Origin of the sequence: Nitrospira sp., assembly GCA_005116745.1 — a bacterium.
In the GTDB taxonomy this organism is placed as follows: Bacteria; Nitrospirota; Nitrospiria; order Nitrospirales; family Nitrospiraceae; genus Nitrospira_D.
The window spans coordinates 891,250-947,929 of sequence record SWDS01000006.1 but is presented as its reverse complement, the minus strand read 5'-3'; the positions used below and the strand labels follow the sequence as shown (position 1 = coordinate 947,929).

The window sequence follows — 56,680 nt, the reverse complement described above, 5'->3', positions numbered from 1 at the left end:
GCTCTCGGGAAGAGGCTGACCAAATTCTCAAGATGGCGATGGAAGATTTCAAGATCAGCGCTTTGACGGTTGGAGCAATGTATAGTGCCGTCCGGGTTGGTGGTGGGTCATCTTGGGATGGCAATGCACAGAAAAAATCTCAGGGTGAAAAGCGCATCCTCGCTAAATTTCCGCAGGACCCACGTATGAAGTGGGAGGATTGGAAGCAACGACCTGGGGTATTTGCTCCATGAGCGAGAGTCTGATGAACATGGGCATGCGATTCTTCCAGAACTTCACTTGGCGAACGAAGTGGTTTCACATGCTCGTTTCGCTTCTCTCCATTCTTACAACGGGGCAATTGGTGGAGGCAGCCGAAGGGAAACGTGTGGCGTTTGTCGTCGGAATTGGAACCTATGACAACCTTTCAGCTGATAAACAGCTCAGGAATGCGGTGAATGATGCAGATGGGGTGTCGGCAAAGCTGACTGAAATCGGATTTCAGGTGACGAAGGCTCCAAATATTACTCGCTCAGACTTCAATGAAAAGTGGCAAACTATCCTCGATCGTCTCGCTAAAGACGACACATTCGTCCTGTATTTTTCCGGGCATGGCGTACAGATCAGCGGGCAGAACTATCTGTTGCCGCGTGATATTAAATTTATTGAATATGGCCGGGACGAGCAGCTGAAGCGAGAGTCGATTAGCCTGAATGAACTGTTGGCCGACTTGTCGTCCGGCGACCGACCCCATCCCCAAAGTTCAGTCGTGATTTTAGATGCCTGTCGGGATAATCCTCTCATCCCGCCTGGCTACAAGAGCGCCTCAACTGCGAGGGGTCTCGCGGGGCTACCGGAATCGGATGGAATATTCGTCATGTATGCGGCGGCCAGTAATCGAACGGCCTTAGATCGGCTCTCCCCCAGTGAGAACGACAAGTACTCAGTCTTCACGCGAACATTGCTGCCCCTCATGGGGCGTAGAGATCTCAGCATCCAGGACCTAAGCGAGGCACTGAAAGATCAGGTATGGAAACTTGCCAAGAGTGTTGGGCGCGAGCAACGGCCGACCTACTACAATGGGATGGTTGGGCGTTTTTGTCTCGCGGGGTGCTTCACCGCGTCCGATCAAGGTTTAGGAAGGTCAAATGAACGACCCATTTCTAACACTCCGTTGCGCCCGGCCACGGAAAATCTAACCCCTTCAAGATCTTGCAACGTGCCAGATCCGCCAATTACATGTCTTTGGCGGTGAATGGAGTAATCTTATGAAGAGATTGTGTGTAGCCTTTGCAGTGATTGCCTTATGCTTCATACCCGCCCTTGCTCTCTCTGCTCTCTCTGATGGCTGTCCTGATACAACATTAAAGAAGGATGATACCTATGAAACCCTTAATGGGGCTTTGCGTTGTCTCTACTCTCGCATATCGGCCTTAGAGCAAAGCCAGCGCACCCCGTCGCCTGGCGGGGGTGGGCCCGCCGCCGCCATCAGCAAAACAACTAGCCACTACACTGTGACAATTCAAAAGCTCTTGCTTACCCAGGACCAGGTGAAGGTAAATTTCAATGTATTAAACAACGGGAAGGATGCCCAAATCACTTTCCTTTCAGCGGCACTCGGCGATAGTCATGGCGAGCAATACCCATATAGATCAGTTCATTCATACAGCACCACAGTGAAATCTAAAGAGAATACCGACAATATATTGTACTTTACGAAGAAAGAGAATGATGGTTCCGACGGTGCGGCGAATTTCTCGTATGATGTCACGATTACGCTCCGGATTGACAATGCGGTGGATCATACCTTTTCCTTCGACAACGTAAAGGCTGCCAACTCAAAATAGCGCCACGAATGGGACCAAGGGGAAGAATACAATGGGTCGCCCATTGCGAAGGCTCCGGTCAAGAGGGCAAGACACAGCCTGGACTCTCTTTCGACTCGTGGGGCGTGGTGGCAGATGACGACGGCTCCCGTTGCCACGCCAGGCACGTAACTGAATCGCACCCCGGTTGTCTTCGTCAGTCGTGTCAGCTCCGACCTGTGCCGCACCAGTTACCCATCAGAATCGAGGCCTGGGAGCATGCCCTCACGGAACGCCACTCAGGCCCCTGCCTATGGACGGTGGTGATGGCAGCGCTCCTGGTAACCATGATCGCATGGCCGACAGCGGCAGCAGAAGGTAAGCGTGTCGCGTTTGTCGTCGGAATTGGAACCTATGACAACCTTTCAGCTGATAAACAGCTCAGGAATGCGGTCAATGATGCGGAGGGTGTGTCGGCCAAGCTGACTGAGATCGGGTTTCAGGTGACGAAGGCGTCTAACCTGACCCGCTCAGCCTTCAATGCCAAGTGGCAAGATGTTCTCAACAGTCTTACCAAAGAAGACACGTTCGTTTTGTTCTTTTCCGGTCATGGCATTCAGTTAGATGATGGGGGGAACTATCTCTTGCCCCGAGACGTCCCATACATAGAGTATGGTCGGAATGAACAACTGAAACGGGAATCTATTAGCCTCAATGAGCTCTTAGCCGACTTGGCTAAAGGCGATCGGCCTCACCCTAAGAGTTCGGTTGTAATCTTAGATGCGTGTAGAGATAACCCACTCATCCCGCCGGGACATAGCAAAAGCGTCTCGGCTCCGAAGGGGCTCGCCAGAGTGCCGGAGTCGGATGGAATCTTTGTCATGTATGCGGCGGCAAGTAACAGGACCGCGCTCGATCGCCTTTCGACAAATGATCCAGTCGAGTACTCTGTATTCACACGAGTCTTACTTTCTCTCTTAGGCAGGTCGGATCTGACTATTCAAGAGTTAACCATCAAGGTCAGGGATGAAGTCGTTCAACTTACCTGAAGTGCACAGCGACCAGCTTATTATGATGGGCGGTTTCAAGTTCCAAGTGCAACGGGTGAATGAAGGCGCCACTGCGCGTAGGCTTCCAAGGGCGTGGCAAAGTCGAGACATTTTCTCGGGCGCGTGTTCAGCCGATGGGCGATGACGTTCAACTCACGTTGCGTGTACCCCGATAAATCGGTGCCCTTGGGCAGGTACTGGCGCAGCAGGCCATTGGTGTTTTCGTTGGTACCACGTTGCCAGGGGCTGTACGGCTCGGCAAAGAAGATCTGAATCGCGAGCCGCTGAGCCAACTGCTCATGCTCGGCCATCTCTTTGCCCCGATCATACGTCAGGGTTTTCCGCTGAGGGTCCCGGTGTCGAAGTTCGTGCTATCCACATCGGCCACCAGCGCGTTGCCGCTTTCAATGACCACCGCTCCAGCCCCCTCGCTGTACGCCCGGCTGTCGCCGCTCAAGCTCGTGATCGTCGACGCATCGTTCACGGTCGTCACGGTGATAGTCGCTGTTCGCGATGTACTACTGGCATTGGTGCTGTCACGGGCCACCACGGTGATCGAGCGGTTGCTCGTGGTCGGTTGGTCGCTCGTGTTGTTATAGAGAATGCCCTGCAAGATCGTCTGATAGGTCGCAGTGCTCGCCGTACCCGTGATCAACAGTACGCCGGTACTCGCCGTATAGCTCACCGTTAAGCCGGCCCCCGAAGCCACCGTCGTCGCCGCCGCGTTGAGGGAGAGCGACTCCACCGCATTGCCATTGGGCCGCGCCGTCAGTGTCACGGTCAAGCGGTTGAGAGTGGCGCTATCCACATCACTCAGCGTCCCCACCGGGGTCATCAGCACCGACGTCTGCTCGGTAAACGCCGTCGTTACATTATTGCCTACCCCACCCGCGTTCAGATCTGCCACCGGCGCGGCGAGCAAGCCAACCCAATTTGCCTGGATCCCGTCGTCCACGGCTATGTGCGTTTCGATAGTCCCGATCTGCGTCTCCAGCACCCAGTCGCCACCCAATGCAGCGAAGCCGGTGGCATCCGTGCTCGCGGCGACGTCGGCGCCAGTCAACTGACTCAGCAACATGGCCGCCTCTTGCCCGGCCTGGCCTTCGGCGAAGTCGCAACCGTAGACCAGAATGTCGGCCTGCCCTGACAGCGCCTGTTGGATGATGGCGAGTTCGTCGGCGTACTGACCCGACATCGACTCCGTAGTCAAGGTGCCCGTGCCGAGTTGGAGTTCTCCCTCGCCGCCGTGCGAGATCAGATGGATCGCATCGATCCCTGTGCGACCGGCCAGTGCGCTCGCCATCTGTTCCACGCCATCCTGCTCACCATCGAGCATGATGACTGCGATATTCGGGTCCATGCCGCTCAGGAGCTCCTGATAATTCTGGACGGTGGGATCAACGAAGACAATCTCTGTCCTGGACTCGCCAGGGTTATAGGTCGTAATGGCTTGAAGCAGTTCTTGCGACTCATTCTCGACCGCGGTTGGCTCTCCACCGCCTTCTGCGGACACCACCGACTCGGCCTGCTCCTGCGCGACTTGTTCTTGATTGACTTCAGCTGCTGTGGCCGCTGCTGCTGCATCGAACATGAGGCGGGATTCGAGGGAGAGCAGGGATGCCTTGACTCGGGAGGTGCCCGGAGCCTTTGGAGCTGGCTTCGGCCTGTTATTCTGCTGTGGCGCTGTGCGTTTTTTTTGTCTGAACATGCGTAGGCCCCCTCTGCTACTGCAATACCCTGTCAGGTCTTCATCGGCTCATTCCGTTCAATGCTGGAGATCCTTTTGAAACCGTGCAGGTTTTTTGTCCAGTACAGGGAAGGTAGCGATGGGAAGAAGGCGCCTTAACCACCACTAACGGGCTGAAAGAGGCTCGTGACGATATTGTGAGGGTACCGATTGTGGCTCGATGACAAAAATCGGCATCAAAGCTCTGATCGGTCAAGATCTGCTCTTCTGTAACTGAAACGGGAGAGTACGATTTCTGACTATCCCGTGAAGGAACCCAAGCCGATCCGCCTAGCACGATCTCGTCTGTATTCTAGAACCCGCTTTCTCTCACGACAGTGGCAACCACTTGATCCCATGCCCGTTGTGCGAGGCTCGATGGTTGGCCCTCGATCTGAACATGGCCGGCGAGGATGTGGTTTGGAGACGTCTTCGCGTCGTCCAGACTCAGCCGCACACGATACACGGAGACTTCCGGCTTGAGCCGTCCCTTGTCGTCTTTTCGCACCGGGACATCGCCACCATAGACTGAGGCGAGATAGGGCACCATGAACTCGCGCTCGTCCACCTCCGCAATCTGCGTCACATGGGCTTCGACCGACGGCCTGGTAAGATCCAACGGGACGAATCGTGCCGGCTGTCCCACGGTAACATAAGCTAACTCGTCGACCGGGACGAAGCTTTCTATTTCCACCTGCCGATCGTCGACGAGATAGGCAATGGGGAGTTTCTGATCGATCCATCGCCCGACGGTGAGGGAATCCGCTCGATCGCGTACCACCCCGGTGATGGGTGCCCGCAAAGTGAGATTGTCCCGTTTGGCCTCCAGCCCCGTCAGTTCGGCAAGCCCGGCTCGCAGTGATTCTCCAATGACCTGTCGCTGATCGCGATCTTGGCCGTAGCCGGCCATCCGGCCAAGCCGATAGTCCCATTTCGCAACTTTCGTCTCGGCCAGCCGGACTTCCTTTTCCAACAACGGATTCTCGAGGACCACGAGGGCATCCCCTGCCTTCACCACCTGCCCATCGCGCACCAACACCTGCTGCAGCCGCCCCGGGGTCGGTGCGAAAATGGTCGTGTACGATGACGCTTGCAGGACGGCCGGAACCGAGACGCTCGTGTGCAATGGAATGAGCGTGGAGGCCACGACGACTCCAAAACCGGCCGCTGTCATCCACGTCCGTGGTGAGGCCGCATACAGCGTTCGACTCCCCCACCACACGGTCAGTTCCCGATAAATCGGCATGGCGATGAACCACGCGATCTCAACCAGGAAGAGCAGGATGCCGAGGGCTTTAAAGAAGTAGTGGTAGACCATCACCGCGATCCCGGTGAACAGGATGAGCCGATAGAGCCAGATCGCCCAGGCGTACACCACCATAGTGTGCCGCACCCCTAGGGAGACCGTTTCTGGAGGTGGACTCTGCTGGCCGAACAGCAGGCTCCGCAATCGCCATTGTCCGAAGGCAAACGCCCGATCTTGTAGATTCGGAAGGCCTAATCCATCGGCGAGGAGATAGTACCCGTCGAACCGCATCAACGGATTTAAGTTGACGATCAAACTCATCGCCAAACTGGTCGTCGCCACGATAAAGGCAATACTCCGTGCCGTCCCTTCCGGCAAGAAGCCCCAGCAAAAGAGCGCCAGTGCAGCCAATCCCAGCTCAGCGATGACCCCACCGGCTGCGATGAGGAGTCGCTTCCGTTTGGACGTCAGGCGGTACGAATCGGTCACGTCCGAGTACATGACCGGCATCATGACCATAAACGCCACGCCCATGGTCGGGACCCGGCACCCGAACCTGGTCGCCGTATAGGCATGGCCGAGTTCGTGCACGACCTTCACCACCCCGAGCGTAAGACTATAGAGGATGGCCCCTCGCCAGTTGAAGAAATAGAGAAAGGTTGAGACAAACGTATCCCATTGACGGCCGACCAAGATCAGCCCGAAAAGTCCCAGGACACCAAAGGTCCACCCGACCACTGCGGTATAGAGCGGCTCCACGAACGGGAGCGTCGCCTTCAGAAAATTGTGCGGATGCACAAGCGGAATCTTGATGAAGAGATAATGATGGACCACCCACATCAACCAGTTGTGTTCACCGGCTTGGGCCTGAGTCTGGTAATCCGTGTGCTTCCCGCTTGCGGACTGCTCCGTCAAATTATTCGCATAGAGAAACTTCACCAGATCTTCGACATCCGCGATGGTCGTGTGGCAGGTCGTGTCCTTCGTCATCGCGGCATGGAGCTTCTCGATGGTTCCTGCGCTCCAACGTTGGATCATCTGATAGACCGGCCACTCGATCTGGAAATACCGATTGCGAATTGGATCGACGATGGTCCAGGTCGGCACCCCATCAGGCGTGGGGGTCCCACGGTTGAATTGCAGATTTGGTCGGAGGGTCGGCAGCTTTCGTTCTTGTGGCTTGGCGTCCGGAGCTCCAGGGGGACTCATGGTTTACCAGCCTATCCATTGCCGAAGCGCCGTGATCGGGCGGCGAAGGAGCAGATAGGCCAGCGGCCCTTGCTCCCCGTAGACCTTGGCCGTCCCTTGCCATCCGATTCGAATGCGGGGATCCGATGTGGCGAGCTGTGCCGTCACTCGGTACGCCAACACATCGCCCGGCAAAACCTCGGCGTGGTAACTGGCATGCACCACGGTCGCAGGAAACGATTCCAGTGCGAGCGCGTTGAGGAAGATCAGCGCCTCAGCTCCTTCTTTGAGCACAATGGCATCGGCCACCGGCAGATCGATACGCAGTTCGATCTGTCTGGGATCGGCGATCTCCATGATCCGCTCACCGACGGTGACCGGCCGGCCGATCCAATCAGACTTATCTGAATAGAGCAGCAACCCGGCTTGAGGGGCGATGACTTCGACCTGATCGAGCATTTCCTTCGCGTACTGTAATTCGGTTTGTCGGAGATCAACCTCCGCTTCCTTCAACGGCACCTCGGCCTTCCGCTGTGAATCACCAAATCCCGCTTGAATCGACTGGCTCTGCTCCGCCCGTGCGACGGTCAATTGTTTTTCCGCAATAAGGAATTGGTTGCGTAGCGTCGTGTCTTCGTAGCGAAATAATGCCGTGCCGGCTTGCACGGTTTGGTTGGGATGCACACGCATGTCGGCAATCACCCCGTCGATGGGGGCGCTCACGATAATGGGATCTTTGGCCATCACTTTGACCGGGGCCACGGATGAAATTCTGATCGGAAAGCACAGCGCAGCCACGATGGCGATGGGAATCAACCACCAGGTCGGCTTCTTGATCTGCTTCGACCAACTTCGCTCCTTCTTCGAGAGAGCCTTCCACGCATAGGCATAGCTCCCCGCCAACCGATGGACGATGGCCACATCGTTCTCTGCCCACGGGAAGTCCCGCTCGAACCACCACACTCCTAGCAAGGTTTCGTCAGGATGTTGTAACGGACACCAAAAGACTTGCCCCTTGACGAATTCCCGCCAGCCACTGCGGAGTGATTCCGGCAGCAACTCTTCCGTCACGACCATCGGTTGCTCACTCGTGGCCCCAGCTCGGCGCAGCGCCTGCACCGCCTGTTCAAGCCACACGATCACCGGGGCATCGCGATCCACAACGGCGACGCTTGCTGCGTTCAGCAGACGATAGGCCTCGTCGGTTGCGCCGGAGTTGCTGAGCAGAAATGCCTGATCGTAGGGAATCAACCGTCTGGTCTCGTTGACGGAGAGAAACTGCAGTTCTTGGATCGTTTTGGCCGCCCGGATCTGCCCCTCCAAGTGCGTCAGGGCCGCCAGATGAATCAGTGCCGGAAGCTGCTGCGCGGTTGGTTCGGCTGTCGTGGCCATTATGCTCCCTACGGTTGCTCTGCAAACTGCGCGGATCCGCTCATACCAGCCAACACTTCCGTCGGCAATTTCTCGAACGCCCCTATGACCTTGATGGTCTGACTGGCAGCATCCACCGATGCCCCGATTTCTTTGACCCTTGCCGGATAACTGCGTCGAGTCTCATCCACCACAAAGGTAAACGCCGACTTGCGTTGAAGCCAGGACAGCGAAGCAGACGGGAGTACGAGTTCAATTTCCAAGCTGCTATCGTCTAACAGACTGATCAACTTGTCGTTGGGAAAGACATTCTCATGCTCATTGACCATGACACTGACGACTCGCCCTCCAAATGGAGCGACAATCTGGCATCCTTTCACATTGATCCCGACGACGCGCACCGATGCCGACGCCTTTTTCGCGTCAGCCGCTGAGGTCTCGAGATCCAGCTTGCTCACGGCATTGAGTTTCTCAAGCTCCAGGTTGTTTTTATACACTTTGTCTTTAGACTCATATTCAGCCTGAGCGACAGCTAATTCCGCCTGATATTTGTCACAGTCGATCTGCACCAGCGTGTGTCCCTTTCCGAAGCGTTGCCCTTCCTTGTATGGAAGCATGCTGACACGGCCCTGGACTTGGGCATATAAGATCGCCTGGGCCGCCGCTTTGACGATTCCCCGTGCGACGCCATGCTCGGACCGTAGTGCAGGCCCCCCTTGCTCACCCCTCGGCCATCCCGTCGAAGGGATGATGGCCATGGCAACCAGAAGCACTAATACCATCTCTCTAGTGCGCCACGGGTGTCGCATGGGCTGCCGACCTCCTTTCCGTTTCCGACATCGAAAAGCCGCTGGGTTCCCAATACTTCTTGATCGACTCAGCTAATTCCGCAAGACTTTGCTGCCCCATGCTGGCGGGAACTGCTTCTTCCCCTAAGGATGCCATCAAGGTTGCATAGGCCGTTTCCAACCCTGACCGTGCGGTGTCCAGTCGCACATCCGCCGCGACATCGTTGGCTTGTTCTCGGATCAAGGTGAGATCATTCGTCCGTTGCGTGAGCCATAACTTTTTGGTGTGCTCAGCAATAGCCGCCTGTGTCCGCTGGTAATTCCCGGCATCCTGGTATTCCTGCTTGGCGAGTACGAACTGGGTCGCACCCACATGCACCTCCGTCAGAATCGAGAGACTCAGAGCCAGACTTTGGACGTCCAGCAGCTGTCCATTGGCATCGATCGCTTTGAGTTTGGCCGGCGTGCGAAATACTGAGAGTAAATTCCAACTCACTTGCGCCGCATAGGTTAGCCAGTTCTGATACAGCAGGAAATTGTTGCTGTTGTAGTACCCGCCAAACGAGAGTTTCATGCTGGGAAAGAGTTCCAGGAATACCGCTTTGACTTCTTTGGCATTAATCCGTTTCTTGTAGTCGATGGCGCGGAGTTCTGGTCTGAGCAAGAGCGCCTGCTCCTCCATCTTTTGACTATCGAGGTTCACCATCGGCATCGCGGTCTCCCGCGGCGGAATGACTAGATCGAACATGGTTCCAGGCGGCAAGCCCATCATTGAGGCCAGTTGTGTCTTCGCGGTACTCAGTTCCCGAACGAGTCGCCGGACTTCTCGTTGGATATTGAGCAAATCCCGCTGATAGTTGAGTGGCGTCAATGGCGCTTGAAGCTTCTGATCGACGATCCGCTGTGTGCTCCCCAATGCCCTCTCGACTGAATCATTGAGAAATTGAACCCTCGGAAGCACCCGTTCCGCGCTCACGGCTCGCCAGTACGCACTTCTGACGTCCTGAACCAGCCGAACCGCGATGCGCCGCTTTTCCTCCTCGGCAATCATCACATTGTCGGCCGCCTGTTGCGCACGTATAAACGACAAGCCGAAATCCAGCACATCCCAACTCAAGGCAAGATTCCCCGACGTCACATTCTTTTCAGAAGAAGTGAACGGCTCAATCGCCTGACGCCCGGTGATGATCGATTGTCCGACACCGCCGGCGAAGTTATTGCGGCCATCGAAACCGGCATTGGCCGAGACATGAGGGAGCAAGGAATAGTGCGCGATATTGAGCTGTTGATGCGCCAGCTGCACTTGTATGGTTTTGACTTTTGCGTCCAAGTTATACTTCAACGCCCGCGCGACCGCCTCATAGAGATTGATCGGCCCCACTACTGGTTCTTCAACTGATGAAATCGCGTGAAAATCTTTCACCACCCGCGCCTTTACGTCTTCCTTGTTCAATGCATGGGGTTTGACAAGGCACCCGCTCAGTGAGAACAGAGCCACCAACGCCATGGCCGCCCAGCTCGCGGTACGACCCGCCCCAACGTGCACATGTGGGCACATAGTGATGCCTGCCACAGAGGACCTCGATCTCCTATCGACTATGGGTATCCAGTGATGGTATCGGCTAAGTGGTGGACAAACTTGATCCAACCGAAGAGATTGGAGCTGAACTGCGTTTATCTATTGAGGAACCAGCTACAGGGGCAGAAACAACTGGCACGGCAAGGCTTTCACCGGTCTCTGCATGGAGGTCACCTTTCTCAGGAAATCGTTACGGTATGGTTTAGGACGCATCGAGATCTCTAGCCCCTAAGGCATTGACAAGTAAGCGGTTCATCGACTACTCGTCTCACAACTCCCACCTTCCGAGTTACCCCATCCGAGTCTACTCATTCTCGTGGATTTCGATACCTTTCTCTCATGGCACACGTTCCATCACTTCTAACCAGGAGAACATCATGACGAAGTGCACCCGTTGCCAAGGTCTCATGATCGAGGATTACTGCTTGGATTTTGAAGGCACCCATGGCCATATGTGGGCCACGGCACACCGCTGCATGAACTGTGGAAACGTCCACGATTCCGTCATCGAGCAGCACCGTCTCGCCAAACCACAACCGGCGCTCGTGCTCGCTAGCAGTGCGCACGATTACGAGGCCGATGATTGCGACGAGGATATCCAACCCGCCGCCCTGCGAGCAGCATGATGCCGTCTATCGGATTGGAAGTTGCCTTGAGCCGGCTATCTACCATTCTACGCGCGAGAGGATGTGAGCCATGGCTTCTATCTTGATCGTTGAGGATGACGCGCCGGTTCGGGCCTTGTTGCGGGATATTCTTGAGGAAGATGGCCATCACATTCGTGAGGCCGAGAACGGCCAAATTGGCCTGACGCTCTATCGTGACTCACCCGCCGATCTCGTGATCACGGACATTTTGATGCCGGAGCGGGATGGGATGGAAGTGACACTCGCACTGACACAGGAATTTCTAGATGCTCGGGTCATCGCCATGACCGGCGCCACCGGCGATCAGAACTTCCTCAACATCGCGAAACTCTTCGGCGCGCGGCGCGTCATTCAGAAACCCTTTACCCCTGACCTCATTCGTCGAGTTGTACGGTTCACGCTCGACCATTAGCCAGGCTACTGAGATGAATAGAAGGAACAGAATCGGCCTCATCTCCGAAAACAGATAGCGTGTCATCCTAGCCCGGCCTTGACTCTCTCCATAGGTCTCTGTGGCTCACACCTCTGGTTAGGCCACAAGGACCCTGCAAGCATGCCGAGTCCCGCCATCGCAAATCCGACGAGCTGCGGAGGCCAGACGTCAGTCGGCTGACTGACGAACTCCAAGACCAGCCAACTTGTGAGCCCGGCGACAATGGCCCAAAGCGCACCCTGTGTCGTCGCGCGTTTCCAATACAATCCGGCGAATAATGGGATAAACGCCGCCACCAACGTAACCTTGTAGGTACTCACAACCAGTTTATAGATGGTAGCATCCGACCACAGGGCGATGATGAGCACGACCGATGCAAAACTGATTAATACAACGCGCATGAGTCGGAGGAATTCTGAATCATTGAGGTTGGACAAGAGCGGCTTGACAACGTTCTCACTCAGTGCCACCGACGGCGCGAGGAGTGTCGCACTTGAGCAGCTCATGACTGCGGAAAGCACGGCACCAAAGAAAATGATCTGCGCAGCAATCGGTGTGTGCTCCAAGATCAGTGTCGGCAAAATCAACTGTGAATCTTGCTCCAGCAGGAGGCCGAACTTCGCTGGGTCGATCAATGTCGCCGCGTAGGCAAGAAACATTGGAACAAAACAGAAACTGAAATAGAGCACCGCGCCCAACAGCGCACCACGAACGGCTGTTCGTTCATCCTTCGCTGATGTGATCCGTTGAAACACATCTTGTTGGGGGATCGACCCAAGCATCATGGTCATCCACGCGCCGACGAAGGGAATCCACTCAGTGAATGTCGCGGGAGGAAAGAACTCCAATTTTCCGGTAGCAGCCGCATGACCAATGACGGTTCCTGCTCCCCCAGCCAGTTCACTCACAATCGAGGCAATATACAGCAGGCCTCCCATGATGACCGAAATCTGCACAAAATCTAGAATCGCCACAGAAAACATGCCGCCGAATGTCGTATAGGTCAAAACAATGGCCGCTCCGAGCACGATACCCACCGACTGGCTGATGGCGCCCTCCGTCACGACGTTGAGCACTAACCCCAGCACTTTGAATTGAGCCGCTACCCATCCTAGGTAGGATGCCACGATGCAGAGCGTGCACAGCACTTCGATGGTCCGGTCATAGCGCAATCGATAGTAATCACCGACTGTCAATATGTTCAGTCGATATAAACGTGGAGCAAAAAACAGTCCGGCGAGTATCAGACACATGCTGGACCCGAACGGATCGGCAACCACTCCACGGAGCCCGTCTTTGACGAAGGTTGCCGAGATGCCTAAGACGGCTTCAGCGCCGAACCACGTCGCAAATACCGTCGCTGTGACAACGGGCAACGGCAAGCTTCTTCCCGCGACTGCAAAATCTTTTGAATTCCGCACACGTGTCGCAGCGAACAGGCCGATGCCGACAGACAGGAGAAGATAGAGGATGACGAACCAGAAGACCACGCGCGCAGGATAAGGCCATACCGGCGAGCAATCAATCAGTATTCATAATCCTGCGCAGGAAAGATTGATCAACTATTTCGAGAAACCAGAAGATGGCAGGAAAGGGATCGTATGGGAAAGACAGGGCTTGCCAACTATTAAGATTGATCCAACAGCTTCATAAGCCCTACCCGCTCACAAAATACGCTGTTCCAAACGAATTGCCCAGGGAAGAGCATCCTAGTGTCCTGACTCAAAAATTCGTCAAAGAAATCCGGTGTACCAAGTCGCCGCAAATCAACCAGTTGGCAGCTGGAAGTCATGATGCGAACTTCAGAGACAGGATACTAGGAACTAGAAGGGTCTTGTCTGGGCGAGCTGACAAGAAAGCAGACACTGTTCTTGAGTCGCAGTCAAAACGCCCAATATCGAGAAGCTCCAAATACCAGACGACACCCCACGAGAAACAGTTCGCCGTGAGACTCAACCAGTACAGGTTTCATCCATTGGACTTCATACAAACTCAGGGAATATTCCCATCGAGTTTCAGCAACATGAAGTTCCAGCAGTTGCTGTTTCCGAGGCCGCCCCCCCATCAACACAAGGATCCCATGCTCACTCCTATTGATGCAGTAGACCTCGCCCTGCTGGATGGTCACTCGCTGTCCATCAAGCGATTCGCATAAGCTATAGGCACACACCTTTTGTTCGTTCACCCGCTCCTCTCGTCGTCGCGAAGGGAATGAAACCTCCACGTCTTTGTGGGCACCGACCATCGCAACGTCGGCGTTCAGATTACCCACACGGGATATAGGCGATTTACGGATGATCTCCTTGGTTCCAACATTCATGATGCCTCCAACGATCAAACAAACGAGACTACAGGAACTTTGAGCAAGTGCCGTACCTAAGAGCATTCTTACATGCGCTCATGGATTGCCAATGAATCCACTTCAAACCTCTTGTCTTGGAAACGTATCGAAATGAAACAACGAAGGGATATGGATTCATCATTCCGAAGTATAATTACGATAACTAGTTGATTGTAAGTATAATTAAATGGTGAATATAAAAGCATACATGGCAGGAAGGTCTCTCCTTCACCAAAAGGTAGGCCGCAGGGACATTGCCTCCCATAATCATCAAGCGGAATCAGTCGCGCACGATAAGGAGCGGACCGACCAACCCTAATCCTGTCAGCTCAACTTCTCCACTCGCAGACCGAGCAGACGGATCAGTTTTCGGTGAGGGTTTTCTCGCCGATCGAGAAACGGCAGCAGCAGCTTCAGGCCCTCCCGCTGCAGCATCGCCACATTGTCGGTCGGTGCAGCCAAGGTATGCGCCCGAGATGTGGTCTTAAAATCAGCAAACCTGACGGTGAGCACGACGGTCCGAAACGAATGAAATCCTTCGTGATGCAGCCGATCGACCACACCGTGAACCAGCACATCTAGCAGAGTGACTAGCCTTTGACTGTCGAGCGTATCGGAGTCAAAGGTCTCCTGCTCACCGATGGATTGTGGTTCCGAATATTCCTCAACCGGTGAATCATCCCGTCCTCGAATCTTTTCGTAAAAATCCACCCCTCGTTTCCCCAGCAAGGCTTCGAGTTGATGGACGGTCAGCGCTCTCAGATCCGTAACCGTCTTGATATGTTTTGCATTCAGCATGCTTTCTGTTTTAGGTCCGATACCAGGGATGACTCGGATCGAGAGTGGAGCCAGAAACGTCTCAGCCTCTTCCTCGCGGACGACCGTGAGTCCGTCAGGTTTCCGCCATCCTGACGCGATCTTCGCGATCAGCTTATTGGGCCCGATCCCGACTGAAGCTGTCAGCCGTTCTTCTGCGTGGATCGCGTTCTTTAGTCGAAGACATAATGATTCCGCTGCTTCATAGGATTCCGTAAAGCTCACATCCCCATACGATTCATCGATACTGGCCTGCTCCACCAGAGGAAGGAAGCGCCGTACGATCCGCATCACGTCCTCTGAAACCCGTGCATACTTATGCATATCGACCGAGACAAAGATCACCGGCGGTTTCCCCGCCAGACGGGCGGCTTCAGATAGGCGCCACGCAGTGGAGATTGGCGTCGCCGAGTAAATTCCGTACGCACGCGCCAGATAGTTCGCCGTAGAGGCAACCCCGCGCCCGTTCCCGCCCTTCGGATCTGCGCCAACGACAAGCGGCATCCCTCGAAACGCCGGAGTATCTCGCTCTTCAATCGCGGCAAAGAACGCATCCATATCTAAGTGGGCGATAATCCTCATCACTTTACAGTCTTGTCCTATGCTGAGTACCACCACATGGCTGACAATACTCACCGATCAGAAGACGCCTCAGGGGGAGTTCCATCATTTTCATCGTAGCTTTTCGTGCCTTTGGTGACGTAGAATTAGCGCCAGTTTATGAGCCAAGATGGTTCGATTCCTCAATCGTTGATCGCAAACCAGCAACATGAACAGGAGGTCATTCGTGGCTTTTCAATGGTTCAACATTATCGGAGCTTTGATGTTGCTTTTTGCTCTGTTCCTGAATGAGGTCGTCTACTTGAATGTGTGGTACAACTCCAACTTCGCGCTGATTGTTCCGGCTATCCTGTACCTTGGTTTTGGAGTGTGGCTCTCACTGTGGGGAGGACCACGTTGTCAGGAGGCATGATGTCGTACACCGCCATAACTTTTCAATGTCTAGGACTTCGTCTTGAGCGTGCGGTAGCGTTCCGACCCAACATGAAGGGTCAATTTATTGACGCGTTCATCGAACGCGGGGCAAAGACCATCACCGGAAAGGAGACCATCCATGGGTATGACTTTCATTAATTGGACTGGGTTTGTGATGTTAGTTCTTGCGCTTCTTCTGAATGAGCTGTTCCTTGGGATGACCGCTTGGTACGACCTCAACTTAGGGGCAATTGTTGTGGCGATCGTCTACCTGGTTGTGGGAGTAGCGCTATCGCTCTGGCCAAGCCCACACGATCAGACAGCCTGATCGTATAGTCTTTCCTCCTTGTCGAACAATAGGACGCAAGGGGTAAGGTGTGTCCTCTGCGCTTTTCAAATCAGCAGTCTCGCTCCATTTTTTAGAACATTTCATTTAAGGGAGAGCGGTATCACTAAATGCTCTTCCCCTCCTCCATTGATTGCGAATAGTACCGACATTCCTACATCAGCGCAGTAAACCGAGCGACTGCAACAAAGTCCCACTCCGCATTCATGTCTCTGGATCTGACCACAGAATTGTAGAAGCAGTCCCGACAAGTTCGCACGTACGTTTCCGGAGGGGAAACCGGAGTTTATCGAGGGTTGATCTGCTCAGTCTAAATCATCTACGATCAGACAGTTGATCAAGAATTGGCCAAGATACGGAGGATCTTGCTATGACGACCATGGACATCGCAAAGGAAATCGCCGCACTCTGTAGACAGGGGAAAAATCAAGAAGCGATCGACCGTTTTTATTCACCGAATATCGAGAGTGTTGAAACCTGTGCGATGCCAGGCATGGATCAAATCCAGAGAGGACTTCAGGCCATCAAGGGAAAGAACCAGTGGTGGGTCGAGAACCATGAAGTTCACGGAGGGACCGTCGAAGGGCCCTATCCGAACGGCGACCGTTTTATCCTGCATTTCAAGTATGACGTCACCCCGAAACAGACCGGGAAGCGTATAACTCTGGACGAGACCGGTCTCTACACAGTGCAAGACGGAAAGATCATGAAGGAGGAGTTCTTCTACTCCATGTAACTGTCGTCACCAACCAACCCCAACAAGAGGAGGAGACCATGGCAGACAAACAGTACAAACAGCTCGGATGTTTAGATGTACAGCCGTCGGGCGGCTGCGGATTCCAAGTGCGCGCGGAGACGGAAGCGGAACTGATGCAGCTCGTGGCGACTCACGCCAAGCAATGTCATAAGTTGGACACGATCCCACCGGAGATGGTGTCTGCAGTACAGGCTGCGGTCAAGACCGTCACGGTCGCAGTCTAGCAATCGCTAGGCACAGTCAGCAGACCTCCCTGTGCACCCTCAGGCGCCAGGGAGGCCTCCACCTTTCGCATTCAAGTTTTGACCAAGGAGGACTTATGGGCTTAAAAACAGTCCTACCCATTACACTACTTCTCCTATTGAGCACCAGCGGGTGTAGCTACCTGTTTTACCCACACGCGAAGGACTTTACGGCGAAAGCAAAGGGAACAACGGGAGTCGAAACCTTGATCAATCTGACGACTATGGCGGAAGCCACGGCCAAATCTGCCAAAGGTGGCAAAGGGGTCGATCAACCATTCGACGACCTTCACAATCAGTTCCATGCCATCGACAACAGTATCTGCAGTGTCGAGAAATCGGTGAGAGAGCAGCCGGCCTATGCACTGGCCGTCACACACAACAAAGAACTCGGGACGATCTTCAAGCGGCTATGGAAATTCAAGGATGATCAGCCGCAGCGGGATCAGCACCTGGACCTCTTTGCCTCGGAACTCCAAGAGATGCGTCAGACCTTACAAACTCTGAGGTAACGTCGTGACATCACCATCGCCAGAGCAGATCATTGAGACCCAGCGCCAGGATTGGAACCGCGTGGCCGGTGGCTGGGAGAAATGGGATCGTTTCTTCGACGAGCAGATGGCGTTCCTGAACCATCGACTCGTGGCCGATGCTCGCCTGAGATCGGGCATGCGAGTCCTTGACCTCGGATCAGGCACGGGCTATCCGGCTCTACTTGCCGCGCAAACCGTCGGGCCATCTGGCAACGTGACTGGTATCGATTTGGCTGAACAGATGTTAGAAGCCGCCAGGCGTAAGGCAGCCTCACTGAAGCTTTCCAACATCACGTTCAAAACTGGTGATGTCACGACATTACCCTTTGAGGCCGCTTCCTTCGATGCCATAACCACCCGCTTCTGCCTGATGTTCTTGCCCGAGATTCCCAAGGCTGTCGCCGAGATCGCCCGGATGTTAAAGCCAGACACCTGGATCGCCGCAGCAGTCTGGTCTGCACCGGAAAAGAATCTCTACCTCAAGATACCCATCGACGGCATCAAGCAGTTCGTTGATCTCCCGCCACCAGATCCGACAGCTCCTGGAATCTTTCGCTTGGCAAAACCTGGCGAGTTAGCCAGCATGTTGGAACAAGCAGGTTTGGCCAACATCTCCGAGCAAGAATTTCTTGGAGACGTGCGATTCGCGGCCGCAGATGACTACTTTTCCAGCCTAATGGATATTGCCGCGCCGATTCAAAACCTTTGGGCTAAATTGGATGCGGCCCAACAGACAGAGGCAAAACAGCGTATCATTCAAACATCCGAGCACTATCGTAAGGGAAAAACCATCGCATTGCCGATCGCAGTACGGATAGTTGCGGCTCAGAAGCCTGGATAACTGATGTCGCCGAAGAGCGACAGCTTTAAAGACTTCATCGTGGATCAGTTGGCCGATCTGCGCGGACTCACCTGTCGCGCCATGTTCGGTGGCTACGGGCTCTATCAGAAAGCCAAGTTTTTCGGCATCATCCATAAAGGCCACCTATACTTCAAAGTCACGGCGATTACGACATCGTCCTACAAAGACCACGGCATGAAACCCTTCCGTCCGAATGCCAAACAAACACTGAAATCCTTCTACGAGGTACCCGTTGACGTGATCGAAGATCCCGAGGCCTTGACGAGCTGGGCCAAGCAATCCATCAAGGCCTAGCTCGTGTTGTATCTGAACATGCGTTTGCGGTGAACCCTTCCACGTGCTCAAGACAGACCCATCGAAATCTCCTACTCGTCAGCTGACTTGCAACAGACTTCTCTCGCAGAAACCACAATTGACATCGACACACCATCTCAGTACAGTCCATAGACATCACCCTACATAGCGATCATTAGGATTCATCTCACACGGCGAATCATTCTTCGTCATGCCAATCAGGAAGGAGTAATCATGGGACTGTTTAGTACGATTCTGGACAAACTGGGGCTTGGTTCTTCAGCGCATGCGGCAACACCATCGGCGAGCCCGCCTACATCCGCAGCGCCAACTCCCTCGTCTGCAGGCGCACCTGTGTCAAAACCCGTGGCTCCACCACCGGCTGCCATGTCATCAGTCAACGTCGTGGCCAAGCTGGAAGGCCTCGCGCAGAAGCATGCGGAGAAGCTCAATTGGAAAACTTCCATTGTCGACTTGCTCAAGCTCCTCGGAATCGATAGTAGCTTGAATGCGCGCAAATCGCTCGCTACAGAGCTGAACTGTCCGTCCGACAAGATGGGCGATTCGGCACAGATGAATATGTGGTTACACAAAGCGGTGCTGAAAAAACTGGCCGAGAACGGCGGAAATATTCCAAAAGAGCTGCTCGACTAGCGTTCACACGCTCTTGAATTTTGTGAGCTTGGCAAACAGGATGGCGGAAAAGGGAAGTGCCAGGCCGAGCAGGAGCTGCACAATGAAGAGCTCGCCCAGCTGGCTGTAGTCGGCTGGTATCTGAATGGTGTCGGTGGCTTGGTCTCGGACTTCCCGTGTGACGACGAAGATCTCGTTGAGATACTTGGTCCCGAGCTGGCTGAAGGACAGCGCGAGATTGGTGAACGACGCCATCACGGCAAAGAAGGTGGCCTTCAGATTGGCGGGAGCCGAATTCGCAATCCAGGCCAACATCGGGATCATGGAAATCTGAACCAGCGGCGATTCCAGTGCCGTGTCGACCAATGCAATGAAGCGGGCATCGACGACTCCTCCGCTGAGCCTCGCGGTCCATTCGTGTAATCCATAGTAGAGACCCGCAATCGGAAGCGCGAGGATCGTCCCAACGATGGTTAAGAAACCAACCACGTACATGATGGATCGTTCAGCCATAAATCGCCGAAACACAAACATCCCCACCAAGGCCACAACGCCACCGATCAGGGAGAGAACCGACAGGAACTGTTGATCGAACTTCAAGTGATCGATCATCCACCAGGTCGCGCCTGGGCCGGCCCCTGGAATCGCACGTAACGAAAAGACCACGGCTGCGGTGCCGACCAACGTGAGTCGTTTGTCGGGTTCCAGTTCCCGCATCAGCCTCGACATCAAAAACAGGACGATGGTCATCGAACCGGCAAACACGATCTCTTCGCGATACGGAAATCCTCCCAGCCCCACGGTGAGAGTGAAGAGGACAAAGGCCATGCTGCCAATGAGGATCCACCAGTTCGGCTTCGTCGGTTCGCTTTGGGCGTCCCGCACGGTCACCATCTGTTGCGCCTGTTCCGTGGAGAATCCTTCTTGAACAAGTCGTTGCGTCTGTCGACGCTGCAGCCACCACGCCAGCCCGACTCCCACCACTGACACCGCGGGAATCGCCATGGCCATCACATAGATCTGTTTGTAGAGCTGAACGAGGTCGGCCTGCGGCAATCCCTCGGTTCCGCTGAAGACATAGACATTCACCAGCGCAACCGCGATACCGCCCCCAACAATCGCAACACGCCCGAGCGTCTGCATGGTTGTATGCATGAGCTTGCGAGTCTGGTCATCGAAAGACCCGCCCTGATCGTCGACTCGCGGCACGGCTTCCACCGTCATCGCATCAGCAACGGCGTCTTGAATCACATACCCAACAGGAGCCAGCAGCACGCTGAGGACATACCAGACTTCCGCCGGCCAGATGGCGGTCATCGCCTCGCGATCGCCGATCAACAGGGCCATGATGCCCAGACTGATTGTCAGCAGCCCGGCCCCCACCCCAACGAGCCAGCTCTTCCATCGCCAGAGAAGATCGACGGTATGCCCGATCGGCATCTTCAGAGCCCAGGGAATCCCGGCCCAGAATCCAAGCGCGGCAAGGAATGACGCGGAAAGGCCAAGATAGTCCTTGACGAAGAAGGTCCCGACGATTCCGGTGAGGCCAGAAATCCCGTACGCCACATAGACCATGAGCGGCGGCAGATAGGACAACCGCATTTCACGGCCAAGCGAGAGAATGTTCCGATCGATCCATTGTGCGACGAGTGTGAGCATCGCTAGCGCAATGATCTGCCTTTTTCACGACGCTCAACCAATGCCAGCAGATGTCTTTGCAGGTCTATCGAGGAAAGATGCACCCGATCGCCATGCCCCGCGAGCACCCATTCGAACGAGTAGTCGAGAAGTTTACGAAGAGAGTCCAACATGGTCCATTTTCTCCAAATCAAGCGAGTGGGGGCTTCCAACGACTGCGTATGTGAATCCCACCAAAGATGATCGCCGGTGAAGAGAAATCGCTCCCGATAGAGCAGCGCCATACTCCCGGCTGTATGGCCTGGCACAGGAATGATCTGGAACTCCGATCCCACAGAGACCGGCTCTTCCCCAGCAATGACCTGTTCTGCAGTGGGTGCGGCATCCACATCGGCTCGATGGATGATCCGCTTGGCGCCAAAATGTGCGGCATACTTATCCGCATCGGCCACATCGTCTTTGTGGGTCAAAAAGATGTGGGCGATGCCTCCTCGCTGCGCAAAGACATCAACGAGATGTTTGAGATACCGCGGGGAATCGATCAGCCAATTCCCGTCAGGATGCTCAATGAAAAAACTGTTGGCGCCGAACGACTTCTCCGAATTAAAGCCGCAATAACTCACACCGTCTTCAACGAGTAGTGGGAAGCTCGCCATCGCCGCTTGGAGCTGCACCCTGTCGCTGTGCTCTGTGCCGATTGACCCAACCGGACACGCAAGCAATGCCTGATAAGCCTGATGCGCTTGCATATCATCCTGCGGCTGGTTATGGACTGCGGAATAGTCACCGATCTCCTCGAAACACAGCGGTGCCAACTGACGACAGGTGTCACAATTGATACACGTGGCATCCACGTAGAAGTTACCCTGAGCGTTGGAATCGAGTCGTTTGTTTTGGTCTGCCATCAGATTACTTTTGTCTCTGCTTTTCCCGATCAGCAGCTCGCCAGAGATACCAGGATGCAATAGTCCGATACGGTTTCCATCGCTCTCCGTATCGTAACATAATGCGTGCAGTCGGCAGGAGACGACGACCATAGGCGATCCGGAATCCATTCCGCACACCAAAATCGTCGACCGGCAACACATCCGGACGCCCCAACTGAAAGATCAACATCATCTCGACCGTCCATCGCCCAATGCCTCGCACTTTGATCAGCTGCTCGATAATGGCCTCATCTTCCAATCGCTTCATCATGCGGTTTGTCGGGACCGTCCCATCAAGTGTTTTTGTGGCCAGATCACGAAGCGCCAAGATTTTGGGTCGCGAAAATCCGGCGTTCCTGATGGCGCTCACCTTCATCGCCAAGAGGTCCTCGGGGCGAGGGAATCGCCGTCCAGGAAAGAGCGCGATGAACCGTTTGAGGATACTCTCGGCCGCTTTGCCATGAAGCTGCTGATAGGCAATCGCTCGGGCAAGTGATTCGAACGGCGAGCGGCGAACGTTCGGCCTCAGGGAGCAAGGACCAATTTCCCCGATCAACCGGCGCATGACCGGATCGATTTTTGAGAGATGGTTCGTTGAATCAGAACTTACGAGGTACATCGCTTCAGCGGGATCTGATTGGATATCCCGATTCACCTACATGACGATACCGCCGCCGACCTGGATCGTCTGCCCTGTCAGCCACCGCGCCTCTTCACTGACGATGAACGCCACGACGTCAGCAATATCTTTGGGGACACCGAGTCGTTTCATCGGCGTCAGCTGAATCCCGATCTGCCGATACTCGTCCGTCATCATGCCCGTTTCGGTAAAGCCGGGCGAGACGGTATTCACCGTGACCCCCTTCGAAGCCAGTTCTTGCGCCAGCCCCTTGGTATATTGCTCAAGCGCCGCCTTGCTCCCAAGATAGGCCGTGGCGCCGGGAAAGTGGAGATGGGTCCCACCGGTCGAGATATTCACAATCCGTCCCCCATCTTTGAGCACCTTCGCGGCTTCCTGCATGGCAAAGTACGGCCCCTTGGCATTCAGGGCTATGACACTATCGAACTCCTCTTCCGTCGTGTCATCGAGTGGCTTCGGCATGAACTTGCCCGCATTATTCACAAGAATATCCAGCCTATTGAATTGTTTTACGGTGTCGATCACAAGACGGCGAGCCTCCGCCACCTGGCTCATGTCGGTTTGGACCGCGAGTGCCTTGCCCCCCTTGCCCTGAATCCCCACGACCACCTGTTGAGCTTTTTCTGAACTCTTCGAATAGTTGACCACGACGATCGCGCCATCTTCCGCCAGTCGTTCTGCGATGGCTCGACCGATTCCGTTGGAAGCCCCGGTCACAATCGCCACTTTTCCGCTCAACTCTTTCATTGGCTGAACTCCTCTTCTTACACCAGAACCGGGCTATGGAATTCGGGTTCCCCACTGCCCCCAAAATGTCCATTCTCCGATCGGTCGGCGGCTCCGTGGTTGTAATTCACGTTCCCGCAGCCGTTCGGGCAGACTATCCGGATCGCCTGGATAGCCAATCGCAATCATTGCAACCGGCTCGCAGCCTGACGGAATGCCAAGATCAGCCCGCGCCTTCTCCATATCAAACCCCGCCATCTGACGAGCCATCAATCCACAGGCTGCTGCCTGCAAGATAAGGTTCTCCGTCGCCAATCCTGTATCGTGAAAGGCATGCCGGTTCGGCTTGCCAGTCATCTCGAAGGACATACTGGCCACGGAAAGCACTAACACCGGGGCTCGCGCAGCCCATGTGCGGTTGCCTTCCACCAAACACGCGACCAGTCGATTCCACTCCGTTTCATGATCTTTGGTCGCCACGATAAACCGCCACGGCTGTTCGTTGTTAGATGATGGCGCCCAGCGGGCCGCCTCGAACAGCGTCCGCAGTGTATCGGCCTCCACCAGCCGTTCATCAAATGCGCGAGGGCTCCAACGGCGGGCGAGCAACTCATGAATGGGGAATTGGGCATGTCCCTGCTGATCCACAGGCTCTATCCTTTCTTCTCCTCCGCTGATGGCGGCTCAGGGGTCCACCCGCCGCCAAGCGCTTTGTACAACTGCACGGTCGAGGCCAGCAGCAACCGGCGTGTGCTGGTCAGTGCCAGCTCCGCCTCGAACAGACTCCTTCTGGCAACCAAGACATCGAGATAGTTCGCGAGCCCACCCTTATACCGTAATTCCGCCAGCTTGAGTGCCGACTGTAACGCAGCAACCTGCTGTTGCTGCGCCTCACCCTGCACACGAGCCGTACGCACGGAGACCAGTGCGTCTTCCACCTCACGAAAGGCCGTCAAGACGGTTTGCTGGTACTGCGCCAGCGCTTGCTTGTGTTGTGCCTCGACGGCTTCTTGTTGAAAGCCCAACACTTGTGCGTTGAGCAACGGCGTCGCGATCGCAGCGCTGAACACGCCGAATGAAGAGGGATCGGTAAACAGCAAGGAGAGCGTGGGGTGCGCCACACCTAGTAAGCCAGTCAATGTGATTTTCGGAAATCGATCGGCTTTTGCGGCACCGATACGAGCCGTGGCGGCAGCCAACTGTTGCTCTGCAACCAATATGTCAGGCCGCCTCTGCAGTAACTCGGAAGGCAAACCAGCAGGAACAGTGGGAGGCACAATCTGTTCATCCAATGCACGACCGCGCGCGATGCTAAAGGGCTTCCGTCCCAACAAGACGCTCAAGTGATTCTCAGCTTGGATCATCTGCCGTTCAAGCTCCGCCGTGCGAGCCGCAGCATTGGCGCGCTCCGCCTCAAACTGATCCGCATCGAGTTTTGAGGTCATGCCTTGACGCAAGCGAGCCTGCGCGATGCGGACCGATTCTTCCCACGACTGCAAGGTCCGCTTCGCAACATCAAGCTGGAGATCAAACTGGAGCAGATTGAAATAGGCTTCCGCAACAGCACTGACCAATTGAACGGTCACGGCACGGCGGTTCTCTTCTTTCGATAATAGATCGGCACGCGCAGCCTCGTTGGTCCGTCTGATCCGTCCCCAGAGATCGACCTCCCAGGCGAGGTTGCCCAACAGATAATAGTTGAAGGGGCTGGCAAACCCAGGGAAGAGGAAGTTTGCCTTTCGGCCGACCGGGAGGCTGGAGGACAACGAGATACCAGGAAGGTAATCTGATCGCGCGACGAGCGCTCTGGCTCTAAATTCTTCGACAGTTGCAACTGCTCGCTGAAGATCATGATTTTCCGCAAGCGCCATCCGAATGAGCTGTTGAAGCTGTTCATCGCGGAGGAGGTCCCACCAAGGCAAGTTTGCCAAGGACGGCAGTTCAGAAGAACCGTCGGCCATTCGGAAGCGATCGTCTCCATCAGTTGGGGGTCGTTTGTAATCCGGCCCCATCGAACAGGACAAGAGCAGCAATGACAGTCCGATAATCGCAATCGTACGCACGTTAGACCTTCCCCTCTGATGATGGTGACTCAGTCAGCTGGGTCGCGACGGCACCGGTATGAGCTTTACCTTGAGTCCACTGACGAATCAAGACATAGAATAGGGGAACAAAAAAGATGGCGAGGAAGGTCGCTCCCAACATTCCACCCAATACACCGGTGCCAATCGCCTGCCGGCTTGCCGCTCCTGCGCCACTGGCGATGACTAACGGGAACATCCCAAAAATGAACGCCATTGACGTCATGATAATTGGTCGGAACCGCAGCCGTGCTGCCTCGAGGACTGCCTCAATGAGAGGGCGCCCTGCCTCGTATCGGGTGTTCGCAAACTCGACGATCAGAATCGCATTCTTCGCCGACAAGCCGATCAACGTCACCAATCCGATCTGGAAGTAGAGATCGTTCTCAAACCCACGAAGCCATACCGCCGTCAACGCACCGAAGACCCCGAATGGAACGGCCAAAATCACCGCAAACGGCACGACCCAACTCTCAAACTGGGCCGCCAACACCAGGAAGACCATTAACAATCCGATGATAAAGACCTGATTGGATTGCCCCGCAGCCCGTCGCTCTTGGAAAGAAATGTTGCTCCAATCAATCGCATATCCCTGAGGAACCAGCACCTCTTTCGCCACTCGTTCCAGGGCCTCCAAGGCTTGTCCTGAGCTGAAGCCCGGCGTTGCCGCGCCCATGAGCAATGCCGTGTTGTACCCGTTGAAGTGGTTGACGGGGTCCGGGCCGCTCTGATACTCCGCCGTCACCACCGTATCGAGCGGGATCATGTTGACCCCCCGTGCGTTCACGGCTCTCACATAGATGTTCGACAGGTTCTGCGGTGTCGCCCGAAACTCAGCTTCGGCTTCGGTCTGCACATGATAGACACGACCGGACTTGATGAAATCATTGATATAGAAATTCCCAAAGTACGCCTGGAGCGTATCAAAAATATCCGAAATGGGCACACCCAGCGCTTTCGCTCGCTCCCGATTCACATTGGCATAGAGTCTCGGTGAAGAGACGCGGAAATTGGTTCCGACCCGTCCGATCGCCGGCTCCTTTTGTGCACGTTCGACGAATTGCTGTGCTACCATAGCGAACTTCTTGAAATCGCCGTTACTGGGATCTTGGAGTTGCGCTGAGAACCCACCGGAAACGCCAACTCCGCGAATAGCCGGTGCATTGAAGGCAAGGAGCAGGGCTTCAGGAATCTTCGCAAACTCTCCATACGCCGCACCAACCATCGCCTTCACATGGTACTGCGGTTCAGGGCGTTTCTCCCACAGGTGTAACGGGACAAACATGGTCGCTGAGTTTGGTCCTCTCGTCCCGAAGACGAAATTCTGCCCAGTCAGGGCATCCGTGGAGTGGACGGCCGGAATGGTCTGGAAATATCGCTCGACTCGCTCGAGCACCGCGACTGTCCGCTGGTAGGACGCCCCATCGGGAAGTTGCGCGATCACGATGAAATAGCCTTGGTCTTCCTCAGGCAGAAAACTCTTGGGCAGCTTCTCAAACAGTCCGATCGAAGCAATCAGCAACAGGACAAATACCGCCATGACGCGAATCGGCCTCACAAGCAGCGCACCTGTGACACGTGTATAGCCCTGCTGAGTCCGATTAAACAGGCGATCGAACCAATCCCAAAACCCGCTCCGTCTCCCCTGGTGAGAGGTCAGAACCACCCCGCAGAGCGCAGGGCTCAGAGTCAGTGCGACAAACCCCGAGACCGTCACGGAAATGGCGATCGTCGCGGCAAATTGTTTATAGAGAGCCCCGGTAATCCCACCGATAAAGCCGACGGGGGCAAAGACGGCTACGAGAACCAACACAATCGCAATGATCGGCTCGGTCACTTCGCTCATCGCCCGCTTAGCTGCCTCTTTCGCCGTGAGACGGCCTTCCCGCATATGCCGTTCGACGTTTTCCACCACGACAATCGCGTCGTCTACCACGATCCCGATCGCCAAGACCATCCCAAAGAGGGTGATCGTATTGATGGAGAAACCAAGGACATAGAGACCGGCGAAGGTTCCGATCAGCGAGACAGGAACGGCAACGGTCGGAATGATGGTGGCGCGCCAAGTCTGAAGAAACAGATAGACGACGAAGACGACCAGCACCATGGCCTCCGCCAAGGTCTTGATGACTTCTTCGATCGAGATTTCGATGAACCGAGTGGGTTCATACGGGGTGTCATAGGAGACACTAGGGGGGAAACTCTTAGCCAGTTCATCCATTCGAGCCCGCACACGCCGTACGGTATCAAGGGCATTCGCGCCAGGAGACAAGAACGTGAGAATGAAGGTCGTCGGTTTGCTGTTCCATCGACCTTCCAACCCATAGGACTGGGCTCCCAATTCAATGCGCGCGACATCCTTGAGCCGCACCGTCGAACCATCAGGAAGGGCGCGCACAATCAGCTCTTCAAACTCCTTGACCTCGGTCAAGCGGCCCTTGGTGGTGATCGGGATCGTGAGCTCCGTCCCCTTGGGAGCCGGTTCACGCCCAATCGTCCCCGCTGGATAATCCCGATTCTGGTCGCGGATGATGGCCGTGATATCACTCGGCGTGAGATCCAGCTTAGCCATCAGCAGTGGATTCAGGATGATCCGCATGCTGTAATTTTGCTGGCCAAACACCAGGGCATCCCCGACACCCTTGACGCGCTTCAGGTCATCAACGATCCGAAGCGTGGCATAGTTGGAGAGAAAGACGGCATCGTGCCGAGGGTCGGTCGACTTGAGCGCCACCACCAACATAAGATCGGGGGACATCTTTTTGACCGAGACGCCCTGTCGGACGACCTCCGGGGGCAGCTGCGGTTCAGCCAGTTTTTCCCGATTCTGCGTCTGAACTTGTGCAATATCCGGATTCGTTCCGATCTCGAACGTCAACTTGATCGTGACGTGTCCGTCGTTACTACTGGTCGATTCGTAGTACAGCAGATTGTCGATACCCGGCAGGGTCACCTCGATCGGACGTGCGACAGCTTCCGCCGCCACTTCGGCGCTGGCGCCAGGATAATCGGCATCGATCTGGACCACCGGTGGAGTGATTTCAGGAAACTGCGCGATTGGCAGGAACTGCATGGCCAGCAATCCCATCACAACCACAACAATCGACACCACCGAAGCAAAAATTGGCCGGTCAATAAATATATTCGAAATCACAGTTGATCCTTACTGCGGATGGGTAGGAGAAGGCTCCGTCTTGGCGGCAACCCAAGGCACCGCAGTCACCGGTGCCCCAGGACCGATCTGCATGATCCCATTGACGACCACCCGATCGCCGGCATTCAGGCCGTGATCGATAAGCCAATGATCCCCTTTCCAATCCGATGCCACGACGTCTCGGATCTCGACCTTATCCTCACGATTGACCACGAAGACAAACGGTCCCTGTGGGCCTTGTAACACCGCTCGCTGCGGAATGAGAATCGCGTTCGTTTTCGTGTCACCCGTGAATCGGACTTTCACAAATTGTCCAGGGAGAATGATCCGATTGGGATTCGGAAAGGTGGTCCGCGTTTGGCGTGTGCTGGTTTCGGCCCGCAACCCAGGTTCGAAGAGATCGAGCACGCCTTCCTGGGGATAGACCGTCCCATCCATGAGTGTCAACCGTCCTCGCAATTGATAATCTCCCGGATGAGTAATGCGCTTCGCTTCAATGTCTCGTCGCCGTTTCAGAATGAACGTCTCCGGCACGTTCACCACCACATACATGGGGTCAACTCGATGGATCGTGGTCAAGAGATCGGTTTGAGCCAAAACCAACCGTCCTTCATAATACCGACTGCGCTCGATAATTCCGCTGATCGGGGCGGTGATGAGCGTGTTGTCCAAATCGAACTGGGCTTTGATGAGGTCAGCCCGCGCTCCTTCCAGCGCCGCATTGGCGGACAACTCTTGCGCGATGGCATCATCGACATCCTTTTGACTGACCGCCTGCTCTGCCAGCAACGGTTTCACCCGCGCGAGGTCCTGATTGGCTTGGACGACACGAGCTTGGGCCTGGGCAATTTTAGCCTTGGCACTGGCTGCAGCGGCCGTAAACGGAATGGGATCGATCTGATACAGCCGCTCGCCTTTTTTCACGTCGCGGCCTTCAGGATAAAGCACCGCCATCAAAATTCCCGTGACTTGCGACCGGATCTCAACCGGACGGGATGCCTCCGCTCGACCGATAAACTCCGGTTCATCGGGAACAACTTGAGTCTGAACCGTGACGACTTCTACTTGGGCAACCGGCGGCGCGGGCATGGAACCGGCCTCCTGTTTGCAGGCAGCCGATAACCCTAGCCCCACAATGGCAAAGCACACCACGACAGATTGCACAGACAGATGATCCTTCAGCATGCCACCACCTTATATAGTAATCCTCACGTACGATTCCTCAGGAAGACAAACGTTACATTCTACCCAGGAAAACACAACGGGAGCAAGCCCGCGGCTGACAAGACTTCGCGCCATTACCAGCAACCACACCCCCACTTCAGAATTCATCTTCCGTCACCCTCAATGTACGTGTGTCACAATTCTTCTTTGAGGGCTCACATCGATCCAGCCTTGTGATCCCTTCAACGACACACTTCGTCAAACAGCCGGACGCCCACAGTTCAGCCCCCTGCCGCCACAAACTGGCCAAGAGCGCCTTGCCGTCGGCATCGATGAACGTCACACCGGTCAAGTCGACCACCGTACAACGTTCGTGGTCCTCGGATATCTTACGGCAATAGGCATTGAGCTCCTGTACCCAAGGACCGGCTAAGCGACCCTCGACGAGGAGGGAAACGCTCGACCGCGCCGCATCTCGCTGAGGGGTGATCTTCAACATGAACTCACCCTCACAGCAATCTTCCCTCGTAGGTTCGACCCACGTCAGTTCCGAGCTGCAACTGCCGATTCTGGAGAATAACCGGATCGACGACCTCCCCACATTGCACACAACGCCTGACCAGAGAACCGGCCTGGCCTTCATCGGTAATGGAATCGAACGACTCTTCTACCACCATCAGCCCCATGCATCTGGGACAACGGATCGAACCGGCGAGGTTCTCCCGGCCTTTCAAATTCTTCTGGGATAATGCTGTGGTTGCCACGATCAACCTCCCTTGTTTAAGGGTTCACGTATTAGGATGCGCAACATGTATGCCAATAGCGACTTGAAAGGCTGGCTCTATCTAAGTAGATGGAATAATTGCGAGAATGCTTCGCTGGAGGAGACTGCTTGATGGAAGGATTGTATGGTGATCTGCCGGTCCTGCGGCACGCTGCCGAATGATCGGCGCGTGCCGCAGCATGACTGAATCTGCTAAGGCAATGTATAGGTCAGGTTCGGCCAAACCGCATACCCGATTGCTTGACCGTTTTTCCCTTCCTGCAGTTCAAAGATGATACTGGTCTGGAAAGGGGTGGTTCCTGACATACCCGTCAAACCACCCAGACCTCCCGTAAAGGTGAAATCGCCCGTACATTCTTTCAAGTTGCCGGCACACTTCCAGTGACCATATCCAACGTCCTTGCCTTCATGCGCCACCATCGTGCACAGCCCTTCAATCGCCTGAGAATCTTTGTTTCGGTTGAGAGTCACTCGCACAGGACACGTCAGCTTAGATGAGTGGACGACCATCTTACCGCCATCTTTATGACGGGAGATGAGGACTCCTTTCACCATTCCATTCACAACCTGTTCTCCATTTCCAAGCTCTAAGAACTCGCCGGTGCCGCTCCACATGAAGCCCTCCATTCAGTCACTGCGGTCACGTTACTCTCCTCACCGACTGTTCTGAAGCTCCTTCACCTCTCTCAAGCCAACGAGCAATGACACCATCCAATGCCCACTTTCCTCCACCGACGAGGACGAGTGCAGCGCTCATGGCAATGACCAGCAGGTGATATTCGAAACCCTCTCCCTGCTGCTGTCCAACCCAGTTCATGAAAAACCCCTGTGGCCAATGCACCGTGGCGATCGCGCCGATCATGATCACGATAAAACTCGCCGCCGTGAACCGGGTGAAGAATCCGGCGATCAATCCCAGGCTGCCGAAGGACTCTCCGATGATGACGAGAAAGGCCACGAGCCACGGCAACCCCATGTTCTGCGTGAAGAATCCCATCGTCCCATCGAAGCCATTTCCACCAAACCAACCGAAGAGCTTCTGCGCGCCGTGGGCAAAAAGCACGACCCCAAGTCCAACTCGCAGAATGAGGCCAGCCCAGGAATTATCTGTCTTGAAGAATCCCATATCGCACCTCCTCACTACGCTTCATGGATGGGGGCACGCGATGACGTGCCACAGCCCTCGCCATTGCATGCTTGATCAACATCCTTGTGACGACAGGCGGTAAGGTTACGAGGATCCCGTACCATAAACCCACAAGATCGCGTTGCTCATAGTTTCACCTCCTCCTGCTTCGTGTGATGCTGCCCGAATCAACAGCAAAGAACATTCCACATCGAGGGACAAGCGGGCCACTCTGAGAACACTATGAATTGACAGAGCGCGCGGGTGACTTCGGAATGAGATAGCCTCGAACGGCGGTGATGTGCGAAAGCCGATGCGCCGACGGTTCGTCAGGTGACGAGGCGGATCGTCACTCCAGATGGCGAGAAATACCGAGCTTCTGCATCTTGGACTGGAGGGTTGTTCGCTTCAGCCCTAACCTGGTTGCGGCCCCTAATGGCCCACCAATGACCCACTTGGCCTCGCGCAAGGTGCGCAAGATTTGTTCGCGCTCGATTTCTTCAAGAGTTGAGAGTGAGGTGGATGGAGGACGATCATGTGCCTGCAGTTCACTCATCGGCACTTGCAAATCCGTCCCTTGCGTGAGAATGACGGAACGTTCCACGAGATTCTCCAGTTCACGAATATTCCCCGGCCAGGCATACCGGGAGAGTACATCGAGAGTCTGGGCGGGAACCGTCTGGATATTCTTCTTCATCCGAACGGCATAGTGCTGCGTGAAATAGCGAACCAAGATGGGAATATCTTCGCGGCGTTCACGCAACGGTGGCGCAGTGATTGGGAAGACATTCAATCGGTAATACAAGTCGCTTCGAAACTGATTGACCTCTACCAATCGCTTCAGATCTCTATTGGTTGCAGCGATCAAACGCACGTTGACTCGGATCGTTTTCGTGCTGCCCAATCGCTCGAATTCCTGTTCCTGTAGCACGCGCAGCAGCTTGGATTGCAGTTCCAGCGGAATCTCGCCTACTTCGTCCAAGAAGATCGTGCCCTTATCGGCCAGCTCGAACCGGCCAGCCTTCTGGGAAATGGCCCCGGTGAACGCGCCTCGTTCATGCCCGAAGAGCTCGCTCTCCAACAACCCGGTTGGGATCGCCGCACAGTTCAGCTTGATGAACGTGCGCTCGCTTCGACCGCTCAGTCGATGGATGGCCCGGGCAATGAGTTCCTTACCGGTCCCCGTTTCCCCTTGAATCAAGACGGTCGAATCGGTTGGGGCCACGACTTCGACTTCCTTCAGCACATTCCTCAAGGCCGCACTGTCCCCGATGATATCGTCAAATCCATGTTCGAACCGAAGCTCTTCTTCAAGGTAGAGCTTCTCTTTCGCTAGCTTGTCTTTGAGTTCAGCAATCTGCTGAAAGGCCAGGGCATTTTCAACGGCGACCGCGACCTGTTGAGCCACTTGTTGCAGGAACTCGATATCCGAGCCGCTGTACGACGCTTGTTGCAAGCTCATAAATCCCATGGCGCCCAACTGCCCTCTCGCCGTGGTCAGAGGAACAAAGCAAAACGACTCTGTCCCATCCTCCTTCATATGACCGATTACCGTTGGCCATCGAGACTCCTCCGCCAACTTGGGCACGAGGAGGGGCTGTTGTTGCTGCCAGACCAAACCGGCAGGGCAGTCCTCGATTGGGACCTCATGGCCTCCCACGAGATCCGCCGGCACATTCGCTTGAATGGTATGCAGCCGCATCAGTTTCTTGATGGGGTCATAGAGAGAGAGGTCGACAAAATTCACCTGCACGACCCGAGGGAGTCGATGGGCGAGATCGCGAAACAGTTGATCGAGGTCACGCTGTGCGGAGATCGCCTGCGCGACCTCGAGGAGCGCCTGGTAGCGCTCCGCGAGATCCTCACAGGGAGAAATGCCCTGCCTATCCATAGCCTGGCAGTATGAACCATCCACAGGCAATGGCTCAAGCGCTCATGGCAGACACGCACGCTGTGTCTATGAAGCTCTCAACGTCGTCAGAGCGTCTGGTGCGTCCCATCACAGAACGGCGGAGTCTTCGTGTGCTTGCACTGGCACAACGCAACGTCTTTCTTTGCATCTACGGTGAACTCAACCGGTTCAAACCCAGTCCCTTCGTGTGACCCATCACAAAACGGTTGGTCCCTCGATCGCCCACAGGAGCACCAGTAATAGGTACCCGGCTCCAGCGAAATCACTGACGGCTCTTTTGCGGCAATGCGTGGTTGTCCCATGAGCACTCCTCCCTCCGAGATGGTTGAGATGAGATCGCGCGGCTGAGTATATCCTTTCGTCATAGAGTTTCGCACGTCCCGTGGTGGCGGCATTATTCGCCTCGTCTATGATAGTTTGGTCCCCCGGTCTTGTCGCCTTGCTACCGGTCGGGCCACGGCAGGTCAATCGCGAAGAGCGTGTGCTTAAGAGGCGTTACGTGCAGCCTGATCCCGTATTCTTTCAAGATCTTGCCATTGTATTCCTTGCGGCTGTCGCAGGTGGCGTACTCGCTCGACTTGCCGGGCAGCCATTGATCCTTGGCTACGTGCTAGGCGGGATCGCCATCGGTCCGTTTACCCCGGGACCTATTATCTCGGGATCTCACACGTTCGATCTCTTTGCGGAGATCGGCGTCATTCTCTTGATGTTTTCGATCGGACTTGAGTTTTCCGTGAAGGACCTGATGGGCGTCAAATGGGTCGCTCTCGCCGGCGGACCGCTGGGGATCCTCATGGCCATCGGATTGGCAGTCGTGACGGGGAGCCTGATCGGGTGGTCTATGACCCAAAGTATCGTGATCGGAGCGGTCATTTCCATAGCGAGCACCATGGTACTCGCCCGCATGCTTGTTGATCGAGGCGAACTTCGTACAAAGCACGGACGAGTGATGATCGGCATCGCTTTGGTCGAAGACGTGGCCGTCGTAGCCATGACGGTGCTCATGCCTGCTCTCGGAGAGTTCGACTCGGGACGATTGCTCGTGATCGGTCAAGCCTTGGCAAAAGCGCTCTTGATTCTCGTGCCGGTGGGATACTTGGGCACGAAAGTCATTCCGCCGATCATGACACACGTCGCCAGAACCCAGAACCAGGAACTGTTCCTGCTCGTCACCCTGGCAATCAGCCTTGGGACCGCCGCCGTCACGCAGATGATCGGACTCTCCCTCGCTTTGGGGGCCTTCCTAGCTGGCCTCATTATCAGCGCATCTGGGTATGGCCACGAGACCTTGGCCCGGTTGCTCTCGCTCCGTGATGCCTTCGTCGCGCTCTTCTTCGTGACCATCGGTATTTTGATTGACCCGCGCGTGATCATCGATAACCTGTCCCTGCTTGTCACAATGGTTGGCTTGATCGTGGGCGGGATGTTCGTGATTTGGACGGCCGTCGTGCGATTGTTCGGCTACTCTTGGACCACGGCATTCTTGGCAGGAATCGGCCTCACTCAGATCGGCGAATTTTCGTTTGTCCTTGTGCAGGTCGCCAAAGCGGCCGGCCATATCGGCGAGGAAGTATACAATGCGACGCTTGCGGCTTCTGTCATCACGATTCTCATGAATGCGGCTCTTGTGAGGTATGTGCCCGGCTGGTTCGTCCAGCGGCGTCTCGACCATACTCCGCACGAGACAGCGCATTGGCCACTGGAAGGCGAACCGCTCCGGCACCATGTCGTCCTGTGCGGATTTGGACGGGTCGGCAGCTCCCTCGGGAAAGCGTTAGAGAGCTTCAATCTTCCGTATGTGGTCATCGATCGGGATCCGGACATCGTTCGCCGGCTACAGAGCCGAGGCACAGCCTGTCTATATGGCGATGCCTCGCATCGCGAACTACTCGTGAAGGCCGGAGCGGCGGACGCGTCGCTGATCATCGTGGCACTGCCTGAAATTGAGCCCGCTGCATTAACGGTGGGTCGCATGCGCGACCTCAATCCAAAAGTCCAGATTTTAGCCCGGGCGCATGGACTCGCGGAAGCGGAACGACTCGGTGCACTTGGCGCGACTGAAGTTATTCAGCCAGAAGTCGAGGCATCGGCGACATTGATCCGGCATGCCTTGGCCTGGTTCGGGGTACCAAAGGACCGCATTCTGGACTACGTGGTTCAGTACCGGCAGTCCATGGAAAGAAAACGGACAAGTTAAACGAGCACAACGCGCATCCGCCCGACCCCAATCACTGCTACCCTTTTTACCTCATTCCACCTCGATCGTAACGACCGCTTCGGCGCTCAATGCGTCGTGATCATGGCTCGCCGTCACAAGCTTGATCTCATGCGCGCCGCGCGTAAGCCCCTTGAGCATGCCTTTGAACCCTCTTTGATACGCCCCGTCCAGGTAACAATGGACGTGCGTGGCCTGAGCGCCCTTCGACAGCTTGTACCTCACTTCGACGGAATCCCCTCTGATCACTTCGCCCTGCATCGGGCTCACGATCGTGAGTCGGCTGCCGTCGGCATCGGCGGCCCGACCATCCACGCCGCTTCCCAATGACAACAGGCCAAAGAACAGTGACATCACAATGACACGAATCATTTTGCACCTCTTTGAATGATAATCGGCGATGAAGCTTTCGTGCTCTTCACTCATCGAACGCATCAGCCTGATGCTACCCTCCGGCGCTACACCGATGACTTTTGATGGATTCCCTGACAGCCAAAGGCCTTTCAAAATCAGGCCCAATCCATCTCTTGCCCAGATCGTTGTTCCCTCCACATCGGCAGCGGCGATGAGGTTCAGCGACTTCTCGTCCGTTGCTGAGAAAGATATCAGGATCATAGATACAGCGGTTTAATCGGGGACACAACCGCCGCTGGATCGTTTTTCCATACTGACTCGTCTGCGTCAACATAGAGTTCAACTTCGTTCCCGTCTGGATCTTTCAGATAAAGGCTCTGGCTGACGGTATGATCGCTCATGCCATCGATCGGGATCCCGGTCCCGTCCAGCTCTCGTTTCACCTGGCGCAGCTCGTCAAGACTGTCGCCGACTTTGATCCCGATATGATAGAGCCCTCGATGCCGTCCTGTCGGCGGTCCCGGCGCATCGCCAACTTGAATCAACAATAGCTCATGATGTGTGCGACCAGATGTCAGTGCAGCTGCGGCTCCATTGAAGATCCGCCCGACTTCCTTGAATCCCAGCAGGTCTCGATAGAAACCAAGCGATCGTTGCAAATCCTTTACATAGAACACGACATGGCCAAGATAATGGGCCTTCATCTGACTCCCCCCTTCTTAGGAATAGACTGCATCAGTAATGCTCTGACCGCTGCGTGCGCCAGCACCACATCGGGGCTTCGTTGCAGCGCATCGTGATACTGCCGGCTGAATCCCTCACCCTCTTCCGTTGGCATCATAAGGGTCTGCACAGACGCCAGCAGAGGTGGGATTGCCTCGCGGGATGCGGGGTCATTCGATTCGCTGAGTTCATCAAGCTTGGCGATTGATTGGGAAAGCGGACGCAACCAGGCGAACCAGGCATCGTTCAACACCAGCTGCAAAAACGCACCATTGGAGGGAATCCGTCCATGCACACGCTCATAGGCCACTCGTTCGTCGTCCAACAAGGCCTTGTGCAGGCGAAGCAGCGCGCGAAACAGATTGTCCTGAGAGACGTCCCGTCCACTTGCCCTTGGCTCTGGCATCATAATGCCTCCTCGTTACCCAGTCGGCTCACTGTCAAGCTGATGCGCCTTGCGCCCACCCCGGGCAAGCGGGTGCTCAGGTAGTTGACCGGCGACCATCAACTCGGCCATATCCACAGCACGGGCCACAAGCTCCTGCGCTCCCTCACGCAGCTCTCGACTGTTCTGCACTTCGACCACATTTCGCTCCATGTCCTCGGCGCTCCAACCTCTCGAATGGGCGATGAACGGGAACTGTGGAAACTGGCAGCCGACTTCGGCAAAAAATGTCATGAGCTGTCCGGCTACGCCTTGGACATTGTCTTGGCCGCCCATAATGATGAATGCCGCCACTTTATTCTTGAGCAGGTGCTTGTTCGCGATCGTCTCCTGGTTTTGAATACAGTTCATCCGCTCAACCATTTTGTAATACAGGCTGCTGGCGTTACCCCAACGAATCGGCGTGGCGATCAAAATCACATCGGCCCAATGGACGATCGCTTCATACACGCGGTCGAGCTGATCCGTCGGGTCCAGTTGCGTGATCGAACAGGGCCAGGTACAGGCCTTCGCCGATTTGGAATAGTAGCCCTCGCATGGGCGAAAGTTCAGATCCCGCAACTTGATGTACTGGGTCTCAAGTTGTAGCTTGCGCCGCGCATGGTCTAACGCCGCTTCAAGCAATGCATCCGATCCGCTGAAGCGCGGATGGTCACGCGTCATCGCCGTGGTCGAGATCCCCACAACCCGGATCGGTCCTGCCTGGCGGACGACTGGTCTGGCCAAAGGGTGCGGTTTGTGAGCCTGCTTCTTGCGCTTTGTCGCGGATGACAAATCGATATACACACGGCCATTCTCAATCTTGATCGTGTAGGCAGGTACCTGATCTTGTTCGTACCCTGCTTCGCCCTGACCAGTTTTGTGGTGGAACTTCCAGTAATGCCAGGGACAAACGACATAGTCGCCGGCGAGCTGACCTTCCCCCAACGGACCACCTGCGTGATTGCAGACTCCGGAGATCGCGGCAAATGCACCATCCTTGTACGTCAGGGCGATGGTTGTCTTACTGAAAGAGATTGCCTGCAGCGGCTTCTGTTTCAGTTCTTCAACGCTTCCAACATCGGTCCATTCCGCATCCGGCATGACATGCTCCTTCAGTGCTGGCTTTGTTCAACTCCCCTTTGCCTGCAGGGATTCACAGGCACCACAAGAACGGCTATGAAGTTGAGACGGCTCTATCATTTGCGTTGTGGATCGCCTGCTAAAGCCGTATCGTCATCCCATCCTTTCCCTTCCAGATCTTCCCTCCATACTGTTCCCCCGCTTGCGCTTTTACATCATACCGATCCGCAATGGGATAGAAATGGGATAGTACGAGCTGGCCGACGGAGGCCTCCTGAGCGACCTGGCCACATTGTCCGGCATGCAAATGCACAGGGCCTGGTCGATTAGCTGGGAACGAACAATCCAGAACAGCAAGATCTGCATCTCCGCAGAGTCGAACCAGACTGCGGCAATATTGCGAGTCTCCTGAATACGCCAGTGCTTTCCCGTCATATTCAAGTCTGTAGCCCAAACAGTGCAAACGGGGACTGTGGATGACTCGTTGTGGGAGAATCTTCGTCTTCCCGATCCAGAATGGCCGATCATGGACTTCCTTCAACGTCACGCCGAACGGTGCGCGGCTAAAGCCTGGGAGCGTCGCGAACAGAACCTTGAAGAGACTTTTTGTCCCCGGCGGACCGATGATGGTGAGCGGCGGCCGTTTCCCGCCCTGATACTTGGTGAAGATCACCGCGTCGAAGAAAAAAGTGATGAAATCTGAAAAATGGTCCGCGTGAAAATGGGAGATCAGAATGTGGGTGATCTGATTTCGATCCACGCCGGTTTTGATGAGATTCATCAAGGTGCGCGGACCAAAATCCAGCAGAATATCGTGATCCGTGCGCACCAGATAGCCGGCGGCGGCACGGCTCGGGTGCACATTGGTCCCGGACCCAAGAATGGTCAGCTGCATAGCTCACTCATCGACACAACAAATTTTGAGAACAGGGCAAGATCGGTCTCACACATGAAGCTGCTCAAGAATGTTCCGAGCCTCAATCAAGTCGGGATTGGCAACCTGCTTCTGAAACCGGGAACAGACGGAATGCAAGACCAGTTTCGCGGCATCCAGCCGATTCAGCTTTCTCAAGAGTCTGGCCATACTCACCGCAGCTCGAAGTTCCAGCATGTTTGCATGCTGATCCTGTGCGACCCTCAGGGCTTCAGCGAAACACTGCTCCGCGGCAGAGACGGACGGCTCGGACTGTTCCAGCAACAGTTCCCCTTTCAGCCGAAGCAGTTCCGCTTGCCAAAACAGTTCTCCCCCAGTGACGGCAAGCGTCAGCGCTTCCTCTATTGTGGCCAAGCCTTCGTCAATTCGTTTCTTTCGTAAATAGAGTTCTGCAAGCAACGCCAGTGTAAACGTGTTATCGAGCGTTCCACCTGTATCCCGAGTAGCGGCAAGCCCGTGCAGTAACGTGCCGAGCCCTTCCTCCTGGCCAGTTTCGGCCAACGCCCAGCCTTGAGAGGTCGTCGCCCACGCCAATCCCAATGCAAAGGAGTATTGTGTTGACACCGCAATGGCTTCGTCGGTGAGCTCCAGTGTTCTCGTCGCATTGCGGACAGCGGAATAGATCCGGGAAAGAAAAGCTAAAGTAAAAACCAGAGTGTATGGGTGTTCTGCCGCCCTCGCCATGCGAATGGCCTCCAGCGCTAGCGTTTCAGTTTGCTCCACCTCACCCAATATCCATAATGTCCTGGCTAGCAAAATCCTCGCGGTTATCCCAGGATCTTGACCATAGCGTAAGGCCAGTGAGCGATGTTGATTCGGATCATCCAGGGATATTGCGGTGAGCAGATGATGTTTTGCTTCGTCAAACCGACCAAGGAAGAAATAGGTCGAACCCGACAGGTGGTGAGCATCAATCAGTAGATCTGAGATTTGCTCTTGAGTAGCCAGAGAAAGGAGATTTTCGGCCAGGCTGCAAGCTCTAGCGATCTGCCCTCTGACCAGGTGAAAGACCCATAGTCCTTTAATGGCGAGAAATTGATGCACGGAGCCGCTGGTCTCCTGTAACAAGTCCTTCGCTCTTTGATAATTTTCTCCCATGTCGTCGGATGCATATCCTTTGACGGACAGCATGGGGGCTCCGCGTGCGAGTAGGATCTCCAACTCCAAGGCATTACGCTCCGGGCTTTGCGGCAGATCTTTGAGTAAATCGAGAGCACTATTAAAATGATTCAGCGCTTCGACATTGGCTGACCGATCCGTGTCTCTGCGGGCTGCAAAACGCCAATACATGATGGCCTGACGAGTCAAACCTGCCTGTTCAAAGTGGTAGGCCAGGAGTTCCGGTTCCAACTGCACACGCTCGGCGAACTTTTCTTCCAGTGTTTTGGCAATGCGGGCATGGAGGAGTCGGCGAGATTTTTTGGGAAGCGTGTTGTAGGCCGCCTCTTGGACGAGCATATGCTTAAAACGATAGCGCGACAGCGATCGTTCACTCTCTTGCAGAATGAGCCCCGAAGCGACAAACCGATCAAGGGCACTATTGAGCTCGCTGTCCGTTATCTCAACGGTGGCCCGCAGCAGCTCATAGGTGAATTCCCGTCCGATTGCGGCTCCGATCTGAACAATTTCCTTGATCGGCCCTAATCGGTCCACCCGCTCCATGAGCAACGCTTGCAGACTGTCTGGAATGATCATGTCCTTTAACGGAGCCTTGAGGGCAAATGAGTCGGTTCCCTCAGCCAGCAATCCAGTCTCCAGGAGATTCTCCGTCAACTCTTCGATATACAACGGCACCCCGTCGGTCTTGGCCAGAATCGCCTGCTGCACCTCTTGCGGAAGCGTCTTTCCTCTGGTCATCGTCGCAATCAGCTCGGCGCTCTGCCGGCGCGGAAGCCGGCTCAACGTCAGAAACGTGACGTGACTGTATTCTACCCACACCGGCCTGAAGTCGGGCCGAAAGGTGATCACTACCAGCACGCGCATCTGCCTGATCCGGTCGATGATGCGCGTCATGAGATCGAGCGTGGTGGGATCAAGCCAATGCGCATCCTCCACAATGAGCAACACCGGGGAATGGTCCGCCAGCCGTTGCAGATACTGCACGAGCGCTTCCAGAGTCATGTCCTTGCGTTTGTCGGGCGACACATTCAACAGCTGGCCCTGTTCAGTTCCTTCAATCGAGAGCAGATCCGCAAACAGGGCAACCGTGATCCGGTCGTTGAGCCCGCTATTCGCCATGAGCGTATCAAGTTTCTGCCGTTGCGTGGGGATGTTATCCTCACCGGCCAGCCCGGCTGCCTGCCGCAGATACGTCATCACGGGATACAGGACCGTATTGGTATGGTGCGGTGAGCACTGGGATGGGATCGTCTCATAATGGTCCCCCGTCAGTTGGTCACGCAGATGTCGAACCAGCCGCGATTTGCCGATGCCGGCCTCACCGCAGAGAAGGACGACCTGTCCTTCCCCCTCCACTGCCTCGCGCCAGCGACCCAAGACAAGCGCCGTTTCATGCTCTCTGCCTATGAAATTGACTAATCGGTCGGATCGATACGACTCGAACCGGCTGGCCGACGGCTTGGCACTCAACACCTGCCAGACCCGGACCGGCGTTTCGAATCCTTTGAGAGCAACCGTCCCCTGATCAGCACACTCAAACTCACCCCCGACAAGACGCTTCGTCACCGAATCAACAATCAATTGATTCGGCGCCGCCAATCCCTGGAGGCGAGAGGCCAGATTCGGAGTTTCACCGAACACCGACCGTTCCGTGGCCGTGTTCTGTCCGATGAGTTCGCCCACAATGACGAGACCGGTCGCGATCCCGATTCGCGCCGCGATTTCAAATTCCTGATCAGGGTAATGCTCGCGAGGAAGAGCCTTCACCAACTCCAACACGGCGAGTCCGGCATGCACCGCACGCTCCGCGTCGTGCTCATGGGCATGGGGATACCCAAAATACACCAAGAGTCCATCACCCATGTATTTTGCGATATAGCCGTTGAATCGGCTGATCGCCTCACCACAGGTATCGAGAAAACGTCGGATAGAGGCTTGGAGGTCCTCGGGGTCTAGCCGACGAGCCAGCGCCGTCGAGCCCACAAGATCACAAAACATGACGGTCAATTGGCGACGCTCCGATTGATCTTGGCCGGAAGGAAAGGGCGTTGCTTCCGGGCCGGTTGCGATGGGTACAGGCTGAAGACCATCGCCGTCGGCCTTTTGTGACAGTTGCGCGATGGCGCGCAGGAGTTTCTTCCGATGGCCGAGCACAACACCCAGGGATGCCAAATCACCGTCGTTCAGTTCGGGCAAGACGTCCCATGTGATGGCGTTCTGCTGAAAGGCTTCCCGATAGTGATCAAGGCCGAGACTTTCCAGCCATGCCGAGACGCGATCATCCATCATGACGGCTCAAGCCTGGTTCGGTGAACACCGGACATGGAGTCATGGCTTCTTGCAGCCGGTGACACGTTGAGTGATAATATCGCCATGGCCAACGGTGCTTCCCCAGCAAAGACCGCTCATCGGAGCATCATCCGGCACATCGAACATCGACTCATCTCGATCGGAATGTCGGTGGTCGCCTACGTACTCGAGAGAGCCGTCCTACGCTCGATCAGAAGCGACAAAACCAAATCGTAGAGTCCGCTGAACCGCCGGCAGAACAACGCACCGTCAACGTCCCCGCATGAGATCGAAGACCAGTCCAAGGGTCAGCAGTCCGGCGACGATCCCAAACGTGACCGGTATCCAATCTGCAACTGTTCCCGACATGACCGTGAGCGCACTAGAGAGGATGCTTGTTGCAGCGGCAACGCCCAGCGCAAGGCGCCGTCCCGTCCGTCGAACCATCTCTTCGAGCGAATTGGCCTTGAAATTCACCACAAGTTTCTGACCGGGACGAGCACCGATCAGGTGTTCGATCGCTTCGGTCACCCGTTCGGCTCGTACTTTAAACTTTTGCACCTGGTATGCGAGTGCTTTGGGATCGAGCGCGGCTCCCATGCGCTTGATCATGACGCGCATCAAAAACTTGCCGGCGACGTCATATGGATCGAGTTTTGGATCGAGATTCGCCGTCGCCAGTTGGACCTGCGCCAGCGCCTTGGCTGCGAGTGTCAGCGACGCCGGCATCGGCACGCCGTGCCGAAATGCGATTGTGCTCATTTCCTGCAACAGCGGTCCGATCTGCATCTCGGCGAGAGCCGCCTTGCGGTATTTCGCCATCACGTCACCGACTTCGCTTTGAAACCGTTGGACGTCCAGATCACTGCGGTCGATCGCACCCGTCATCATCAGCGTGACATCGCTGAGAAACACCACATCTTCCTTCCACAGAGCCATCAGCAACAACATGAGATGTTCCCGTACGCTGGCATCGATGGCGCCGACCATTCCAAAGTCGAGAATGTAAATGCGGTTCTTCCACCACATGAGATTGCCCGGGTGAGGATCGGCATGGAAGAAACCGTCGACGACGATCTGCTTGTAGAAACTTTCCAACAGCTGGCGGGCCGCCTCGATACGCTCCTGGCCTTCCGGCGCCTGTGCGATCGGGCCGCCTTGAATCTCCTCCATCACCAATAAGCGAGACGTCGACAGCTCCCGATACACAGCGGGGACCGCCAACCGATCATAGTCTGTGAGCACGGTCTGCATCCGCCCGATATTCTCAACTTCTTGGCAAAAGTCGAGTTCACGCTGGAGCGACGTGGAGAGGTGCTTGAATACCGCCTCCATATTCACTACTTGGTTGAGGGCCTGACGTTGCCCGACTTTCTGAGCGAATATCTCGAGCAGGGCGAGATCCTGCTCGATGTCCACTCGGGCAGTGGGTCGTTGAACTTTGACGACGACTCGGTCGCCGTGTTCGAGTGTGGCCCGATGGACTTGGGCAATGGTCCCGGCGGCGAGTGGTTTGGGATCGATCGACTCAAACACATCCTCCCACGGCACCCCCAACTCTTGTTCAGCGACTCGAACGACTTCACGCTCGGACATGGGAGGCACGTGACTCTGCAACATCGCGAGTTCTTCGATGTATTCCGCAGGAAGGAGATCCGGGCGGGTCGACAGCACCTGGCCGAGCTTTGAAAAGGTCGGGCCCAGTTCCTCCAGCGCCGTGCGTAGGCGCTTGGCCTGCTGACGGCGAATGGATCCGTCTGATTGATCGGGCTGGCTGAAGAGCTCCTTGAGGCCATGCTTCGCCATGACCGTCGCGATATGCATGGCTCGTCCCGCCAGGTGAGGCTCAGACGTGTGAGATTCACCCTTGGACTGAAGCACTCGCACCGATTCAGGAACCTGCTCACCTCTGGACAGGAGGGTATTCACAATAATGACGGTGCAATGGGAATTGTGGCTGATGCGATTCGGTACGTTACCGAGCAAGAACTCCTTTCGTCCGGCCATGCCCGAATTACCAACCACCAGGACATCAATGGCTTCGCTCTCAGCGGCACGGACGATTGCCAATGCCGGATCGGAATCTATGATGACAAGAGCATGCCCTCGCTCTCCAGCCAGCTGCCTCACGACCTGTGCAAGCTCCTCATTGGCGGCAGCGGCTCGCGTATGTTCAGCTGCGCCGAATTCCGTGGTGGCCGGGTGGTTCGGCACGATCACCTGCGCCACAAACAGCTCTGCCCCATAGCGGTTGGCGAACTCAGCGGCCCACTGAACAGCGTGGTCTGCCGTTTTGGAGCGGTCCGTACCCACCATCACGCGTCGTATGGCGTTGCCATGCATGCCCATCTCGCCCTCAACCCTTTCATAGGAAGAGAATTATTCCCACAGTCTGACGCAGCTCAGTATCTCTACGTCATTTTGATCAGGGGAGCGCTACCCACGATCGTCTGCAAGATTTCCATCTTTAGATTTTCGACACCTCCCATATTCTTTCATTGTAAGGCGGGCATGAGCAACTCCTTGGAAGATGGGTTTGCTTGGTTCCTTACCTCTTGGAGCCTGTATCATAATAAAACCGCTCATGAATGATCTTGCCATTCTTCCACTTGGCCACCACGACCTGTTCCATGTGAACCGGTTGCCCGCTCGTCGCGATAAAGTCGAGGCTGCATTCGTAGAAGGTCACGTTGTCGCCCACACCCTGAGCCGTGACGTTGAACCCTTTCCACTCCTTCACACCACTCATGAACTGTTTTTCACGCTCGATGTTCGCCGCGAGCCCCTTTGTTGGAGGATTGGCGTTGTCCTGCATCACAGTATCCTTGTCGTAGAACTCACTCATGGCCTCAATGATCTTGCCTTGGCGGATGTAGCCGAACAGATCGTTCAGCCGCTGCTGCAGAGTGCTGGTGCTCATGCGTTCTTCTCCTTGTTCGATTTGCCGGTGAATGTAATGCCTGTTTTCTGCACTTCCCGATACGGCAACAGCCAGACTAGCGATTCATCGCTGAGATCGCCGACCTGGAAACGATTCCCCCAGGGATCGCGGAAATCGCATCGCAAGTCGGACGCCGGTTTCAACTTGTACTTGTTGATCATCTTCTTGCGCACTTCCTTGATCTGTTGCGCGTCCCGGACCATCAAGCCAAAATGTTTCATACGATCCGGCTGCAATTCCTCCACTTCAAAAATCGCCAGGAACTGATGCTCTCCAAGCTTGCACCAGACCGCTCCTTCCCCACCACGTAGCATCTTCAGCCCAAATACATCTTGATAGAACCTCGCGGCCTTCTTGGCATCGGTCACTTCAATCACGACATGGTTACAACCATAGACTTGAACGGCCATTACACACCTGCCTTTCCCACTGACAAGCCCGCTGCACTCTGCCTGAATGCAGCTAAGAACTGTTCAGGAGGCTGCGCGCCGGAAAGCACATAGGCTCCATTGATTACGAAATAGGGAACACCTCGTATGCCCATATGATGGCCAGCGGCTTCCTCTGCCTTCACAGCTTCTATCCCCCCATCGCCCGCCAGAAAGGTTTCAATCGCTGCTTGATCAAGCCCCGCATGAGCGGCAATTTTGGACAACGTCTCGATACTCCCGATATCTCCTCCCTCCAGGAAATACTGGCGAAACAGCATCTCGACCATCTCATCCTGTTTGCCCTGATGCCCCGCCAACCAGATGAGGCGATGCGCGGTGAATGTGTTCGGCGTGCGAGCTATTCTCTCAAACGCGAAGAGGATGCCTTCTTCAACACCAACCCGCGAGACTTGGTCGTAGATGGCTTGAGCGGCGGCAGAGCCACCGAACTTCGCGTCAAGGTACTGTCGTCGATCCATCCCGTTGCGCGGCATGGTCGGGTTCAATTGAAAGGGCCGCCATCGGATAGTCGCAAGTACACCATCCCATGCCTTGAGTGCCCGTTCCAGCCGCCGCTTCCCCACATAGCACCAGGGGCAGATCACATCCGAGTAAATGTCGATGTGGAGTGCGGCATCCTGCTCACTCATAGGACAAATGCCCCATCTTGCCCGCTCGATAATCTTCCACAGCTTGTGCGAGTTCCGCTTGCGTATTCATGACGAACGGCCCATAGCGCGCGATCGGCTCCTCGATCGGCTCTCCGCCGAGAACAAGTATCGTCGTATCCTCTTCCGCCTGAAGCGCCACTCGCTCACCCTTGCGCCCCAAGAGAGCGATCTCAGCCTCTCCCACCGCCTGTGCCCCGTTGATAACGACCCGCCCCTGCAATACAAATACGGACATGGTGAATCCATCGGGCAAGGACAATTCCGTCTGACACCCCGCCTTCAATCGCAGATCATACAGATGGACCGGGCTGAAGGTCCTGGCCGGACCCTTCCGCCCGTGACATTCTCCGGCAATGACCCGTAGCCGACCGGCTCCTCCGGCGAGCTCAACGACCGGAATCTCATCGCGGACAAGCGTTTGGTACCGGGGAGGCGACATCTTGACCGACCTCGGCAGATTGACCCATAGCTGGACCCCTTCCAGCGTGCCTCCGCGCTTTGCAAACTCGCTCTCGTGCAATTCTTCATGCACAATGCCGGATGCAGCCGTCATCCACTGCACATCACCTGGGCCGATAACGCCGCCGCTTCCGGTTGAATCACGATGCGCCACACTGCCTTGATACATGATCGTGACAGTTTCAAACCCTCGATGCGGATGCTCACCCACACCAAGACGCCGATCCGTCGGCGAGAAAACCTCCGGCCCCATATAATCCAGGAGCAGGAATGGAGACAATTGCTCACCCACACCGGAGCCCGGAATCATGTTCCTCACAGGAAATCCATCTCCCACCATATGCCTCGACCCCGGTGGATAGACGCCGAGCACTTCCTTGATTACAGCCGTCCCTGTAGCCATGTGGTCCTCCTTCACACCATCGTTCGTAGCGCGTCTTCCAGCGTCACTGTACCCCGCACGAGCTTGTCAGGGTGCTCATACCCGATTGCGCCTTTGGAGAACGCCGTGTACATTTCTTCAAATAATCTCGCCGCCTCGTCTGAAAACCCGAACGACGTGAACGTCGGCACCACGGCACTCAACGGCGCATGTTGGGCCGTCACCGTTTTCCCAAGGATCTGAGTGAGTGCCGACGCCGTTTGATCTGGGCTGTACTCCTCCGGACCCGCCATTTCCACGATCTGCTTACCATAGCCACCAGTCATCAATCGTTCCGCCCCAATCCGACCGATGTCCTTGGTCGAAATCATAGGAATCTTTGCCTGAGGCGCAATGAATGTCGGAAGCACGCCCTGAGCCTTGGCCGCCCCAATGACCGGCGCCCAGTTGTCCATGAAATAACAGGGACGGAGAATGGTCAGGCGTTTGGCAAGACAACCAAGCGCCTGTTCTCCATGACTCGCCGCCCGAATCGGGCCGGTTCCACCGTGCAGATGTCCTCCCACCGACGACAGCAACACAACATGATCGACTCCACTCTTCTGAACAGCTTCTGCCGCGCGATCCATCCTTTGTCGTTGATCCGCCAACCAGGCTTCAGCCCCGTAATTCGGTGGTACCAACAAATAGAGTCCTTTCGCCCCTTCAAAGGCCTTGGTCAACGCAGACACATCGTCAAGCGATGCCACAGCCACATCTGCCCCTTTCGCCTTCCAGCCAGCACCCTTGTCGGCTGAACGGACAATCACCCGCACGGGCTGCTTCTTACTCAGCAAGGTCTCCACCACCGCAGATCCGGTATTTCCCGTTGCACCTAGGACAACAAACATGATGAGTCCTCCTAATCCTTACGCGACGCCTGATCGGTTCGTAATCACCTTGGCATGATGGCGTCGCTACCGTTGATTGTAAAGTGCCGCTCTCCGCCAGACCACAATGCATACCCACACATTCCACCTTGGCAACTTGCGTTCCAGTTCGACACTGGAAGTCTGAGGTTTCCGATTCCGCTGCGACTAAGAGGGGTTAGAGGTGGAACAATCGAAGGATCAAGAGATCAGCATAGACCGATCAGGTGGCGAAAGGTCGGCACCGTGCCGAAGGATCGGCTCCTCTAGACTGAGCCTATGCTACCCTTAGTTAAATTGGAGGGTACTGATGACCGCTCTACTCATTCGCATCCACCTTCGAACCGTCATCCTCATCCTGTCTGGGATGATCAATCTTCATTCTGTCCTCGCATCGGATGAGTTCACCCCATCCTCCCAGGTTAGTTCCGTGAGAATTTCCGTCGCCTCGTATGAACGAATTCCCATCAATACACTCTTAGCCCGTCCGGATCATTATCAGATGAGGGATATCCGTATCACCGGTACCGTCTTGGCGATGCAGACCGAAACCATCACCAATCGGATGATCTGCGGTCTAGCCCATGAGCGGACTACGCTCACAATGGAAGATGATAGCGGACAGATCGAAATCCTCGATCAAGGCGCGTGCGGAAAGAATGTTGGGGCATTGAAAGCGCCGATGCTGAAGACAGGGCATCGGATCGATCTGCTCGTGCAGATTATGCTCTCCACCAGCTTGAGCTCTTCCGGTTCATCGGTGGAAACGACCATTCGCTATATCGACCTGGCGCGAGAGTAGGAAGATCAGACGCCCAAGAACTGCCGCCGACACTTCTCGATGGCGGACGCCGTCGTTGAAGAAATCGATACTACTCTTGTCCACTCTGGCTAGGCTGCGGTCTTGATGCGCTTGCTCGCATGCAGGACGGTAAAACCGACGACTTCGTCCCCCTCATAACGTACAATCACATCGTCATCGGTCATCTCACTATCGGTCGCATGGCTGGGCTTTCTATAGTTCACATACAGCGTGTCGACCTCGGCGTCGTATGTCAATTAGACCCTGTGCTGCGGCGCCCGATTCACCGCTGGAATGAGCTTCAGGCACTCTTGAATATCTGCTATGGCCATAACTGTCGCCTCTTCTCCAAAGACTGAATCCGGCGGGTAAGAAACGCGGTGATGATAAAGCCGTCGTCATGCTGTCCTCAATAGACGACGACAAGATATTTGCCCTGCTCCATTTCACAAATAGCCAGGCAGCTCTTCATCGCCCCCAAGCAGGACACGGTCCGGCAACGATACGGTCGCGATCACATCCGCGCGAAACTCAGCAAGTTCACCATGCTCCTCGGTAATATGTGTCCATCGTTCATCCGTCAGCCGAATGGAAATCCCGCGCTTGGAGACAACACGGTCGACCATGCCATTCTTGCGTGAACGGTATTCCTACTCTCCCGACGGGGCCTGAACCTGAACCAGAATACAGGGGGAGACCTGACTATTGACTTATGCGATCACCTGACACACCGAACCATAGGGTTGTAACCCCACGTCATACGTAAGCAGGCGCAGGTGTTCGACATGGGCTTGCGCCAAGAGGATGCGGTCGAAGGGGTCACGATGATGAAGCGGCAACCGCTCAAGCGCCAAGGTGTGGGCCACGGAGACCGGTAGTTCTTGAAACCCACTATCTACAATTTTAGCGGCGAGTTCATTGGGATCTGCTGAGAGCTTCTTCACTTGAATTTTGATGACCATCTCCCAGAGGGAAGCGGCACTGACATAGACCACAGGGGTGGTCTCGATCTGATGATAGAGGTTCTTCGAGAGTCGTGGAGACTGGATCACGTACCACAAATAGACATGGGTATCTAATAGAAGATTCACGACCCACGCTCGAACAAGGCGATCGTATCTGATGGTAACGGCGCATCGAAATCGTCCGCGATGGTCACGCGCCCTTTCAAAAGCCCTGGACAGCGGACGGGAATGGGCGTATCAAGGGGCCCAAGCTGAGCGACTGGCGTGCCATCTTTGCAAATCGTGATACGCTGGCCTTTCGCCACGGCGGCCAGGAGTTTGGAAAAATGAGTCTTGGCTTCATGGATATTCACGATCTTCGTCGTAGCTTTCATAGCTCCCCCATGTAGACTAACGTTAGTCTACTTCTGACCTCTGCCCGAGTCAATCCAATCGTTCCTGCGATACCGGCTATCGTGTGCCAGTATAGCGTCCCAGAAATACGTTTGTGGTGAGATTGGCGAACCATGAACGGAATTGCCGTGAATCACGGCCCTTCGACAAGCTCAGGGCGAACAGATTAGGACACAGACTTTCGGGACACACCATCAGGTCATCACGATGATCCGAGGACATACGGCCAGGGACTGCCGCGCCCATGTCTATTTCGTTACGGCATAGGGATCAGGCTTGGCAAGCCTGTCGATTGAGGCACTAAATCTGGTCAGGCTAGGTCAATAGGCTATATACCTGCTGTGGGGTGTTTGTGGAATCGGCTAGAAACCGAAGAGGGCAGACACTTTAAAGATTCACACTTTCTCAATCGTACTTGGCCAGTACCGTCGTCTGCGCGTGGACGATCACCGATGGCTACACTTACTCCCACCCTCTGACTTCATAGCCTTTGTCCTTCAGGCAGCTTGTAACAGCATCGGCATAGGGAGGGTCTGGTTCCAGCGGCTTGAACGTGCCTCCGAGTAATCCAATGACCAATCCGATCCCGCTACCAGCGGCAGCTCCGATCGTCACTCCGGGCAATCCTCCAACCACACCTGCCGATGCGCCGACCGCACCCCCAAGTGTCATACCGAGTACCGCTCCGGTTGCGGCATTCGCGCTTCGGTGAACTCCAGGACGCAGCGCAGCCTCCTCTGTTTTCTTCCGGCACGCATCGATTTCCTGTTGAGCAACCTGCTGGCCATACATGTGGAGTTGCTTATTGGATCTTAAAATCGGCTGGGGGCCCGTACAAGCCGTGACAGTCAGCAGCAGCACGATTCCAATCAGCCGCCACGATAATGGAGTGGCCACAGCAGTCTCCTCGGGTGCGTTCTTGTGTTTTCTTCACTTCTCACCCTTTGGAGGAAATGTCGAGGATTTTTGAATTGTGCACCTCTTTCTGTGTTTTCACACCTTCCCTTGCAGACCGGATGGGTGGACACTCAACTGCGCGCATTGTCCGAGCACATTCTGATCGTGCGCGGACAGCGAGCACGAGTGTTCACCCGTCCGGTCTATGCCTCCCTCCCCTACTGCCATCCCGTCACTTCATATCCTTTCTCTTGCAGACACCGATTGACGTAATTCGTGTAGGCCTGGCTCGGCTGGCTGGAAGGACCCACCACAGCAGAAAATAGTCCGGTCAGGAGACCCCAGACCGCTCCGCTAGCTGCCCCAACCATCGATCCCATGCCGGCCGACGCCCCGTAAATCAATGAACCCAATGCTCCACTGGCCGCACCGGCACCAGCACCAACGACCGTACCGGTAGCGACACGTCCTGCCTTGCCGCTGCCTTCGTTCGCACCAGCAGATTCCGCTAACTCTTTACAGGCTTCAATATCTTGCGCTGCCCCTTCCTTCCCGACAGAGTCCAAATGCGCGTTGGAATACAGAATTGGTCGTGCACTCGAACAAGCCGTGACCATCAGCAACACAAACACGACACTGAGCTTCTTCATCATCTCCACACCGCTCCTTTCTAGCCCGATGGCATCAATCGAGCCAACAACCATTCCGCCGTGACTCCCTTGACAGTCAGTCGCTTACGGCGCCCCGTCGCTCCGGCATGAAGCTGCACATTCGCGCGCGGAACCGCACACCGCTCAGCGATGAAGCGAATCAGTTCGTCGTTGGCGGCACCCTCAATTGGACGCGCGGCCAGGCGGATCTTTACCGCATCGCCATGAATACCGACGCACTCCGTACGTGAAGACCCTGGTTGGACGTGGACGGTCACGAGCGCCCCGCGCTCACTGTCCCGTGCGATGACAGGAAAAGACGCCACAGAAATTGAGGGATTCAGAAGATCGCTTTGACAAAGTCGAGTATGGCCCGTTGCATGTCTGAATCGTCAGTGATTGGGCGAGCGACGGCGACATCACAGGCCCGTTCGGGTGGCACGCCTTGCTTGATCAATGTGCCGGCATACACTAAAAGCCTGGTGCTGACCCCCTCCTCAAGCCCGTGGCTTCTGAGGTTGCGGACTTTTTGGCCGAGCTTGACCAGTTTTGCCGCGATGACTGCATCCACCCCCGCCTCACGCTGGATGACAAGGGTTTCGACAGTGGGAGCAGGATAGTCAAACTCGATCGCGATGAATCGCTGCTTCGTGCTTTGCTTCAGATCTTTGAGGACACTTTGATAGCCAGGGTTGTAGGAGATCACCAGCATGAACTCGTCGGCGGCCTCCACGATCTGGCCCTTTTTCTCGATCGGGAGCACTCGCCGGTCATCGCTGAGCGGATGGATGATCACGGTGGTGTCCTTTCTGGCTTCCACTACCTCGTCGAGATACACAATGGCCCCATGCTTCACCCCGAGGGTCAAGGGTCCATCCATCCATACGGTATCTTGCCCCTTCAGAAGGTAACGGCCCACCAAGTCGGAGGCCGTCAGATCTTCGTGACAGGCGACCGTGATCAACGGTCGGCCGAGCTTATACGCCATGTATTGAATGAACCGGGTTTTCCCACAGCCGGTCGGCCCCTTCAGCATCACCGGAAGTTTTTTCTCGGCAGCAATGGTGAACAGACCGATCTCCCCACAGACCTCCGCGTAAAACGGCTCCTGTTGGATTCGATATTGCGCGACATCAACTTCCCGTGCCTGCTGCATCAACGCGTCATTCCTCCTCGATGTAGACAATCGATCCGACTGATCTCAGCCGATTGTAAAGTGCTGTCACAATAAACGGAATAAACGGCGAAGATCAAGCGAGGGACATCAGAGAGGCTCGCTAGCTCACATTATTCATGACGGTTCGTGACGAAACCGCCAAGACGCCATGCGAGACGGACACGCGGAGCCGCGAGGAAGGGAGGCATACTTGAAACAGTATGGTGACCGACTGAGCGGCGAGCCTGTCCGCCGACCGCGCGAAGCTCGCGGCCAGGCTTGTCGTAGCTGCGTATCGGCGGTTGCAGTAGAAGCGTTCATGAATCATGTGGGCTACGCCACCTTCTTCCCATCAAGCACTTCACGCACTCTTTGGGTCAATATATGAGGCGTGAACGGTTTCTGGAGAAAGGCCGTGTCCCGTTTGACCCCACCCTGTTCGAATACTGGATGATCGGGGTAGCCGGACATGTACAAGACCTTGATATCTGGTCGCACAACCGTCAGTTTTTCTGCAACCTCTGGCCCGCTCATTTGCGGCATCGCGACGTCTGTCAGCAACAAATGGATCGGGCCCGGATGCTTCGCGCCAGCCAGGAGCGCTTCGATGCCGTGACGCGCGACCACCACCTCGTAGCCGCTCAGACGAAGCGCTTCCTGTACAAGCCCGCGCACAGACGGATCGTCCTCGACCACGAGGATCGTTTCTCGCCCGATCGCTCTGCCGACCGTTTCACTGATGATCGGCGCGCCTTGTGCGGTCTCATTCACCTTCGGAAAAAAGATCTTGCATGTGGTGCCCTGTCCCAGCTTGCTCTCGATCCCAATCGTGCCACCGCTTTGCTTCACGATTCCGTACACGGTCGACAACCCGAGACCCGTACCCTTTCCCTTTTCCTTTGTCGTAAAAAACGGCTCGAATAAATGTGATTGAGTTTCCTCGCTCATCCCCTGGCCGGTGTCCCTAATCGACAAGAGCACATAGGTTCCCTCGTCGAGCATCAGAGTTTCACGCCGAGGGCCTTTCCCGATCGTGACGTTTCGAGTCTGGATGGTCAGCTGGCCACCCATCGGCATGGCGTCTCGAGCATTCACGGCCAGATTCATGATCACTTGCTCGATCTGCCCTGGATCGACCTTGATCGATCCCACCTGTGGATCGAGGTCCGCACAGAGTTCAACGATGTCCTCGCCTAATAGCCGCCGCAGCATCCCGTCCATGTTCATGACAAGCGCGTTCAAATCCACGATCTTGGTCGCCACAAATTGCCGGCGGCTGAAGGCCAGGAGTTGACTGGTCAGGCCGGCGGCACGATCGGCGGCCTTTTTGACTTCTTCCATTTCACGTCGCGCGGGATCCGCCTGCGCCAAGCGGCTCAGGATCAACTCGCTGTATCCACGAATCACCGTCAAAAGATTGTTGAAATCGTGGGCGACACCGCCGGCGAGCCGCCCCACGGCCTCCATCTTCTGCGCTTGACGCAGTTGCGCTTCCGTCAAGAGCAACGCCTCTTGCGCGCTCATGCGTTCACCGAATTGCCCGATTTTCAGGCCGACATCGGTGATCATACTGAGCAGCTCGCTATCCGGCTCATGGACTTGATGGCTGAAGAACTCAATGACGCCCTCGATTTCACCCCCGATACGAATCGGAAACCCGAACGCGCCATGAAGCCCGATTTTGGCCGCCAACTCCGCGCGAACAAAGGCAGGATCGAGTATCACATCGGTGATCCAGACCGGTTGCCCGCTTTCCCAAATTCGACCCGGCAATCCCACACCCGGTTTGAATGTCTGGGTCTGTATCTGTGCGATGAACTCATCCGCGACCAGCGATGCGGCTTGCCAGTAATCAAGGCACCGCAACACGCCCAATTGTTTATCCAGTCTCCAGAATACCCCGAGATCCCATTCGAGACTTTCGCCGACCGCTTGAATAATTTTTGGCACCGCTTCTTCGAGTCGGACGGCCTCCGACAGGACACGCGTCACCGCATATTGAGAGGCCAGCCGTCGTTCGGCCCGGCGACGATCCGTAATGTCGCGCACAAACGCGCTGAAGATATACGCTTCACCGATACGGGCTGGCGAGACGGCGAGCTCGACCGGAAACTCATGGCCTTCCTTATGTCGAGAAGCAATCTCGATCCGACGATTCAGTACCGGGCCGACTCCCGTCTTGAGATACGCTCGAATCCCTTGCGCGTGGGCTTCCCGATCACGTTCGGGGATGATCGTGTCTGACAGCAATTTCCCCATCGCCTCTTCGCGGGTCCATCCAAAAATCGCTGTCGCTTGGGCATTCCATTCCGTCACAATTCCGGCGGCATCCATCGTGATGACTCCATCGAGCGCCGTATCGACGATCGCTCGATTGCGTTCCTGACTCTGTAATAACGCCGCCTCGGCGGCCCGCGCCCAGGCACTTTCCTGTTGCGCCTGCCGATACTCCGCTCGCAATCGGATCGTCGACCACAACAGCAATCCCAGCAGCGGGAGCCAAACGGCCGCCACGATACTCCGTTCAACATGGCCGAGCAGGAAGGTCCCCACGCCGAGGATAAACAACGTGATCAAGACCATCACAAACGTCAACCACTCATATCGGCGTGTCGTGGAGGCGGTTCGCTCTTCTGGTTGGGTCATGCGGTCATCCTTGTGATCACCCACGTGTCCAAAATCGCGGATGGACGGTAGGCCAACTTGGCCGCACGGAGTCCCGGAAGACCGGCATCATCCATGGCATTGATAGAGACCGCCCCTTGCGCCATGGCGGTTCGACAGGTTTCGCGGAAGACCCATTGAGCCAGACCAGGGATGGAACGGTCCGCAACCTCCAATAAAATGCACCAGGTTTGAGGAGTCAACCAGTAGCCGAATGTGTAGGCAGCGATATCCTCTCTGATTCTCACGACCATACCCGACAAGCCGATCCGATCATGCTGGTGCAAGACGAGCCTATGGGTCATTTCCGCATCCTCCAGAAGCAGCGTTCCCATCTGATCGAGATGGCCATTCCGCTTTTGATCCGCCCATCGCCCATAGAGACGCACGCAGTCGGCCTGATCGTCAGCACGATACGGTTCGACTGTGATCGTCTGTTCGCGGGTCACACGATTGCAG

General features: G+C 55.5%; 60 protein-coding genes and 3 pseudogenes (2 of these 63 running past the window's edge). 17 read left to right on the top strand and 46 right to left on the bottom strand.

The annotated features are described in order from the left end of the window. The 4 genes in view from E8D52_10335 to E8D52_10320 are tightly spaced (at most 13 nt apart) and all read left to right on the top strand, a layout consistent with a single transcriptional unit that may run on beyond the window. Positions 1–233, top strand: the 3' portion of a protein-coding gene (locus E8D52_10335) for a DUF1353 domain-containing protein (protein ID TKB69473.1). The gene continues 223 nt to the left of window position 1, outside the view; the window shows 233 of its 456 coding nt (coding positions 224–456); its start codon lies beyond the left edge, outside the window; its stop codon occupies positions 231–233. Continuing rightward, the gene (locus tag E8D52_10330) at positions 230–1,234 is read left to right on the top strand and encodes a caspase family protein (GenBank protein TKB69345.1); all 1,005 of its coding nucleotides are present in this window, start codon (positions 230–232) and stop codon (positions 1,232–1,234) included. Before E8D52_10335 ends, E8D52_10330 begins: the two co-directional genes overlap by 4 nt. A gap of 13 nt (positions 1,235–1,247) precedes the next feature. Then, entirely contained in the window at positions 1,248–1,826 is a 579-nt protein-coding gene (locus tag E8D52_10325; GenBank protein TKB69344.1) for a hypothetical protein, read from the top strand. An 8-nt stretch (positions 1,827–1,834) separates the two neighbouring features. Continuing rightward, positions 1,835–2,833, top strand: coding sequence for a caspase family protein (locus E8D52_10320; GenBank protein TKB69343.1), 999 nt, complete (start codon positions 1,835–1,837; stop codon positions 2,831–2,833). Between the two features lie 35 nt (positions 2,834–2,868). Here the strand turns inward: E8D52_10320 and E8D52_10315 are convergent. The 6 genes and pseudogenes from E8D52_10315 to E8D52_10290 all read right to left on the bottom strand — a co-directional run bounded on the left by E8D52_10315 (position 2,869) and on the right by E8D52_10290 (position 10,725). After that, positions 2,869–3,171 (bottom strand): annotated as a pseudogene (locus tag E8D52_10315) (IS30 family transposase). Continuing rightward, the gene (locus E8D52_10310; GenBank protein ID TKB69342.1) at positions 3,165–4,541 is read right to left on the bottom strand and encodes a DUF4347 domain-containing protein; all 1,377 of its coding nucleotides are present in this window, start codon (positions 4,539–4,541) and stop codon (positions 3,165–3,167) included. Before E8D52_10310 ends, E8D52_10315 begins: the two are co-directional and overlap by 7 nt. A 331-nt stretch (positions 4,542–4,872) precedes the next feature. Continuing rightward, entirely contained in the window at positions 4,873–7,014 is a 2,142-nt protein-coding gene (locus E8D52_10305) for an HlyD family efflux transporter periplasmic adaptor subunit (protein ID TKB69341.1), read from the bottom strand. 3 nt (positions 7,015–7,017) lie between these two features. Then, positions 7,018–8,385, bottom strand: a complete 1,368-nt coding sequence (locus tag E8D52_10300) for an HlyD family efflux transporter periplasmic adaptor subunit (protein ID TKB69340.1) — start codon at positions 8,383–8,385, stop codon at positions 7,018–7,020. 8 nt (positions 8,386–8,393) lie between these two features. Further along, positions 8,394–9,173 (bottom strand): efflux RND transporter periplasmic adaptor subunit, encoded by a 780-nt coding sequence (locus tag E8D52_10295; protein TKB69339.1) that lies wholly within the window; start codon positions 9,171–9,173, stop codon positions 8,394–8,396. Next, positions 9,151–10,725 carry a TolC family protein gene (locus E8D52_10290; GenBank protein ID TKB69338.1) on the bottom strand — a complete coding sequence of 525 codons (1,575 nt, stop codon included), beginning with the start codon at positions 10,723–10,725 and terminating at the stop codon, positions 9,151–9,153. The genes E8D52_10295 and E8D52_10290 overlap by 23 nt, the downstream gene beginning before the upstream one ends. Before the next feature lie 383 nt (positions 10,726–11,108). Between E8D52_10290 and E8D52_10285 the strand changes: the two genes are divergently transcribed. Continuing rightward, on the top strand, positions 11,109–11,357 hold the full coding sequence (locus tag E8D52_10285) for a hypothetical protein (protein TKB69337.1): 249 nt from the start codon (positions 11,109–11,111) through the stop codon (positions 11,355–11,357). Between the two features lie 70 nt (positions 11,358–11,427). Beyond that, on the top strand, positions 11,428–11,790 hold the full coding sequence (locus tag E8D52_10280) for a response regulator (protein ID TKB69336.1): 363 nt from the start codon (positions 11,428–11,430) through the stop codon (positions 11,788–11,790). Between the two features lie 62 nt (positions 11,791–11,852). On the opposite strand, the gene E8D52_10275 is transcribed toward E8D52_10280, so the two are convergent. The 3 genes from E8D52_10275 to dinB form a co-directional block, all read right to left on the bottom strand. Next, the gene (locus E8D52_10275; protein ID TKB69335.1) at positions 11,853–13,301 is read right to left on the bottom strand and encodes a sodium:solute symporter; all 1,449 of its coding nucleotides are present in this window, start codon (positions 13,299–13,301) and stop codon (positions 11,853–11,855) included. A 392-nt stretch (positions 13,302–13,693) separates the two neighbouring features. Further along, positions 13,694–14,131: a hypothetical protein gene (locus E8D52_10270; GenBank protein TKB69334.1), complete on the bottom strand. Its 438-nt coding sequence runs from the start codon at positions 14,129–14,131 to the stop codon at positions 13,694–13,696. 345 nt (positions 14,132–14,476) lie between these two features. Then, positions 14,477–15,604 (bottom strand): DNA polymerase IV, encoded by a 1,128-nt coding sequence (gene dinB, locus E8D52_10265; protein ID TKB69333.1) that lies wholly within the window; start codon positions 15,602–15,604, stop codon positions 14,477–14,479. A 151-nt stretch (positions 15,605–15,755) separates the two neighbouring features. Here dinB and E8D52_10260 point away from each other — a divergent pair, with 151 nt between their 5' ends. From E8D52_10260 to E8D52_10225, 8 genes are all read left to right on the top strand, one after another. Continuing rightward, on the top strand, positions 15,756–15,941 hold the full coding sequence (locus E8D52_10260) for a hypothetical protein (GenBank protein ID TKB69332.1): 186 nt from the start codon (positions 15,756–15,758) through the stop codon (positions 15,939–15,941). Positions 15,942–16,082: 141 nt separating this feature from the next. Then, positions 16,083–16,271, top strand: a complete 189-nt coding sequence (locus E8D52_10255) for a hypothetical protein (GenBank protein ID TKB69331.1) — start codon at positions 16,083–16,085, stop codon at positions 16,269–16,271. Between the two features lie 388 nt (positions 16,272–16,659). Next, a complete protein-coding gene (locus tag E8D52_10250; GenBank protein ID TKB69330.1) occupies positions 16,660–17,025 on the top strand; it encodes a nuclear transport factor 2 family protein in 366 nt (121 codons plus the stop codon). Positions 17,026–17,063: 38 nt separating this feature from the next. Beyond that, the gene (locus tag E8D52_10245) at positions 17,064–17,270 is read left to right on the top strand and encodes a DUF1059 domain-containing protein (GenBank protein TKB69329.1); all 207 of its coding nucleotides are present in this window, start codon (positions 17,064–17,066) and stop codon (positions 17,268–17,270) included. 95 nt (positions 17,271–17,365) lie between these two features. Continuing rightward, a complete protein-coding gene (locus tag E8D52_10240; GenBank protein TKB69328.1) occupies positions 17,366–17,800 on the top strand; it encodes a hypothetical protein in 435 nt (144 codons plus the stop codon). Positions 17,801–17,804: 4 nt separating this feature from the next. Beyond that, a complete protein-coding gene (locus E8D52_10235) occupies positions 17,805–18,662 on the top strand; it encodes a class I SAM-dependent methyltransferase (protein ID TKB69327.1) in 858 nt (285 codons plus the stop codon). Positions 18,663–18,665: 3 nt separating this feature from the next. After that, positions 18,666–18,977, top strand: coding sequence for a TfoX/Sxy family protein (locus E8D52_10230; protein ID TKB69326.1), 312 nt, complete (start codon positions 18,666–18,668; stop codon positions 18,975–18,977). Positions 18,978–19,211: 234 nt separating this feature from the next. Beyond that, a complete protein-coding gene (locus E8D52_10225) occupies positions 19,212–19,631 on the top strand; it encodes a DUF3597 domain-containing protein (protein ID TKB69325.1) in 420 nt (139 codons plus the stop codon). A 3-nt stretch (positions 19,632–19,634) separates the two neighbouring features. Here the strand turns inward: E8D52_10225 and E8D52_10220 are convergent, their stop codons facing one another. The 14 genes from E8D52_10220 to E8D52_10155 all read right to left on the bottom strand — a co-directional run bounded on the left by E8D52_10220 (position 19,635) and on the right by E8D52_10155 (position 34,063). Further along, on the bottom strand, positions 19,635–21,269 hold the full coding sequence (locus E8D52_10220; GenBank protein ID TKB69324.1) for a folate/biopterin family MFS transporter: 1,635 nt from the start codon (positions 21,267–21,269) through the stop codon (positions 19,635–19,637). A 2-nt stretch (positions 21,270–21,271) separates the two neighbouring features. Next, positions 21,272–22,153, bottom strand: coding sequence for an MBL fold metallo-hydrolase (locus E8D52_10215; protein TKB69323.1), 882 nt, complete (start codon positions 22,151–22,153; stop codon positions 21,272–21,274). A gap of 4 nt (positions 22,154–22,157) precedes the next feature. Beyond that, entirely contained in the window at positions 22,158–22,793 is a 636-nt protein-coding gene (locus E8D52_10210) for a DNA-3-methyladenine glycosylase 2 family protein (GenBank protein ID TKB69322.1), read from the bottom strand. A gap of 36 nt (positions 22,794–22,829) precedes the next feature. Further along, positions 22,830–23,561 (bottom strand): glucose 1-dehydrogenase, encoded by a 732-nt coding sequence (locus tag E8D52_10205; GenBank protein ID TKB69321.1) that lies wholly within the window; start codon positions 23,559–23,561, stop codon positions 22,830–22,832. A 33-nt stretch (positions 23,562–23,594) separates the two neighbouring features. Beyond that, complete coding sequence (locus tag E8D52_10200; protein TKB69320.1) at positions 23,595–24,188, bottom strand: nitroreductase; 594 nt, start codon at positions 24,186–24,188, stop codon at positions 23,595–23,597. Positions 24,189–24,193: 5 nt separating this feature from the next. After that, positions 24,194–25,603, bottom strand: a complete 1,410-nt coding sequence (locus E8D52_10195; protein ID TKB69319.1) for an efflux transporter outer membrane subunit — start codon at positions 25,601–25,603, stop codon at positions 24,194–24,196. Between the two features lies 1 nt (position 25,604). Continuing rightward, positions 25,605–28,775 (bottom strand): multidrug efflux RND transporter permease subunit, encoded by a 3,171-nt coding sequence (locus tag E8D52_10190; GenBank protein TKB69318.1) that lies wholly within the window; start codon positions 28,773–28,775, stop codon positions 25,605–25,607. Positions 28,776–28,784: 9 nt separating this feature from the next. Further along, positions 28,785–29,960, bottom strand: a complete 1,176-nt coding sequence (locus tag E8D52_10185; GenBank protein TKB69317.1) for an efflux RND transporter periplasmic adaptor subunit — start codon at positions 29,958–29,960, stop codon at positions 28,785–28,787. A gap of 136 nt (positions 29,961–30,096) precedes the next feature. After that, complete coding sequence (locus E8D52_10180; GenBank protein TKB69316.1) at positions 30,097–30,438, bottom strand: hypothetical protein; 342 nt, start codon at positions 30,436–30,438, stop codon at positions 30,097–30,099. 10 nt (positions 30,439–30,448) lie between these two features. Further along, positions 30,449–30,703, bottom strand: a complete 255-nt coding sequence (locus E8D52_10175) for a hypothetical protein (protein TKB69315.1) — start codon at positions 30,701–30,703, stop codon at positions 30,449–30,451. Positions 30,704–30,915: 212 nt separating this feature from the next. After that, the gene (locus E8D52_10170) at positions 30,916–31,338 is read right to left on the bottom strand and encodes a hypothetical protein (GenBank protein TKB69314.1); all 423 of its coding nucleotides are present in this window, start codon (positions 31,336–31,338) and stop codon (positions 30,916–30,918) included. Between the two features lie 25 nt (positions 31,339–31,363). Continuing rightward, positions 31,364–31,849 carry a DoxX family protein gene (locus tag E8D52_10165; protein ID TKB69313.1) on the bottom strand — a complete coding sequence of 162 codons (486 nt, stop codon included), beginning with the start codon at positions 31,847–31,849 and terminating at the stop codon, positions 31,364–31,366. A gap of 349 nt (positions 31,850–32,198) precedes the next feature. After that, complete coding sequence (locus E8D52_10160) at positions 32,199–33,740, bottom strand: GAF domain-containing protein (GenBank protein ID TKB69472.1); 1,542 nt, start codon at positions 33,738–33,740, stop codon at positions 32,199–32,201. A gap of 86 nt (positions 33,741–33,826) precedes the next feature. Then, a complete protein-coding gene (locus E8D52_10155; protein TKB69312.1) occupies positions 33,827–34,063 on the bottom strand; it encodes a CDGSH iron-sulfur domain-containing protein in 237 nt (78 codons plus the stop codon). Between the two features lie 107 nt (positions 34,064–34,170). On the opposite strand from E8D52_10155, the gene E8D52_10150 reads away from it, so the two are divergent. Next, the gene (locus tag E8D52_10150; protein TKB69311.1) at positions 34,171–35,958 is read left to right on the top strand and encodes a hypothetical protein; all 1,788 of its coding nucleotides are present in this window, start codon (positions 34,171–34,173) and stop codon (positions 35,956–35,958) included. A gap of 51 nt (positions 35,959–36,009) precedes the next feature. On the opposite strand, the gene E8D52_10145 is transcribed toward E8D52_10150, so the two are convergent. From E8D52_10145 to E8D52_10120, 6 genes are all read right to left on the bottom strand, one after another. Further along, positions 36,010–36,348 carry a hypothetical protein gene (locus E8D52_10145; GenBank protein TKB69310.1) on the bottom strand — a complete coding sequence of 113 codons (339 nt, stop codon included), beginning with the start codon at positions 36,346–36,348 and terminating at the stop codon, positions 36,010–36,012. Between the two features lie 239 nt (positions 36,349–36,587). Then, positions 36,588–37,034 (bottom strand): VOC family protein, encoded by a 447-nt coding sequence (locus E8D52_10140; GenBank protein TKB69309.1) that lies wholly within the window; start codon positions 37,032–37,034, stop codon positions 36,588–36,590. Then, positions 37,031–37,459, bottom strand: a complete 429-nt coding sequence (locus E8D52_10135) for a hypothetical protein (GenBank protein ID TKB69471.1) — start codon at positions 37,457–37,459, stop codon at positions 37,031–37,033. The genes E8D52_10140 and E8D52_10135 overlap by 4 nt, the downstream gene beginning before the upstream one ends. Before the next feature lie 15 nt (positions 37,460–37,474). Further along, positions 37,475–38,581 (bottom strand): (2Fe-2S)-binding protein, encoded by a 1,107-nt coding sequence (locus tag E8D52_10130; protein ID TKB69308.1) that lies wholly within the window; start codon positions 38,579–38,581, stop codon positions 37,475–37,477. Between the two features lie 118 nt (positions 38,582–38,699). Next, entirely contained in the window at positions 38,700–39,455 is a 756-nt protein-coding gene (locus E8D52_10125; protein TKB69307.1) for an MBL fold metallo-hydrolase, read from the bottom strand. Positions 39,456–39,503: 48 nt separating this feature from the next. Further along, positions 39,504–42,902 (bottom strand): adenylate/guanylate cyclase domain-containing protein, encoded by a 3,399-nt coding sequence (locus E8D52_10120; protein TKB69306.1) that lies wholly within the window; start codon positions 42,900–42,902, stop codon positions 39,504–39,506. 33 nt (positions 42,903–42,935) lie between these two features. Between E8D52_10120 and E8D52_10115 the strand changes: the two genes are divergently transcribed. Then, positions 42,936–43,139: a hypothetical protein gene (locus E8D52_10115; protein ID TKB69305.1), complete on the top strand. Its 204-nt coding sequence runs from the start codon at positions 42,936–42,938 to the stop codon at positions 43,137–43,139. 33 nt (positions 43,140–43,172) lie between these two features. Here E8D52_10115 and E8D52_10110 read toward each other — a convergent pair whose 3' ends face one another. The 6 genes from E8D52_10110 to E8D52_10085 all read right to left on the bottom strand — a co-directional run bounded on the left by E8D52_10110 (position 43,173) and on the right by E8D52_10085 (position 48,676). Continuing rightward, the gene (locus tag E8D52_10110; GenBank protein TKB69304.1) at positions 43,173–45,251 is read right to left on the bottom strand and encodes a universal stress protein; all 2,079 of its coding nucleotides are present in this window, start codon (positions 45,249–45,251) and stop codon (positions 43,173–43,175) included. Between the two features lie 199 nt (positions 45,252–45,450). After that, positions 45,451–45,822, bottom strand: coding sequence for an ester cyclase (locus E8D52_10105; GenBank protein ID TKB69303.1), 372 nt, complete (start codon positions 45,820–45,822; stop codon positions 45,451–45,453). Continuing rightward, positions 45,819–46,253 (bottom strand): VOC family protein, encoded by a 435-nt coding sequence (locus tag E8D52_10100; GenBank protein TKB69302.1) that lies wholly within the window; start codon positions 46,251–46,253, stop codon positions 45,819–45,821. Before E8D52_10100 ends, E8D52_10105 begins: the two co-directional genes overlap by 4 nt. Continuing rightward, a complete protein-coding gene (locus tag E8D52_10095) occupies positions 46,253–46,924 on the bottom strand; it encodes a DsbA family oxidoreductase (protein ID TKB69301.1) in 672 nt (223 codons plus the stop codon). Before E8D52_10095 ends, E8D52_10100 begins: the two co-directional genes overlap by 1 nt. After that, positions 46,917–47,807, bottom strand: coding sequence for a pirin family protein (locus E8D52_10090; GenBank protein TKB69300.1), 891 nt, complete (start codon positions 47,805–47,807; stop codon positions 46,917–46,919). Before E8D52_10090 ends, E8D52_10095 begins: the two co-directional genes overlap by 8 nt. Positions 47,808–47,818: 11 nt before the next feature. Further along, positions 47,819–48,676 carry an NAD-dependent epimerase/dehydratase family protein gene (locus E8D52_10085; GenBank protein ID TKB69299.1) on the bottom strand — a complete coding sequence of 286 codons (858 nt, stop codon included), beginning with the start codon at positions 48,674–48,676 and terminating at the stop codon, positions 47,819–47,821. Positions 48,677–49,004: 328 nt separating this feature from the next. Between E8D52_10085 and E8D52_10080 the strand changes: the two genes are divergently transcribed. After that, the gene (locus E8D52_10080; protein TKB69298.1) at positions 49,005–49,496 is read left to right on the top strand and encodes a hypothetical protein; all 492 of its coding nucleotides are present in this window, start codon (positions 49,005–49,007) and stop codon (positions 49,494–49,496) included. A gap of 89 nt (positions 49,497–49,585) precedes the next feature. Here E8D52_10080 and E8D52_10075 read toward each other — a convergent pair. From E8D52_10075 to E8D52_10025, 11 genes and pseudogenes are all read right to left on the bottom strand, one after another. Continuing rightward, a pseudogene (locus E8D52_10075) lies at positions 49,586–49,828 on the bottom strand (DUF2283 domain-containing protein). Further along, a pseudogene (locus E8D52_10070) lies at positions 49,819–50,122 on the bottom strand (hypothetical protein). The pseudogenes E8D52_10075 and E8D52_10070 overlap by 10 nt, the downstream one beginning before the upstream one ends. Before the next feature lie 84 nt (positions 50,123–50,206). Beyond that, positions 50,207–50,587 (bottom strand): type II toxin-antitoxin system VapC family toxin, encoded by a 381-nt coding sequence (locus tag E8D52_10065; protein ID TKB69297.1) that lies wholly within the window; start codon positions 50,585–50,587, stop codon positions 50,207–50,209. Then, on the bottom strand, positions 50,584–50,835 hold the full coding sequence (locus E8D52_10060) for a type II toxin-antitoxin system Phd/YefM family antitoxin (GenBank protein ID TKB69296.1): 252 nt from the start codon (positions 50,833–50,835) through the stop codon (positions 50,584–50,586). The genes E8D52_10065 and E8D52_10060 overlap by 4 nt, the downstream gene beginning before the upstream one ends. 481 nt (positions 50,836–51,316) lie before the next feature. Beyond that, on the bottom strand, positions 51,317–51,751 hold the full coding sequence (locus E8D52_10055; GenBank protein TKB69295.1) for a hypothetical protein: 435 nt from the start codon (positions 51,749–51,751) through the stop codon (positions 51,317–51,319). 218 nt (positions 51,752–51,969) lie between these two features. Further along, the gene (locus tag E8D52_10050; protein TKB69470.1) at positions 51,970–52,401 is read right to left on the bottom strand and encodes a hypothetical protein; all 432 of its coding nucleotides are present in this window, start codon (positions 52,399–52,401) and stop codon (positions 51,970–51,972) included. Between the two features lie 20 nt (positions 52,402–52,421). After that, complete coding sequence (locus E8D52_10045; protein ID TKB69469.1) at positions 52,422–52,709, bottom strand: DUF167 domain-containing protein; 288 nt, start codon at positions 52,707–52,709, stop codon at positions 52,422–52,424. Between the two features lie 32 nt (positions 52,710–52,741). Beyond that, entirely contained in the window at positions 52,742–53,557 is an 816-nt protein-coding gene (locus E8D52_10040) for a CbbQ/NirQ/NorQ/GpvN family protein (protein ID TKB69294.1), read from the bottom strand. Positions 53,558–53,678: 121 nt separating this feature from the next. Then, on the bottom strand, positions 53,679–53,885 hold the full coding sequence (locus E8D52_10035; protein TKB69293.1) for a hypothetical protein: 207 nt from the start codon (positions 53,883–53,885) through the stop codon (positions 53,679–53,681). 5 nt (positions 53,886–53,890) lie between these two features. Then, complete coding sequence (locus E8D52_10030) at positions 53,891–56,203, bottom strand: PAS domain S-box protein (protein TKB69292.1); 2,313 nt, start codon at positions 56,201–56,203, stop codon at positions 53,891–53,893. Continuing rightward, positions 56,200–56,680, bottom strand: partial view of a DUF2156 domain-containing protein gene (locus E8D52_10025; GenBank protein TKB69291.1) — the 3' end only. It continues 1,364 nt past the right edge of the window; the window shows 481 of its 1,845 coding nt (coding positions 1,365–1,845); the start codon falls outside the window, past its right edge — the gene reads right to left on this strand; it ends in the stop codon at positions 56,200–56,202. The genes E8D52_10030 and E8D52_10025 overlap by 4 nt, the downstream gene beginning before the upstream one ends.

Excerpts from the sequence above, each read along its gene's own strand:
- E8D52_10330 (TKB69345.1), top strand. The coding sequence starts at position 230 with ATGAGCGAGAGTCTGATGAACATGGGCATGCGATTCTTCCAGAACTTC.
- E8D52_10325 (TKB69344.1), top strand. The coding sequence starts at position 1,248 with ATGAAGAGATTGTGTGTAGCCTTTGCAGTGATTGCCTTATGCTTCATA.
- E8D52_10320 (TKB69343.1), top strand. The coding sequence starts at position 1,835 with ATGGGACCAAGGGGAAGAATACAATGGGTCGCCCATTGCGAAGGCTCC.
- E8D52_10310 (TKB69342.1), bottom strand. The coding sequence starts at position 4,541 with ATGTTCAGACAAAAAAAACGCACAGCGCCACAGCAGAATAACAGGCCG.
- E8D52_10305 (TKB69341.1), bottom strand. The coding sequence starts at position 7,014 with ATGAGTCCCCCTGGAGCTCCGGACGCCAAGCCACAAGAACGAAAGCTG.
- E8D52_10300 (TKB69340.1), bottom strand. The coding sequence starts at position 8,385 with ATGGCCACGACAGCCGAACCAACCGCGCAGCAGCTTCCGGCACTGATT.
- E8D52_10295 (TKB69339.1), bottom strand. The coding sequence starts at position 9,173 with ATGCGACACCCGTGGCGCACTAGAGAGATGGTATTAGTGCTTCTGGTT.
- E8D52_10285 (TKB69337.1), top strand. The coding sequence starts at position 11,109 with ATGACGAAGTGCACCCGTTGCCAAGGTCTCATGATCGAGGATTACTGC.
- E8D52_10280 (TKB69336.1), top strand. The coding sequence starts at position 11,428 with ATGGCTTCTATCTTGATCGTTGAGGATGACGCGCCGGTTCGGGCCTTG.
- E8D52_10270 (TKB69334.1), bottom strand. The coding sequence starts at position 14,131 with ATGAATGTTGGAACCAAGGAGATCATCCGTAAATCGCCTATATCCCGT.
- E8D52_10255 (TKB69331.1), top strand. The coding sequence starts at position 16,083 with ATGGGTATGACTTTCATTAATTGGACTGGGTTTGTGATGTTAGTTCTT.
- E8D52_10250 (TKB69330.1), top strand. The coding sequence starts at position 16,660 with ATGACGACCATGGACATCGCAAAGGAAATCGCCGCACTCTGTAGACAG.
- E8D52_10245 (TKB69329.1), top strand. The coding sequence starts at position 17,064 with ATGGCAGACAAACAGTACAAACAGCTCGGATGTTTAGATGTACAGCCG.
- E8D52_10240 (TKB69328.1), top strand. The coding sequence starts at position 17,366 with ATGGGCTTAAAAACAGTCCTACCCATTACACTACTTCTCCTATTGAGC.
- E8D52_10230 (TKB69326.1), top strand. The coding sequence starts at position 18,666 with ATGTCGCCGAAGAGCGACAGCTTTAAAGACTTCATCGTGGATCAGTTG.
- E8D52_10225 (TKB69325.1), top strand. The coding sequence starts at position 19,212 with ATGGGACTGTTTAGTACGATTCTGGACAAACTGGGGCTTGGTTCTTCA.
- E8D52_10220 (TKB69324.1), bottom strand. The coding sequence starts at position 21,269 with ATGCTCACACTCGTCGCACAATGGATCGATCGGAACATTCTCTCGCTT.
- E8D52_10215 (TKB69323.1), bottom strand. The coding sequence starts at position 22,153 with ATGGCAGACCAAAACAAACGACTCGATTCCAACGCTCAGGGTAACTTC.
- E8D52_10210 (TKB69322.1), bottom strand. The coding sequence starts at position 22,793 with ATGTACCTCGTAAGTTCTGATTCAACGAACCATCTCTCAAAAATCGAT.
- E8D52_10205 (TKB69321.1), bottom strand. The coding sequence starts at position 23,561 with ATGAAAGAGTTGAGCGGAAAAGTGGCGATTGTGACCGGGGCTTCCAAC.
- E8D52_10185 (TKB69317.1), bottom strand. The coding sequence starts at position 29,960 with ATGCTGAAGGATCATCTGTCTGTGCAATCTGTCGTGGTGTGCTTTGCC.
- E8D52_10180 (TKB69316.1), bottom strand. The coding sequence starts at position 30,438 with ATGTTGAAGATCACCCCTCAGCGAGATGCGGCGCGGTCGAGCGTTTCC.
- E8D52_10170 (TKB69314.1), bottom strand. The coding sequence starts at position 31,338 with ATGTGGAGCGGCACCGGCGAGTTCTTAGAGCTTGGAAATGGAGAACAG.
- E8D52_10165 (TKB69313.1), bottom strand. The coding sequence starts at position 31,849 with ATGGGATTCTTCAAGACAGATAATTCCTGGGCTGGCCTCATTCTGCGA.
- E8D52_10160 (TKB69472.1), bottom strand. The coding sequence starts at position 33,740 with ATGGATAGGCAGGGCATTTCTCCCTGTGAGGATCTCGCGGAGCGCTAC.
- E8D52_10155 (TKB69312.1), bottom strand. The coding sequence starts at position 34,063 with ATGGGACAACCACGCATTGCCGCAAAAGAGCCGTCAGTGATTTCGCTG.
- E8D52_10150 (TKB69311.1), top strand. The coding sequence starts at position 34,171 with ATGATAGTTTGGTCCCCCGGTCTTGTCGCCTTGCTACCGGTCGGGCCA.
- E8D52_10145 (TKB69310.1), bottom strand. The coding sequence starts at position 36,348 with ATGATTCGTGTCATTGTGATGTCACTGTTCTTTGGCCTGTTGTCATTG.
- E8D52_10140 (TKB69309.1), bottom strand. The coding sequence starts at position 37,034 with ATGAAGGCCCATTATCTTGGCCATGTCGTGTTCTATGTAAAGGATTTG.
- E8D52_10135 (TKB69471.1), bottom strand. The coding sequence starts at position 37,459 with ATGCCAGAGCCAAGGGCAAGTGGACGGGACGTCTCTCAGGACAATCTG.
- E8D52_10130 (TKB69308.1), bottom strand. The coding sequence starts at position 38,581 with ATGCCGGATGCGGAATGGACCGATGTTGGAAGCGTTGAAGAACTGAAA.
- E8D52_10125 (TKB69307.1), bottom strand. The coding sequence starts at position 39,455 with ATGCAGCTGACCATTCTTGGGTCCGGGACCAATGTGCACCCGAGCCGT.
- E8D52_10120 (TKB69306.1), bottom strand. The coding sequence starts at position 42,902 with ATGATGGATGATCGCGTCTCGGCATGGCTGGAAAGTCTCGGCCTTGAT.
- E8D52_10115 (TKB69305.1), top strand. The coding sequence starts at position 42,936 with ATGGAGTCATGGCTTCTTGCAGCCGGTGACACGTTGAGTGATAATATC.
- E8D52_10110 (TKB69304.1), bottom strand. The coding sequence starts at position 45,251 with ATGGGCATGCATGGCAACGCCATACGACGCGTGATGGTGGGTACGGAC.
- E8D52_10105 (TKB69303.1), bottom strand. The coding sequence starts at position 45,822 with ATGAGCACCAGCACTCTGCAGCAGCGGCTGAACGATCTGTTCGGCTAC.
- E8D52_10100 (TKB69302.1), bottom strand. The coding sequence starts at position 46,253 with ATGGCCGTTCAAGTCTATGGTTGTAACCATGTCGTGATTGAAGTGACC.
- E8D52_10095 (TKB69301.1), bottom strand. The coding sequence starts at position 46,924 with ATGAGTGAGCAGGATGCCGCACTCCACATCGACATTTACTCGGATGTG.
- E8D52_10090 (TKB69300.1), bottom strand. The coding sequence starts at position 47,807 with ATGGCTACAGGGACGGCTGTAATCAAGGAAGTGCTCGGCGTCTATCCA.
- E8D52_10085 (TKB69299.1), bottom strand. The coding sequence starts at position 48,676 with ATGTTTGTTGTCCTAGGTGCAACGGGAAATACCGGATCTGCGGTGGTG.
- E8D52_10080 (TKB69298.1), top strand. The coding sequence starts at position 49,005 with ATGACCGCTCTACTCATTCGCATCCACCTTCGAACCGTCATCCTCATC.
- E8D52_10060 (TKB69296.1), bottom strand. The coding sequence starts at position 50,835 with ATGAAAGCTACGACGAAGATCGTGAATATCCATGAAGCCAAGACTCAT.
- E8D52_10050 (TKB69470.1), bottom strand. The coding sequence starts at position 52,401 with ATGAAGAAGCTCAGTGTCGTGTTTGTGTTGCTGATGGTCACGGCTTGT.
- E8D52_10040 (TKB69294.1), bottom strand. The coding sequence starts at position 53,557 with ATGCAGCAGGCACGGGAAGTTGATGTCGCGCAATATCGAATCCAACAG.
- E8D52_10035 (TKB69293.1), bottom strand. The coding sequence starts at position 53,885 with ATGATTCATGAACGCTTCTACTGCAACCGCCGATACGCAGCTACGACA.
- E8D52_10030 (TKB69292.1), bottom strand. The coding sequence starts at position 56,203 with ATGACCCAACCAGAAGAGCGAACCGCCTCCACGACACGCCGATATGAG.